The sequence below is a fragment of the Pseudomonas pseudonitroreducens genome (assembly GCF_021603645.1).
GTDB classification, from domain to species: Bacteria; Pseudomonadota; Gammaproteobacteria; order Pseudomonadales; family Pseudomonadaceae; genus Pseudomonas; species Pseudomonas pseudonitroreducens.
On sequence record NZ_BQHJ01000013.1, the window covers coordinates 109,612 to 166,052 of the forward strand.

General features: G+C 65.7%; 49 protein-coding genes and 3 tRNA genes (1 of these 52 running past the window's edge). 26 read left to right on the forward strand and 26 right to left on the reverse strand.

The features are described 5' to 3' along the window. The first annotated feature begins 96 nt into the window (after positions 1-96). A complete protein-coding gene (gene pap, locus L6D89_RS27095; RefSeq protein WP_236201714.1) occupies positions 97-1,602 on the forward strand; it encodes a polyphosphate:AMP phosphotransferase in 1,506 nt (501 codons plus the stop codon). 512 nt (positions 1,603-2,114) lie between these two features. Here the strand turns inward: pap and lapD are convergent. Both lapD and lapG read right to left on the reverse strand, forming a co-directional pair. Continuing rightward, positions 2,115-4,070, reverse strand: coding sequence for a cyclic di-GMP receptor LapD (gene lapD / locus L6D89_RS27100; protein WP_236201715.1), 1,956 nt, complete (start codon positions 4,068-4,070; stop codon positions 2,115-2,117). Between the two features lie 12 nt (positions 4,071-4,082). Beyond that, positions 4,083-4,784 (reverse strand): cysteine protease LapG, encoded by a 702-nt coding sequence (lapG, locus tag L6D89_RS27105; protein WP_236171489.1) that lies wholly within the window; start codon positions 4,782-4,784, stop codon positions 4,083-4,085. Between the two features lie 208 nt (positions 4,785-4,992). On the opposite strand from lapG, the gene L6D89_RS27110 reads away from it, so the two are divergent. From L6D89_RS27110 to L6D89_RS27125, 4 genes are read left to right on the forward strand one after another with little or no spacing between them, the layout of a single operon-like run. Then, positions 4,993-6,138 (forward strand): efflux RND transporter periplasmic adaptor subunit, encoded by a 1,146-nt coding sequence (locus L6D89_RS27110; RefSeq protein ID WP_236201716.1) that lies wholly within the window; start codon positions 4,993-4,995, stop codon positions 6,136-6,138. Further along, on the forward strand, positions 6,135-9,245 hold the full coding sequence (locus tag L6D89_RS27115) for a multidrug efflux RND transporter permease subunit (RefSeq protein WP_236201717.1): 3,111 nt from the start codon (positions 6,135-6,137) through the stop codon (positions 9,243-9,245). Before L6D89_RS27110 ends, L6D89_RS27115 begins: the two co-directional genes overlap by 4 nt. Positions 9,246-9,291: 46 nt before the next feature. Next, positions 9,292-9,984, forward strand: coding sequence for a heavy metal response regulator transcription factor (locus L6D89_RS27120; protein ID WP_236201718.1), 693 nt, complete (start codon positions 9,292-9,294; stop codon positions 9,982-9,984). A gap of 5 nt (positions 9,985-9,989) precedes the next feature. Continuing rightward, entirely contained in the window at positions 9,990-11,417 is a 1,428-nt protein-coding gene (locus L6D89_RS27125; protein ID WP_373874993.1) for a heavy metal sensor histidine kinase, read from the forward strand. Here L6D89_RS27125 and L6D89_RS27130 read toward each other — a convergent pair. Both L6D89_RS27130 and L6D89_RS27135 read right to left on the reverse strand, forming a co-directional pair. Then, the gene (locus L6D89_RS27130) at positions 11,409-11,807 is read right to left on the reverse strand and encodes a YbaN family protein (RefSeq protein WP_236201720.1); all 399 of its coding nucleotides are present in this window, start codon (positions 11,805-11,807) and stop codon (positions 11,409-11,411) included. The two genes, L6D89_RS27125 and L6D89_RS27130, sit on opposite strands and share 9 nt — an antisense overlap. A gap of 51 nt (positions 11,808-11,858) precedes the next feature. Beyond that, positions 11,859-12,446, reverse strand: a complete 588-nt coding sequence (locus L6D89_RS27135) for a UPF0149 family protein (protein WP_045212487.1) — start codon at positions 12,444-12,446, stop codon at positions 11,859-11,861. A gap of 209 nt (positions 12,447-12,655) precedes the next feature. Here L6D89_RS27135 and recQ point away from each other — a divergent pair, with 209 nt between their 5' ends. From recQ to L6D89_RS27165, 6 genes are all read left to right on the forward strand, one after another. Continuing rightward, positions 12,656-14,800: a DNA helicase RecQ gene (gene recQ, locus L6D89_RS27140; RefSeq protein WP_236201721.1), complete on the forward strand. Its 2,145-nt coding sequence runs from the start codon at positions 12,656-12,658 to the stop codon at positions 14,798-14,800. Between the two features lie 103 nt (positions 14,801-14,903). Next, positions 14,904-15,176, forward strand: a complete 273-nt coding sequence (locus L6D89_RS27145; protein WP_236171483.1) for a hypothetical protein — start codon at positions 14,904-14,906, stop codon at positions 15,174-15,176. Positions 15,177-15,243: 67 nt separating this feature from the next. After that, the gene (locus L6D89_RS27150) at positions 15,244-16,440 is read left to right on the forward strand and encodes a GGDEF domain-containing protein (protein WP_236171482.1); all 1,197 of its coding nucleotides are present in this window, start codon (positions 15,244-15,246) and stop codon (positions 16,438-16,440) included. A gap of 97 nt (positions 16,441-16,537) precedes the next feature. Then, positions 16,538-17,554, forward strand: a complete 1,017-nt coding sequence (locus L6D89_RS27155) for a DUF2804 domain-containing protein (RefSeq protein WP_236201722.1) — start codon at positions 16,538-16,540, stop codon at positions 17,552-17,554. Positions 17,555-17,661: 107 nt separating this feature from the next. Continuing rightward, complete coding sequence (slyA, locus tag L6D89_RS27160; protein WP_236171480.1) at positions 17,662-18,096, forward strand: transcriptional regulator SlyA; 435 nt, start codon at positions 17,662-17,664, stop codon at positions 18,094-18,096. A 295-nt stretch (positions 18,097-18,391) separates the two neighbouring features. Then, positions 18,392-20,665, forward strand: coding sequence for a FimV/HubP family polar landmark protein (locus L6D89_RS27165; RefSeq protein ID WP_236201723.1), 2,274 nt, complete (start codon positions 18,392-18,394; stop codon positions 20,663-20,665). Between the two features lie 205 nt (positions 20,666-20,870). Here the strand turns inward: L6D89_RS27165 and L6D89_RS27170 are convergent, their stop codons facing one another. Continuing rightward, positions 20,871-23,075, reverse strand: a complete 2,205-nt coding sequence (locus L6D89_RS27170) for a patatin-like phospholipase family protein (RefSeq protein ID WP_236201724.1) — start codon at positions 23,073-23,075, stop codon at positions 20,871-20,873. A 70-nt stretch (positions 23,076-23,145) separates the two neighbouring features. Between L6D89_RS27170 and L6D89_RS27175 the strand changes: the two genes are divergently transcribed. The 3 genes from L6D89_RS27175 to L6D89_RS27185 all read left to right on the forward strand — a co-directional run bounded on the left by L6D89_RS27175 (position 23,146) and on the right by L6D89_RS27185 (position 25,168). Next, a complete protein-coding gene (locus L6D89_RS27175; protein WP_236201725.1) occupies positions 23,146-23,430 on the forward strand; it encodes an Rdx family protein in 285 nt (94 codons plus the stop codon). A gap of 123 nt (positions 23,431-23,553) precedes the next feature. After that, the gene (gene rfaD / locus L6D89_RS27180; RefSeq protein ID WP_236171476.1) at positions 23,554-24,546 is read left to right on the forward strand and encodes an ADP-glyceromanno-heptose 6-epimerase; all 993 of its coding nucleotides are present in this window, start codon (positions 23,554-23,556) and stop codon (positions 24,544-24,546) included. 121 nt (positions 24,547-24,667) lie between these two features. After that, positions 24,668-25,168: a hypothetical protein gene (locus L6D89_RS27185; protein WP_236201726.1), complete on the forward strand. Its 501-nt coding sequence runs from the start codon at positions 24,668-24,670 to the stop codon at positions 25,166-25,168. Positions 25,169-25,402: 234 nt separating this feature from the next. Here the strand turns inward: L6D89_RS27185 and L6D89_RS27190 are convergent, their stop codons facing one another. From L6D89_RS27190 to L6D89_RS27200, 3 genes are all read right to left on the reverse strand, one after another. Next, positions 25,403-26,269, reverse strand: a complete 867-nt coding sequence (locus tag L6D89_RS27190) for a DMT family transporter (RefSeq protein ID WP_236201727.1) — start codon at positions 26,267-26,269, stop codon at positions 25,403-25,405. Between the two features lie 87 nt (positions 26,270-26,356). Further along, a complete protein-coding gene (locus tag L6D89_RS27195; protein WP_236171474.1) occupies positions 26,357-26,698 on the reverse strand; it encodes a tRNA-binding protein in 342 nt (113 codons plus the stop codon). A gap of 73 nt (positions 26,699-26,771) precedes the next feature. Next, entirely contained in the window at positions 26,772-27,536 is a 765-nt protein-coding gene (locus tag L6D89_RS27200) for an AraC family transcriptional regulator (RefSeq protein WP_236201728.1), read from the reverse strand. Positions 27,537-27,674: 138 nt separating this feature from the next. Here L6D89_RS27200 and L6D89_RS27205 point away from each other — a divergent pair, with 138 nt between their 5' ends. Together L6D89_RS27205 and L6D89_RS27210 are read left to right on the forward strand one after the other, a co-directional pair. Further along, positions 27,675-28,484 (forward strand): UDP-2,3-diacylglucosamine diphosphatase, encoded by an 810-nt coding sequence (locus L6D89_RS27205; protein ID WP_236171472.1) that lies wholly within the window; start codon positions 27,675-27,677, stop codon positions 28,482-28,484. Further along, entirely contained in the window at positions 28,481-29,512 is a 1,032-nt protein-coding gene (locus tag L6D89_RS27210) for a glycosyltransferase family 4 protein (RefSeq protein ID WP_236201729.1), read from the forward strand. The genes L6D89_RS27205 and L6D89_RS27210 overlap by 4 nt, the downstream gene beginning before the upstream one ends. On the opposite strand, the gene L6D89_RS27215 is transcribed toward L6D89_RS27210, so the two are convergent. Beyond that, entirely contained in the window at positions 29,513-29,761 is a 249-nt protein-coding gene (locus L6D89_RS27215) for a hypothetical protein (protein ID WP_236171470.1), read from the reverse strand. Positions 29,762-29,975: 214 nt separating this feature from the next. Here L6D89_RS27215 and L6D89_RS27220 point away from each other — a divergent pair, with 214 nt between their 5' ends. After that, positions 29,976-31,109 carry a GNAT family N-acetyltransferase gene (locus L6D89_RS27220; RefSeq protein WP_236201730.1) on the forward strand — a complete coding sequence of 378 codons (1,134 nt, stop codon included), beginning with the start codon at positions 29,976-29,978 and terminating at the stop codon, positions 31,107-31,109. A 232-nt stretch (positions 31,110-31,341) separates the two neighbouring features. Here L6D89_RS27220 and L6D89_RS27225 read toward each other — a convergent pair whose 3' ends face one another. The 6 genes from L6D89_RS27225 to L6D89_RS27250 all read right to left on the reverse strand — a co-directional run bounded on the left by L6D89_RS27225 (position 31,342) and on the right by L6D89_RS27250 (position 36,580). Beyond that, positions 31,342-31,905 (reverse strand): cytochrome b, encoded by a 564-nt coding sequence (locus L6D89_RS27225; protein ID WP_236201731.1) that lies wholly within the window; start codon positions 31,903-31,905, stop codon positions 31,342-31,344. Between the two features lie 141 nt (positions 31,906-32,046). Further along, complete coding sequence (locus L6D89_RS27230; protein WP_236171467.1) at positions 32,047-33,321, reverse strand: virulence factor family protein; 1,275 nt, start codon at positions 33,319-33,321, stop codon at positions 32,047-32,049. 1 nt (position 33,322) lies between these two features. Next, positions 33,323-35,956 (reverse strand): bifunctional lysylphosphatidylglycerol flippase/synthetase MprF, encoded by a 2,634-nt coding sequence (gene mprF, locus L6D89_RS27235; protein ID WP_236201732.1) that lies wholly within the window; start codon positions 35,954-35,956, stop codon positions 33,323-33,325. A gap of 162 nt (positions 35,957-36,118) precedes the next feature. Beyond that, positions 36,119-36,195: transfer RNA gene (locus L6D89_RS27240), tRNA-Met, on the reverse strand. Positions 36,196-36,310: 115 nt separating this feature from the next. Then, a tRNA-Met gene (locus L6D89_RS27245) sits at positions 36,311-36,387 on the reverse strand. Positions 36,388-36,503: 116 nt separating this feature from the next. Next, positions 36,504-36,580 (reverse strand) — tRNA-Met (locus L6D89_RS27250). 217 nt (positions 36,581-36,797) lie between these two features. Between L6D89_RS27250 and dinB the strand changes: the two genes are divergently transcribed. Further along, positions 36,798-37,856, forward strand: coding sequence for a DNA polymerase IV (gene dinB / locus L6D89_RS27255; RefSeq protein WP_275094686.1), 1,059 nt, complete (start codon positions 36,798-36,800; stop codon positions 37,854-37,856). Positions 37,857-37,873: 17 nt separating this feature from the next. On the opposite strand, the gene L6D89_RS27260 is transcribed toward dinB, so the two are convergent. The 4 genes from L6D89_RS27260 to L6D89_RS27275 all read right to left on the reverse strand — a co-directional run bounded on the left by L6D89_RS27260 (position 37,874) and on the right by L6D89_RS27275 (position 42,549). After that, positions 37,874-38,272, reverse strand: a complete 399-nt coding sequence (locus L6D89_RS27260) for an META domain-containing protein (RefSeq protein ID WP_236201733.1) — start codon at positions 38,270-38,272, stop codon at positions 37,874-37,876. After that, positions 38,269-38,709: a hypothetical protein gene (locus L6D89_RS27265; protein WP_236201734.1), complete on the reverse strand. Its 441-nt coding sequence runs from the start codon at positions 38,707-38,709 to the stop codon at positions 38,269-38,271. Before L6D89_RS27265 ends, L6D89_RS27260 begins: the two co-directional genes overlap by 4 nt. 62 nt (positions 38,710-38,771) lie before the next feature. Beyond that, entirely contained in the window at positions 38,772-39,761 is a 990-nt protein-coding gene (locus tag L6D89_RS27270) for a 2-hydroxyacid dehydrogenase (protein WP_236201735.1), read from the reverse strand. Positions 39,762-39,777: 16 nt separating this feature from the next. Then, positions 39,778-42,549 carry a response regulator gene (locus tag L6D89_RS27275; protein WP_236201736.1) on the reverse strand — a complete coding sequence of 924 codons (2,772 nt, stop codon included), beginning with the start codon at positions 42,547-42,549 and terminating at the stop codon, positions 39,778-39,780. Positions 42,550-42,676: 127 nt separating this feature from the next. Between L6D89_RS27275 and L6D89_RS27280 the strand changes: the two genes are divergently transcribed. The 6 genes from L6D89_RS27280 to mazG all read left to right on the forward strand — a co-directional run bounded on the left by L6D89_RS27280 (position 42,677) and on the right by mazG (position 50,294). Then, on the forward strand, positions 42,677-43,387 hold the full coding sequence (locus L6D89_RS27280; protein ID WP_236201737.1) for a response regulator transcription factor: 711 nt from the start codon (positions 42,677-42,679) through the stop codon (positions 43,385-43,387). Positions 43,388-43,389: 2 nt separating this feature from the next. Continuing rightward, positions 43,390-44,736, forward strand: coding sequence for a HAMP domain-containing sensor histidine kinase (locus L6D89_RS27285; protein WP_236201738.1), 1,347 nt, complete (start codon positions 43,390-43,392; stop codon positions 44,734-44,736). Positions 44,737-44,850: 114 nt separating this feature from the next. Next, complete coding sequence (gene cysM, locus L6D89_RS27290) at positions 44,851-45,750, forward strand: cysteine synthase CysM (protein WP_236171459.1); 900 nt, start codon at positions 44,851-44,853, stop codon at positions 45,748-45,750. Next, a complete protein-coding gene (rlmD, locus tag L6D89_RS27295; RefSeq protein ID WP_236201739.1) occupies positions 45,750-47,120 on the forward strand; it encodes a 23S rRNA (uracil(1939)-C(5))-methyltransferase RlmD in 1,371 nt (456 codons plus the stop codon). The genes cysM and rlmD overlap by 1 nt, the downstream gene beginning before the upstream one ends. A gap of 89 nt (positions 47,121-47,209) precedes the next feature. Further along, the gene (gene relA, locus L6D89_RS27300) at positions 47,210-49,468 is read left to right on the forward strand and encodes a GTP diphosphokinase (RefSeq protein WP_236171457.1); all 2,259 of its coding nucleotides are present in this window, start codon (positions 47,210-47,212) and stop codon (positions 49,466-49,468) included. After that, entirely contained in the window at positions 49,461-50,294 is an 834-nt protein-coding gene (gene mazG / locus L6D89_RS27305; protein ID WP_236201740.1) for a nucleoside triphosphate pyrophosphohydrolase, read from the forward strand. The genes relA and mazG overlap by 8 nt, the downstream gene beginning before the upstream one ends. 186 nt (positions 50,295-50,480) lie before the next feature. Here the strand turns inward: mazG and L6D89_RS27310 are convergent, their stop codons facing one another. After that, positions 50,481-51,413, reverse strand: a complete 933-nt coding sequence (locus tag L6D89_RS27310) for an aspartyl/asparaginyl beta-hydroxylase domain-containing protein (RefSeq protein ID WP_236171455.1) — start codon at positions 51,411-51,413, stop codon at positions 50,481-50,483. Positions 51,414-51,574: 161 nt separating this feature from the next. On the opposite strand from L6D89_RS27310, the gene L6D89_RS27315 reads away from it, so the two are divergent. Continuing rightward, positions 51,575-52,114, forward strand: coding sequence for a DUF2058 domain-containing protein (locus L6D89_RS27315; RefSeq protein WP_236201741.1), 540 nt, complete (start codon positions 51,575-51,577; stop codon positions 52,112-52,114). 15 nt (positions 52,115-52,129) lie between these two features. Here the strand turns inward: L6D89_RS27315 and L6D89_RS27320 are convergent, their stop codons facing one another. Next, entirely contained in the window at positions 52,130-52,411 is a 282-nt protein-coding gene (locus tag L6D89_RS27320) for a Rho-binding antiterminator (protein ID WP_236171454.1), read from the reverse strand. Positions 52,412-52,420: 9 nt separating this feature from the next. After that, positions 52,421-52,645, reverse strand: a complete 225-nt coding sequence (locus L6D89_RS27325) for a thioredoxin domain-containing protein (RefSeq protein WP_081520298.1) — start codon at positions 52,643-52,645, stop codon at positions 52,421-52,423. Positions 52,646-52,759: 114 nt separating this feature from the next. Here L6D89_RS27325 and L6D89_RS27330 point away from each other — a divergent pair, with 114 nt between their 5' ends. After that, positions 52,760-53,329 (forward strand): MarR family winged helix-turn-helix transcriptional regulator, encoded by a 570-nt coding sequence (locus L6D89_RS27330; RefSeq protein WP_236201742.1) that lies wholly within the window; start codon positions 52,760-52,762, stop codon positions 53,327-53,329. 161 nt (positions 53,330-53,490) lie between these two features. Here L6D89_RS27330 and L6D89_RS27335 read toward each other — a convergent pair whose 3' ends face one another. The 4 genes from L6D89_RS27335 to L6D89_RS27350 form a co-directional block, all read right to left on the reverse strand. Beyond that, complete coding sequence (locus L6D89_RS27335) at positions 53,491-54,768, reverse strand: outer membrane protein transport protein (RefSeq protein ID WP_236171451.1); 1,278 nt, start codon at positions 54,766-54,768, stop codon at positions 53,491-53,493. 185 nt (positions 54,769-54,953) lie between these two features. Then, positions 54,954-55,433, reverse strand: coding sequence for a hypothetical protein (locus L6D89_RS27340; RefSeq protein ID WP_236171450.1), 480 nt, complete (start codon positions 55,431-55,433; stop codon positions 54,954-54,956). A 182-nt stretch (positions 55,434-55,615) separates the two neighbouring features. Beyond that, positions 55,616-56,269: a tetratricopeptide repeat protein gene (locus L6D89_RS27345; protein ID WP_236171449.1), complete on the reverse strand. Its 654-nt coding sequence runs from the start codon at positions 56,267-56,269 to the stop codon at positions 55,616-55,618. Between the two features lie 115 nt (positions 56,270-56,384). Then, positions 56,385-56,441 carry the final stretch of a sulfurtransferase gene (locus L6D89_RS27350; RefSeq protein WP_236171448.1) on the reverse strand. It continues 798 nt past the right edge of the window, so the window shows 57 of its 855 coding nt (coding positions 799-855); the start codon falls outside the window, past its right edge — the gene reads right to left on this strand; the stop codon is at positions 56,385-56,387.

The window sequence follows — 56,441 nt, forward strand, 5'->3', positions numbered from 1 at the left end:
GCAGTGAAACGAAGGCCGCAGTTTAGCCGATCCGTACCGAGGACAGGCTGCGTCACTTCCGCTACCTTTTATGCACTTCGGAACAAGGAGAGCTGCATGTTCGAATCCGCCGAGATTGGCCATTCCATCGACAAGGAAACCTACGAGAAGGAAGTCGCGGTGCTGCGCGAAGCACTGCTCGAGGCACAGTACGAGCTCAAGCAGCAGGCACGCTTCCCGGTGATCATCCTGATCAACGGCATCGAGGGCGCCGGCAAGGGCGAGACGGTGAAGTTGCTCAACGAGTGGATGGACCCGCGCCTGATCCGCGTGGAAAGTTTCCTCCTGCCCAGCGACGAGGAGCTCTCGCGGCCGCCGCAGTGGCGCTTCTGGCGTCGCCTGCCGCCCAAGGGTCGGACCGGCATCTTCTTCGGCAACTGGTACAGCCAGATGCTGTATGCGCGCGTCACCGGCGAGATCAAGGACAGCCAGCTCGATGGCCTGATCAACGACGCCGAGCGCTTCGAACGGATGTACTCCGATGAAGGCGCGCTGATCTTCAAGTTCTGGTTCCACCTCTCCAAGAAGCAGCTCAAGGAGCGCCTCAAGGCACTGGAGAACGACCCCACCCGCAGCTGGCAACTGAGCGAGATCGACTGGAAGCAGAGCGAGGTCTACGACAAGTTCGTGCGCTACGGCGAGCGTGTGCTGCGCCGCACCAGCCGCGACTATGCCCCCTGGTACGTGGTGGAGGGCGCCGATGAGCGTTACCGCAGCCTGACGGTTGGCCGCACCATTCTCGAAAGCCTGCAGGCCGCGCTCAAGCGCAAGGACCGCCCGACCCCGCAACCGCATGCCGCCCCGCTGGTTTCCAGCCTGGACAACAAGGGGCTGCTGGATGCGCTGGACCTGAGCCTGAAGCTGGACAAGGACCAGTACAAGGAACAGCTGGCCAAGGAGCAGGCACGCCTGGCGACACTGATGCGCGACAAGCGCTTCCGCAGCCACTCGCTGATCGCCGTGTTCGAAGGCAACGACGCCGCCGGCAAGGGCGGTGCCATTCGCCGCGTGACCGATGCACTGGACCCGCGCCAGTACCGCATCGTGCCGATCGCCGCGCCCACCGAGGAAGAGCGCGCGCAGCCCTACCTGTGGCGTTTCTGGCGGCACATTCCGGGGCGCCGGCAGTTCACCATCTTCGACCGCTCCTGGTACGGCCGTGTGCTGGTGGAGCGGGTCGAGGGCTTCGCCAGCGACGCCGATTGGCTGCGCGCCTATGCAGAAATCAATGATTTCGAGGAGCAGTTGGCGAACTACGGCATCGTGCTGGTGAAGTTCTGGCTGTCCATCGACCAGGAGACCCAGCTGGAGCGCTTCAAGGAGCGTGAGTCGATTCCGTTCAAGCGCTTCAAGATCACCGAGGAAGACTGGCGCAACCGTGACAAGTGGGACCAGTACGTGGATGCGGTGGGGGATATGGTCGACCGCACCAGCACCGAGATCGCGCCGTGGACGCTGATCGAGGCCAACGACAAGCGTTATGCGCGGGTGAAGGTGCTCAAGACCATCAATGATGCGCTGGAGGCGGCTTACGGAAGCGCGAAGAAGGGCAAGAAGGACTGACGCTTCTGGCTTTTCGTAGGAGCGAGCTTGCTCGCGAACCGGGCCAATGCTGGTGCCCTCATGTACAAACGGACCTTGTCCGCGATGTTCTTGCTTGTGGTTGGGAATCCCTGCGCCGCTTCGGTGTGCGCGCGGACTTCTTGTTTCGCCCCCTCGGGCGAGTCCCTTTTGTCAAACGCCACAAAAGGAACCAACAAGTCTTGCCCCGGACATCCGGTTTTTCGCTTGGGGCGAAAAATACCCTCGCTGAAGCGAAGTTTCAGGGGCACGCGTTGACGGGCCATCCCTGGCCCGACAACGCTCTCGCGACATCCATGTCGCTCAACCCCTGAAACTCCGCTTCAACGAGGCCTCCTGAACGGGGCGGTTCGGAGTGCCCGTATGTTTTTCTGGAGATCTTTAAGAGCCGGAGCCGGAGCCGGAGCCGGATCGAGGGATTGAGGGCTTTCGTAGGAGCGAGCTTGCTCGCGAACTGACTCCGCAGGGGGCTCTGTTCGCGAGCAAGCTCGCTCCTACAAGGTGTTTTTCTGCGACGGCTTCGGCGCGCCAATCAGCCGCCCCATTGCCCCGGCAATCCCCATCTCCCGCAGCACCTGCAACTCGCCCTCGGTCTCGACCATCTCGGCGATCAGCGGCAGGTCGATGCTGTTCGACGCGCGGTACATGGCCTCGATGAACAGGCGCTTGTCGTTGTCCTGGTCGATGGCGCGGATGTAGCTGCCGTCGATCTTCAGGTAGGCAAGACCGAGGCGGGTCAGGTTGCCGATCAGGCTGAAGCGCCCGCCGAAGTGCTGCAGGCCGAGCTTGGCGCCGACCTCCTGGACCGACTGGGCGAGTTTTTCCAGCTCGGCCGGTGGCGGCAGGTAGCGTTCGTCCACTTCCAGCGTCATCAGCTGCGCTTCCTGCGGGTGGGCACGCAGGATTTCGAAGAGCTGGCGCAGGGGCTCGGCGCTGCGCACGGTTTCCGCCGAGAGCGACAGGGCCAGTGGCGCCGGTTGCTGGGCGAGGTGGGCAAGGGCGTGTTCGAGCATGGCCAGGTCGAAGCGTGCGGACCAGCCGAAACGCTCGATCCAGGGCAGGAACTGCCCGGCGGCCACGGCCTCGCCCTTGGGATCGAGCAGCCGCGCGAGCACCTTCTGGTGCAGCAGCTCGCCATTCTCGACGCAGGCGCGCACGGGCTGGAACCACAGCTGCAGCTTGCCCTTCTGCAGGGCGTCGTCGAGCCAGTCGCGCCAGGCGCGGGAGTCCTGTGCGGGCTGGCTGCCGGAGCTGTCCAGGCGTTGCCAGGTGCGGTCCGGGGTGGCCTGGGCCTGGGCCAGCGCCTGGTCGGCGCGCGACAGCACGCCGGCGGCGGGTTCGCCCGGGCGGAAGGCCGCCAGGCCCAGGTGCGCCACCGGCTTACAGTCGCTGGCGCCGGTGCCGCGGAGGTTTTCCAGGGCGGCGCTGAGTTCGTCCGCCAGGTGCTCGGCACTGGCGCTGTCGACGCCGGGGGCGAGCAGGGTGAACTCGCCACCGCGGCTGCGCGCGGCCAGCCAGTCCGGGGTGCCGTGCTGCTCGCGTTCGCGCTCCAGCAGTTCGGCCACGTCGCGAATCAGCGCGTCGGTGCGCTGGCCGCCCAGGCGCTGGTTGAGCCCGGCCAGATCATTCAGGCGCAGTAGCAGCAGGTAGCCGGCGGCGTTCTGTTCGCTGGGCGAGAGTTGCGCGTCCAGCCGCGCGTCGAACAGGCGGCGGTTGGCCAGGCCGGAAAGGCTGTCCTGGTAGGCCTCCTCGCGCAGTTTCTCGCTGCGCGTGGCTTCCTCGGCGAACAGCGCCTTGAGCTTGTCGACCATCTGGTTCATCGCCTGTACCACGCGCCGCAGCTCCGGGGTGCGCGGTTCCTTGGGCAGGGTGAGGAATTCGCGGCGGGTGATGGCGTGGGCCTGTTGCACCATCTGGTCCAGCGGTTTGAGTTGGGTGCGCAGCAGCCAGCCGCCGAGGATGGCGCTGACCAGCCCGCAGGCCAGCAGCCAGGCGAGGCTGCCCAGCGCGCCGTCCCACAGCTTGGCCAGGGCGAACTGCGGGTGACTGACGACCTCGACCCGTGCGGCCTGTTCCCAGCCGCGCATGATCAGCGCGTCGCCGCCCTGGGCCTTGAGGTTGACCAGCTTGGCGAACCAGGCCGGCACCTGCTGGTTCTGCGTGTCGCTGTCGCGCTCGACGATGACCTTGCCCTCGGGAATGCTCACCACGCGAATCGTTGCGAAGTAGCCGGAGTCGAAGATCGAGCTGACCATCAGCTCGATCATCGCCGGGTCGTCCACGTGCGGTGTCAGCGACAGGCCCAGCGCGGTGGCGGCGTCCTGGGCGTGCGAGCGCAACTGGCCGATCAACTGCTCGCGGGAGCTTTCCAGGCTGGCGGCGAAGCTGCCGGCGAAGGCCACCACGAGGAACAGGCAGATCGCCAGGAACAGTTGCTTGAGCAATGACATGCCGGGGTTCTCCTATCGCGTCTCGTCGAGGTCCAGGCCCTCGGCGCGCATCTTGGTCAACAGGTCCTGCCAGCGCGACAGCTTCTTGCTGTCGCCGGTGCGCTTGCCGCCGCCGGGGCCGGGCAGCCACAGCCCCTCGGCGTTGAAGGCGTAGACGGGCAGGAGGTCCTTGCGCTGGGAGGCGGGCTTGATCTGCGGGATCAGGTTGTCCAGCACCAGCGGTTCGGCGGTGGGGGAGGCGTAGTAGGTGAGCACCATGTGCGCCTGGTTCTGTTGCAGCGCCTTGACGTAGGTGATGCGCAGCTTGTCGCTGGCGACGCCGAGGCGGCGCAGGGTGACGAACTTGGCGATGGAGTAGTCCTCGCAGTCGCCGGCGCCCTTGTAGAGGGCTTCCACCGGCGTCGCCCAGTAGTCCTCCTGGTGCCATACGGTGCGGTCGTCGGTGAACACCAGCGCGCCATTGAAGAAGGCGTTGACGGCCTTGAGCTTGGCCATCTCGTCGAGATTCTCGCTGTCGTCGATCAGCCGGCCCCAGGACTCGATGCGGGTCTTGCCGGCGCCAAGGTCGCTGTAGCGCTGCTCGGCATTCTTCAGGATGGTGTCGAAGTTCCAGGCGGCGCCGGCAGTCAGCGTGAGAAGCGCGAGCAGCAGTGCGCCGGCCCGCAGACGCAGCGGGCTGGCGAACAGCCAGAGGGCTCCTCGGGGTGGCTGCATCGCCAGCGCTCCATGTGGGATGTGTGGAGTCTAGGCGGTCCCGGAAAACTTGCGCTGGCGCATCGCCATGGAGCGCAAAGCCGCGCCGTACGGGCGCTGCCGGCGAAACTGACAGGATTGTCATTTAAGGGTCAGCGTCCGGTCCCGGGCGTTGGCTTATAACCTCAGGATGCGGCCGCCATGGCCGAACCAGACGCAGGAGAGCGGCATGCAGGGGCAACGGCGGGTTTGGCTGGCGGCGGGATTGCTGGGGGTGGTGGCACTGGGCGCCGGGTTGTGGAGCCTCGCTGCACGGCAGGCTGCCCCCCAGGCGGCGGCCCAGCCAGCCGGTGTGCCGGTGACCCTGGCGCGCGTTGCCCGCGAGGACCTGACTCAGAATCTCGATGGCGTCGGCACCGTGACCTCGCTCGCCAGTGTGCTGGTCCGTCCGCAAGTGGAGGGCCAGCTCACCGCATTGCTGGTGGAGGAGGGCCAGATGGTCAAGCAGGGCGAGCTGCTGGCGACCATCGACGATCGCGCAATCAAGGCTGCGCTGGAGCAGGCCGAAGCGACCAAGCAGAGCAACCAGGCGCAACTGCGCATCGTCGAGCAGGACCTGGCGCGCTACCAGACGCTGATCCAGCGCGGTTCGATCTCCCGGCAGACCGTGGAGCAGAGTGAGGCAGAGGCCGCCCGCCTGCGCGCCACCCTGCGTGGCAATGACGCCACCATCGACGCCGAGCGCGTGCGCTTGTCCTACACCCGTATCACCTCGCCGGTTGCCGGCCGTGTCGGCATCCGCAATGTCGACGTCGGCAACCTGCTGCGCACCAATGACAGTAATGGCCTGTTCACTGTCACGCAGATGTCGCCGATCTCGGTGGTCTTCGCCCTGCCGCAGGAAAACCTGCCGCAGTTGCAGCCGCTGTTGAGCGGCGACTCCCCGGTAGTGGCGCGCAGCCGCGATGGCGGCCAGTTGCTCGGCGAGGGCCACCTGCGCAGCATCGATAACCAGGTAGCTGCCAGCACCGGCACCATCCGCGTCCGTGCAGTCTTCGACAACAAGGACGGCCAGCTCTGGCCGGGCCAGTTCGTTGCCATCGACCTGCAGTCCGGTGTGCTGCGCAACGGCCTGGTACTGGACAGTCGTGCCGTGCGCCGTGGCCTGGACGGTGCCTTCGTGTTCCGCATCGAGGATGGCAAGGCGCAGAAGGTGCCGGTGCGCATCGTCCAGGAAGTGGATGGCCGCACGCTGGTCGAAGGCCTGGCGGCAGACGATGAAGTGGTGCTCGATGGCCACTCGCGGCTGACCCCCGGCGCCCGCGTGGAGGTGCAGGGCGATGTGCAAGCCCTGGCCCGCCGGAGCGAGCCGTGATGGTGCGCGCCGGCATGTCCGGCTGGTGCGTGCGCCATCCCATCGCCACCTGCCTGCTGACCATTGCCTCGTTGCTGCTCGGCCTGCTGGCGTTCTTCCGCCTGGGCGTCGCGCCGTTGCCGCAGGTGGATTTCCCCACCATCCAGGTGCAGGCGCTGTTGCCCGGCGGCAGCCCGGAGACCATGGCGTCGTCGGTGGCCACGCCGCTGGAAGTGCAGTTCAGCGCCATCCCCGGTATCACCCAGATGCTTTCCACCAGCGCGCTGGGTTCCACCACCCTGACCCTGCAGTTCGACCTGGACAAGAACATCGACGTCGCCGCCCAGGAGGTCACCGCCGCGATCAACGCCGCCGCTGGTCGCCTGCCGGCGGACATGCCGAACCTGCCGACCTGGCGCAAGATCAACCCGGCGGACAGTCCGATCATGATCGTGCGGGTGAATTCCGAGCTGATGCCGCTGATCGAGCTGAGCGACCTGGCCGAAGTGCTGCTGTCGCGCCAGTTGAGCCAGATCGCCGGAGTGGGGCAGATCTTCGTGGTCGGCCAGCAGCGCCCGGCGATCCGTATCCAGGCACAGCCGGAGAAGCTTGCCGCGTACCGCCTGACCCTGGCCGACCTGCGCCAGTCGCTGCAATCGGCGAGCATCAACCTGGCCAAGGGCGCGCTGTTCGGCGACGGTCGCGTGTCCACCCTGGCGGCCAACGACCAGTTGTTCAGCCCCGCGGAATACGGTGACCTGGTTGTCGCCTACCGTGCCGGAGCGCCGGTGTTCCTGCGCGACCTGGCGAAGGTGGTGAAGGCGCCGGAAGACGACTATGTGCAGGCCTGGCCGGACGGCAGGCCGGGCGTTGCGCTGGTGATCCTGCGCCAGCCCGGCGCGAACATCGTCGAGACCTCCGATGCCATCCAGGCCGAGTTGCCACGCCTGCGCGAGATGCTGCCGGCAGGCGTCGAGGTCGAGGTGCTCAACGACCGCACCCGCACCATCCGTGCCTCGCTGCACGAAGTCGAGCTGACCCTGCTGCTGACCATGGGCCTGGTGGTGCTTGTGATGGGGCTGTTCCTGCGCCAGCTCTCGGCAACCCTGATCGTTGCCACGGTGCTCGCGGTATCGCTCAGCGCCAGCTTTGCGGCGATGTACCTGCTGGGCTTCACGCTGAACAACCTGACGCTGGTGGCGCTGATCATCGCGGTGGGCTTCATCGTCGATGATGCCATCGTCGTGGTGGAAAACATCCACCGCCACCTGGAGCAGGGCAAGGACCGGGTCGAGGCGGCGCTGGCCGGCGCCTCGGAGATCAGCTTCACGGTGGTCTCGATCAGCTTCTCGCTGATCGCTGCGTTCATTCCCCTGCTGTTCATGGGCGGCATCGTCGGCCGGCTGTTCCGTGAGTTCGCCGTCAGCGTCACGGCGGCCATCCTGATCTCGGTGCTGGCCTCGCTGACCGTGGCGCCGATGCTCGCCTCGCGCTTCATGGGCAAGCCCCATGCTCATAAAGAAGGGCATGGACATGATGACGGCGGTATCGCCGGCTGGCTGCTGGCGCGCTACGCGAAGGGACTGGACTGGTCGCTGCATCACCAGCGCACCGTGCTCGCCGGCTTCGTGGTCTGCGTGGCCATCGCGGTGGCCGGCTATGTGGGCATTCCCAAGGGCTTTTTCCCCTCCCAGGACACCGCCTTCGTCTTCGGCACCACCCAGGCTGCCGAGGACATCTCCTATGCCGACATGGCCGAGAAGCACAAGCAACTGGCGGATATCGTCGCCGCCGACCCGGCGGTGCAGAGCTACAACCACGCCATCGGCATCACCGGCGGTAGCCAGAGCCTGTCCAACGGGCGCTTCTGGATCGTGCTCAAGGACCGCGGCGACCGCGACGTGTCGGTGGACGAGTTCATCGACCGTATCCGCCCCAAGCTGGCCAAGGTGCCGGGCATCGTTCTCTACCTGCGCTCGGCCCAGGACATCAACCTCGCCACCGGGCCGGTGCGTACCCAGTACCAGTACGCCCTGCGCAGCAATGACAGCGCCGCGCTGGCGTTGTGGGCGGACCGCCTGACCCAGCGGCTGAAGGCGGAAGGCGGCCTGCAGGACGTGTCCAACGACCTGCAGATGGGCGCCAGCGTCACCTCGTTGCAGATCGACCGGGTGGCGGCGGCGCGCTTCGGGCTGTCTGCCGAGGACATCAGCCAGACGCTCTATGACGCCTTCGGCCAGCGCCAGGTGGGTGAGTTCCAGACCGAGGTCAACCAGTACAAGGTCATCCTCGAACTGGATTCCCGGCAGCGCGGACGCGCCGACAGCCTGGCGTGGTTCCACCTGCGCTCGCCGCTGACCGGCGAGATGGTCCCGCTGGCGGCGGTGGCGCGGATTGCGCCGGACACGTCCGGGCCGCTGCAGATCAACCACAACGGCATGTTCCCGGCGGTGACGCTGTCCTTCAACCTGTCGCCGGGCGTGGCCCTGGGCGATGCGGTGGGGCTGGTGCAGCGCGCGCAGCAGGAGATCGGCATGCCGTCAAGCATCAGCGGCGAATTCCAGGGCGCGGCGGCAGCCTTCCAGAGTTCGCTGGCCAGCCAGCCGCTGCTGATCCTCGCGGCGCTGTTCGCGGTCTACGTGATCCTCGGTGTGCTCTACGAGAGCTTCGTGCACCCGCTGACGATTCTTTCCACCTTGCCTTCGGCGGGCATCGGCGCGGTATTCCTGCTCTGGGGCTGGGGCCTGGAGTTCTCGGTGATGGCGCTGATCGGCCTGGTGCTGCTGATCGGCATCGTCAAGAAGAACGGCATCCTGATGGTCGACTTCGCCCTGGCCGCGCAACGCCAGCGCGGGCTGTCGCCTTACGATGCGATCCGCGAGGCGTGCCTGGCGCGCTTCCGGCCGATCATGATGACCACGCTGGCCGCGCTGCTTGGCGCCATTCCGCTGATGATCGGCTTCGGTACCGGCTCGGAACTGCGCCAGCCGCTGGGCGTGGCGGTGGTGGGCGGGCTGATCTTCAGCCAGGCGCTGACCCTGTTCAGTACGCCGGTGGTGTACCTGGCGCTGGACCGGGTCTTCCACCGCCCGCAGCCTGCGCCGGTGATTGCCGGAGGTGCGGCATGAAGCGCGGCTGGGTAGCATGGCTGGACGCTGCGAACGGAGGGCAGGCATGCGCGTACTGATTGTCGAAGACGAGAGCAAGACCGCCGATTACCTGCAGCGCGGCCTGAGCGAGCAGGGCTTCACCGTGGACGTCGCGGCCAACGGTATCGACGGTCGGCACCTGGCGCTCAATGGCGAATACGACGTCATCGTGCTCGATGTGATGCTTCCCGGTATCGACGGCTACGGCGTGCTGCGTGCACTGCGCGAGCAGCGGCAGACGCCGGTGATCATGCTCACCGCCCGCGAGCGCGTGGAGGACCGCGTGCGCGGCCTGCGCGAGGGCGCTGACGACTACCTGATCAAACCGTTCTCCTTCCTCGAACTGGTGGCACGCCTGCAAGCGCTGACCCGCCGTGGCGCGCACCTGGAAAGTGCCACGCAGATGCGCATCGCCGATCTGGCCATCGACCTGGTCAGCCGCCGCGTGCAGCGCGGCGGCACGCGCCTGGAGCTGACCGCCAAGGAGTATTCGCTGCTCTGCGTGCTGGCCCAGCGCAGTGGCGAAATCCTTTCCAAGACCGCTATTGCCGAGCTGGTCTGGGACATCAATTTCGACACCGATACCAATGTCGTCGAGGTCGCCATCAAGCGCCTGCGCGCCAAGCTCGACGGGCCGTTCGACACCAAGCTGCTGCACACCATCCGTGGCATGGGCTACGTGCTGGAAAGCCGCGCCGCCCAGGAGCGTGAAGTGTGAAGGGGCTGTCGCTGTCGACGCGCCTGGCCGGCATGTTCGCCGTTGCCGCGCTGGGCATCTTCCTGCTCATCGGCTCGGCGCTCTACTGCGTACTGGACGGGCAGATCGAGCGCCTGCAACGCTCGGAGCTGGACACCCGCTTCAACATGGTCGCGCGCATGCTCGACAAGCCCGACCTCGCCGAGCGCTGGCCGCACATGCAGCTCAAGCTCAATACCCTGAGCCAGGAGTACCAGCTGATCCGCTTCTGGATCGACAGCGACGACTCGCGTTTCCGCTACGGCCAACCCAACGATGCGGTGCGACGGATGCTCGGCAGCGGTAACGGCTATGCCGAGCTGGAGCTGCCCGAACACGACTCGCCACTCAGCGCCCGCGTCGGCGTGCTGCCGGCCAGCGGCTCGCGGCCGGCGCTGGTGCTGCTGGCGGCGATCGACAGCGTGGCGTTCCAGCACGCCCGCCACGCCATCCTGACTACCCTGTTCGTGCTGTCGGCGCTGGGTATCGCGCTGGCGACGTTGTGTGGGCACTGGATCGCCAGGGTCGGCTTGCGGCCGGTGCACGAGCTCTCCGCCGAGGCGCGGCAGATCAGCCCAAGGCAGTTGTCCCAGCGACTGCGCCTGGAAGGCTTGCCGGCCGAGCTGTCGGCGCTGGCCGGCGCCTTCAACGAAGCACTGGACCGGCTGGAACAGGCTTATCTGCGCCTGGAGTCGTTCAACGCCGACGTCGCCCACGAGCTGCGCACACCGCTGGCCAATCTGATCGGCCAGAGCCAGGTGGCGCTGTCCCGCGAGCGCAGCGCGCAGGATTACGAGGAAGTCCTGCAATCCAACCTGGAAGAGCTGGAGCGCCTGCGCGCCATCGTCAACGACATGCTGTTCCTCGCCCGTGTCGATCAGGGCGGTCTGGCGGCCGAGCGTGTGGAAACGTCACTGGCGGCCGAAGTGGCGACGACTCTGGACTTCCTCGAAGTGATTTTCGACGAGCAGGACGTACAGGTGAACCTGCGCGGCGATGCGCGCGCCTGCGTCGAGCGCGCACTGTTCCAGCGCGCGGTGACCAACCTGCTGTACAACGCCGCCCAGCACACTGCGCCGGGCGGGCGCATCGAGGTACGCCTGAGCGGCGAGCGTGGCGCCGCGCTGGTGGAAGTCAGCAATCCCGGCGAACCGATTACCGCCGAGCAACGCGCACGGCTGTTCGAGCGCTTCTATCGCGCCGACATGGCCCGCGCCAACAGCCAGAGCAACCATGGGCTGGGGCTGTCCATCGTCAAGGCGGTGGCGAGCATGCACGGCGGCTCGGTGTTCGTGCGCAGCGAGGGCGGGGTGAATACCTTCGGCTTTACCGTGGATGCGGTAGGGCCGGTGCTGGCAGCGCCAGAGCTGGAAGAGGGCGGTCGGGTGCCGCAGCTGACGCCGCGATCAGTCTAGGCGGCGAGTCTTGGTACGGATCAGATAGATCGTCACCAGCGTCGCACTGGTCAGCATGAACGCCCAGGCCCAGGGCCGCTGCACGATGAATCCTGAAATCAGGATGCTGCACCACATCAGGCCGATGGCGTAGACCTTGCCCTTGAGCGGAATGCCTTCGCCGTCGAGGTAGTCGCGGATCCACGGGCCGAGTTTCGGGTGGCTCACCAGCCAGTCATAGAAGCGCTGCGAGCTGCGCATGAAGCAGGCGGCGGCAAGCAGCAGGAAGGGCGTGGTGGGCAGCACAGGGAGGAATATGCCGATCACGCCCAGCGCGACGCTGAGCCAGCCGACACCGAGCAGGCAGTAGCGAACCCAGGCGTGGCGGCTCTGGCGGATTTCTCGTGGCATCGACGTACGCGAAGCGAATCCGGAGCCGCGTTGCGCGGCTCCGGCAGTGGATCAGTGGGTGCGCGGCTTGAGCAGGGCCGGTTTCTCTTCCGGGGCCTGGCACAGCAGGAACAGGTTGGTCAGCAGTTCGGGAATCTGCGCGACCATGTCGTCCACCAGCCCGCGGTCGCTGGCGATCTCGTCGAACTCGGGCTGTTCGTCGAACAGGCCGGAACCAACCATGATCGGCAGCAGCAACTCGCTGACTTCTTCCTCGGCCTGCTCGAACCAGATGGCCTCGCGCAGGAATACCCCTTCCATGAAGCCGATGCACCAGCCGCGGATGTCGGAGTCGTCCGGCTCGTCGCCCAGGTAGGGTTCGCAGGGCAGCTCCAGCTCTTCGTCACCGGCCATCTGGCGGATGATGTGCGCCTTGAGCTGGACCAGGGTCGATTCGATCTCGCTGCGCTCTTCCTCGCTGCGGTAGTGCGGCGGCTCGGCGAACAGGGCGTCGATCCACTCGCGCTCCGGCACTTCCTCCGGGCAGATCGCCAGGGCGGTCAGGTAGCCGTGTGCCGCCACGTAGTCCAAGGCTTCCTCGTGCAGGTCATCGGCATCGAGAAAGGCTTGCAGGCGGGACAATTGGTCGGCGAAGGACATCGGGTACTACCTCGGAGGTGATCGGTCCCGAATTGTAGTCTTTCCGCCGCCCCGCGGCAAAAGCCAAATGCCCGTGCAGCCCGCGCCGACGCGGGGCTCCGACACATGGCTCGGACGCATGTGACGGATTTTTCCGCAGTTTCCCGGACAAGGTGCCGGTCGCGGGCGGATCGCTTGCGTATAATGCGCCGCTTCATTCGGAGTCCCCCATGCTCGATCAGGCCCTGCGCATCCTCAAAGACGTTTTCGGTTACGACGCCTTCCGCGGCAATCAGGCGCGGATCATCGAGCGCGTGGCCAGCGGCGGCGATGCCCTGGTGCTGATGCCCACCGGTGGCGGCAAGTCGCTGTGCTTCCAGGTCCCGGCGTTGCTGCGCGACGGCCTGACGGTAGTGGTTTCGCCGCTGATCGCGCTGATGGAGGACCAGGTCGCCACCCTCGACGAGCTGGGCGTGCCGGTGGCGGCGCTGAACTCCTCGCTGAGCCCCGAGGCCCAGCGCGAAATCGCCGATCGCCTGCAGCGTGGCGAGATCAAGCTGCTCTACCTGGCCCCGGAACGCCTGGTGCAGCCGCGCATGCTGGCCTTCCTGCAACGCCTGCAGATCGGCCTGTTCGCCATCGACGAAGCGCACTGCGTGTCGCAATGGGGGCATGACTTCCGCCCCGAATACCTGCAGCTGGGCCAGCTCGCCGAGCTGTTCCCGCACGTGCCGCGAGTCGCCCTGACCGCCACGGCGGACATGCGTACCCGCGAGGAGATGATCCAGCGCCTGCACCTGCAGGACGCCGAGCAGTTCCTCTCCAGCTTCGACCGGCCGAACATCTTCTATCGCATCGTGCCCAAGGAGCAGCCGCGCAAGCAGTTGCTGGGCTTCCTGGCCGAGCGCCGGGGCGATGCCGGCATCGTCTACTGCATGTCGCGCAAGAAGGTCGAGGAAGTCGCCGAGTTCCTCTCCGCCCAGGGTTTCCCGGCGCTGCCGTATCACGCGGGCCTGTCCAACGACCTGCGCGCCTATCACCAGAAGCGCTTCCTCAATGAGGAGGGGCTGATCATGGTCGCCACCATCGCCTTCGGCATGGGCATCGACAAGCCCAACGTGCGCTTCGTCGCCCACCTGGACCTGCCCAAGAGCCTGGAGGCGTACTACCAGGAAACCGGCCGCGCCGGCCGCGACGGCCTGCCCGCCGACGCCTGGATGGCCTACGGCCTGCAGGATGTTCTGCTGCTGCGGCAGATGATGCAGAACTCCGAGGGCGATGAGCGTCACAAGCGTGTCGAGCGCCACAAGCTCGAAGCCATGCTGGCACTGTGCGAGGAAACCCGCTGCCGTCGCCAGGCGCTGCTGGCCTACTTCGACGAGGTGATGCCCAACCCTTGCGGCCATTGCGACATCTGCGTCGACGGCGTGGAAACCTGGGACGCTACCGAGCCGGCGCGCCAGGCGCTGTCGGCCATCTACCGCAGCGGCCAGCGCTATGGCGTCGGCCACCTGGTGGACGTGCTGCTGGGCAAGGACACCGAAAAGGTGCGCAGCGTCGGCCACCAGCACCTGGCGGTGTTCGGTATCGGCAAGTCCCGTGGCGAGGACGAGTGGCGTACGCTGTTCCGCCAACTGGTCGCCCGCGGCTTCGCCGACGTGGACGTCGATGGCTTCAACGGCCTGCGCCTGACCGAGGCGTGCCGGCCTTTGCTGCGCGGCGAAGAGACGCTGGCCCTGCGCCGCGATCCGAAGCCGCAGCGCAACAAGTCTTCTTCCTCCGGCGGGGCCAGTTCGGCCAGCCAGCTGGTGCGCCAGGAAGAGCGCGAGATGTGGGAAGCCCTGCGCACCCTGCGGCGCAAGCTGGCGCAGGAGCACTCGGTGCCGCCCTACGTCATCTTCCCCGATGCGACCCTGCTGGAAATGCTCCGTAGCCAGCCACGTTCGTTGTCCGAAATGGCCCAGGTCAGCGGCGTCGGCGCGCGCAAGCTGGAGCGCTACGGCCAGGCGTTCCTCGATGTGCTCACCGAATCCGCGGCGGCGCCTGCCACCCCGGCACCGGTGGCCGACCTCAGCCACGAACTGGTCACCCTGGCCCGCGCCGGCATGACCCCGGCACAGATCGCCCGCCAGCTCGATTGCAGCGAGAAGAACGTCTACAGCCTGCTGGCCGAGGCCATTGGCAAGCAGCAGCTGGGCCTGGAACAGGCGCTGGACCTGCCCGAGGAACTGCTCGGTGAAATCCAGGATGCCTTCCTCGACGAAGATGGTGAGCTGCCACCGGTGACAGCGATCGCCGAGCTGTTCGAAGGCCGCGTGCCGCTGGGCGTGCTGCACTGCGTGCGCGCCGCCCTGCAGGCCGAGCTGGAAGTCTGATCGCGCCGAAATAAGGCGTTACAGATGAAATATCAATGTGCCAGCAACGGCGCCTTTTCCCACCAGTCATAGCTGTCAGTACGGATCACTTTCGGAGTGACAGATGGCGAGTTGGGTGCGGGTAGTGGCGGGGCTGCTGGTCGTCGGGCAACTCAGCGGATGTGCCAGTGGTGGCGGGCTGACCGAAGGTGGCAAGAACGCCTTGATCGGCGTTGCCGCAGTGGCGCTGGTGGCGGGCTTGGTGATCATGTCCAAGGACGACGATGACGACGACCGGGATTGCCGCCAGCACCACGGCCGCTCCGATCGCCGTTACTGCAACGACTCGCACTACAGCCACGATCGCTACCGCAATTCCCGTGATGATCGCTGGTGATCGCCTGGCTCCGTCAGTTTCGTGACGGAGCAAAACGACAAACTTGTGACGCACGTCCCGAACAGCTATGGTGGCACTTAGACCTCCACGAGAAGAGGTGAGCGTGCCACAACAACAAAGCTGGCTGGACGACGTCCGTTCCAATGCCTATGCCGAACAGCTCTCCCGGGGCTTTCGCCGCCTGCGTTTCGAACCCGACCTCGAAACCCAGTACCGCCATTACCTGCTCGAAGACAGCTTCGATCTCAAGCGCACCGCGCTGACCATCGGCGTGCTGATCTGGCTGGCGCTGGCGGCCATCGACTTCCTCCTCATCCGTGGTCCGGAACACTGGCAGATGCTGGCGGTGCGCATCGGCGTACTGGTCCTGCTGGGTGTCTGTGGCGGGCTGATCCTGCAGCGTCGGCATATCCACCTGCTGGTGCCGCTGAGCCTGGCCTGCATCCTCAGCGTCGGCATCGGTGCGGCGGCGGTGGCGGGCATCGCCCACACAGTGGACCAGAGCTATCCCTACGAAGGGCTGTTGCTGGTCAGCATGGCTGCGTACTTTCTGATCGGCCTGCGCTTCGCCGAGGCGGTGGGCTGCGCTTCGGTGATCCTGCTGGCCTACGTGGGCTTCGAGCTGTACGCCGGGCTGCCGCTGCCCAAGCTGATCAGCAACGTGGTGTTCCTGCTGTTCGGCAACCTGGTCGGTGCGGTGGGTTGCTACCTGCTGGACTACAAGTCCCGCCAGCATTTCCTGATCAGCCGCCTACTCAAGGTGATGGCCGAGCATGACGCGCTGACCGGCCTGCACAATCGCCGCAGCTTCAACCGCCAGCTGGAGCGCCTGTGGCGCCAGGCGCAGCGTGAGAGCGTGGGGCTGGCACTGCTGCTCTGCGATGTCGACCACTTCAAGGCCTACAACGACCGCTACGGCCACCAGGCCGGCGATGGTGTGTTGCAGCGTATCGGCGAGGTGCTGATGGCCAGTGCCCGGCGCCCGCTGGATATGGCTGTGCGCCTGGGCGGCGAGGAGTTCGCCGTGCTGCTCTATGGCGCCAGTGAGCGCGAGGCCAGGGAACGCGCCGAGGTAGTGCGCGAGTCGGTGCAGGCCCTGGGTATCGCCCACGAGGGCTCGCTGACGGCCGACGAGGTGACGCTGTCCATCGGTGTTTCCTGCCTGTGGCCGGAGACCGGCCACCCGCTGCGCAGCATCTATGAGCACGCCGACCGTGCGCTCTATGAAGCCAAGGCGTTCGGACGCAACCAGGTCGTCGCCTGATGGCCCATTCCGTCCCCCGAGCTGGCGCCGTGCGTGACTGCGGCGTGCGCAGGCCCGGTGCTAGCATGCGCCGGACCTTGCCAACGAGCCCGCGCCCATGCAGCAGCTGATCCAGCCCAACGGCCAACCGCACTACGGCATCTTTCCCGGCACACCGACGACCATCAACCACCGCGACTTCGATTTCCGCTCACCGATGGGGCGCCGCCTCGGCGCGCTGAGCAAGTGGCGCAGCTTCCACCAGTTCCAGTACTTCGGCCTGATCAGCCCGACGCTGATCGGCGGTTGCGCGCTGGCTGACCTCAGCCTGCTGTCCATCGGTTTCGTCTACCTCTACCACCCTGAAAGCGGGCGGATGATCGAGCGCCAGTTCAAATGCCCGCTGGGCATGGGCTCGAACTTCTCGCAGACGCCCAATGATGGAGTCTGCGAGCTGCGCCAGGGGCGTAACCTGCTGCGTCTTGAGAATGGCTCCTCGCCGCTGGAGAAGCGCCTGCTGGTCGAGCTGGATGACGGCACCCGCATCGACGCGCGCTTCAGTGAGGAACAGCCCGCGTTCGAGCCCATGAGCCTGTGCACCCCGACGGCGGTGAACGGTTGGGTCTACGCACGCAAGGTGGCCGGCGTGCATTGCCACGGCGAGGTGCGCAGCGCGCTGGGCGACTACGACCTGCGTGAACTGGATGCCTATGCGCACCACGACTGGTCCGCCGGCTACATGCGCCGCGAGACCTTCTGGAACTGGGCGTGTCTGTCCGGCGAGGCGCAGGGCCAACGCGTCGGGTTGAACCTCTCGTGCGGGGTCAACGAAACCAGCTTCACCGAGAATTGCTACTGGCTCGAAGGACAGTTGCTGAAGGTCGACAGCGTGCGCTTCGAGTTCGACCGCGATCACCCGCTGCAACCCTGGACCATCCGCTCCTACGACGGCCAGGTCGAACTGCGTTTCGAAGCCCACGGCCTGCACCAGGAGCGCCTCAACCTCGGGGTGCTGGCGAGCAACTTCAAGCAGATCTTCGGACGCTTCAGCGGCGTACTCAAACCACCGGGGCGGGCGGAGGTGCGCATCGACAATCTGTGGGGCTTCGTCGAAGACCAATATGCGAAATGGTGAGGCTTCAGGTCACACCCTGCGACAATCTGTCATTGTACGGGCTTGATTAGCTGGCTAATAATTAGTCAAATCAACTTAGCCGATTCACTCCCGAAATTTGCGGAACAATGTCAGATAACGATAAGCACTACTTCGGTACCCAACTGGCCCAGGCTTCGCGTGCATGGCGGGCTGAACTCGACCGCCGTCTCAGCCACCTCGGCCTGTCCCAGGCGCGCTGGCTGGTGCTGCTGCACCTGGCGCGTCATTCCGCCGCGCCGACCCAGCGCGAGCTGGCCCAGTCGGTCGGTGTCGAGGGTCCGACCCTGGCCCGACTGCTCGACGGTCTCGAGGCCCAGGGCTTGGTCCGCCGCCAGGCCGTGGCCGAGGACCGCCGCGCCAAACGCATCGCCCTCACTCCCAAGGCAGACGTCCTGATCGCCGATATCGAGAACATTGCCGCCGCCGTTCGCAACGAAGTGCTGGCGGGGATTACCGAGGAAGAAATCGCGCTGTGTCAGAAAACGCTCAGTCGAATTCTCGGCAACCTCGAGCGAAACTGAGCAATTCATCACGTTATTCGGGTAAAGTAGCCATTTTTCTGGCGGTCCTTGACGAGGCCGCTGGCCATTCGCTATCCATCTCTTAACCATTCGCCGGTTTTTCGACGATTTATCTTGACCAATTCTCGTGCAACACCTAATCCGTGATATCAGACGGCCTGTACCCTGCAAGGTACAGAGGGGTGGTGCGTGACGGTCTGCAGTCCGGCATGGCTTCAAGTATGTGGACAGGCTCAGCCTGCTGCTTTCGAGTAGTCAGGGAATGGCGTGCAGACCCGGACAATGGGATGGGGTTATGGCTCGAATAAATAGAATTCCGCTGACGCTTGCCGCACTTTCGGTTTTTGTCTCCGCTCACGCGAATGCCCTCGGGCTTGGCGACATCACGCTGCATTCCGGGCTGAATCAGCCGCTGGATGCAGAGATCGCGCTGCTCGAAACCGGCGACATGACGTCCGACGAACTGATAGCGAAGCTCGCCAGTCCCGCCGACTACGAGAACGCTGGCGTCGACCGCTTCGTGTTCCTGCAGAGCCTGCGCTTCACCCCGGTGATCCGCAACGGTCGTGGCTACATCAAGGTGGTGTCCACGCAGCCGGTGCATGAGCCGTACCTGAACTTCCTGATTGCGGTGGAGCGTCCCAACGGGCGCATGCTGCGCGAGTACACCCTGCTGATCGACCCGCCGGAGTACAACAGCGCCAATCGCAGCATGGCTGCCAATGTGGCGCGCAGCGATGCGGCTCCTTCGCAGTCTTCCAGTTATCGCCCGGACAGCTACCGTTCCGAACCCGTGCGTCGTGCGCCGGCGCAACCGCCGCTGCCCGCGGGTGATGGCCGCTATACCACGGTGCGCAATGACACCCTGTGGAAGATTTCGTCGCACCTGAGTGGTTCCGCTGCCTCGCGTACACAGTTGATGGACAGCATCGTCGCACTGAACCCGCAGGCCTTCGTCAATGGCGACCCGCATCGGTTGAAGGTTGGTCAGACGCTGATCCTACCGCAGGGCCAGCAATATGGCGGTGGCGCAACCGTTGCCGCAGCAGCGCAGCCGTCTGCCGTGTCCCCCGCAGCAACTGCCGCACAGACCTCCGGTGGCGCGCCGGCGCCTGCAGCCGCTGTGGCTCAGGCGCAAGGCAATGCCGTCGTTCCGGCGGCGCCGGCTGCTGACGCCAACCTCGCCAAGGTCGAAGCCGACCTGGTCCTGGCCAACGCCCAGCGCGACCAGATGAACCAGCGCATGGACGACCTGCAGAAGCAACTGGAGTCCCTCCAGCAGGCGTTGCAGAGTCGCGATCAGCAGGTGCAGTCGCTCCAGGCCGAACTCGACCGGCGCCAGGGGGCGGTCGCCTCCGGCAATGCGCCGGCAGTCATTACGTCGGCGGTTGATGCTCCGACCAGTAATGCACCAACCACCAATGCACCGACCAATGCCGTGCCTGCTGCCCCTGACGCCGTGGCGCCAGCGCAACAGGCTGCTCCTGCGGCAAGTGCCGCTCAGCCGGCAACCCCGGCGCAGGATGCGCAGGGCACCGCTTTCAACTACTGGCCGTGGCTGGGCGCAGGAGCGCTCGGCGCGCTGCTGGTCGGCCTGCTGTTCGCACGTCGCAAGCGCGAGGAAAAGCCGGTCGAGATGCCGCCCCTGCGAGCCGCCGCGCCTGCGCCGGTCCAGCCGCTGCCGCCGGCCAAGCCGTTGGCTGCGGCGGTGCTGGCTCCGGTACCGGTGCCACATCCGGTCGTGGTGGCCACACCGGAGCCGGGCGTCGCCCGCCTGCCGGCTGCCAGCGCGGACAGCCTGGAAGGTGCAGATATCTACATCGCCTACGGCCGCTTCACCCAGGCCCGCGATATGCTGCGCAAGGCGGTCAACGCCGAGCCGGGCCGTCGCGAGCTGCGCATGAAGTTGCTGCTGGTTCTGGCCGAGCTGGGTGATGTGAGCGGTTTCCAGGAGGAAGAACATGCCCTGGTGGCCGCCGGCGGTGATCAGAAGCAGATCGACCAGCTCAAGTCGCGCTACCCGGCGATGCTGATTCGCCCCGAAGACACCCTGCAGCCGCCCACGGGCGAAACGCTCACCGACTGGGACGACCTGGAACTGGGCGAACCCGTTAGCACTCCGGTGGAGCAACCCAGGGCCACGCAGGAACAGCCAGACTTCGCCATGAACCTCAGCGAGCTGTCGCTGGACCTGGACTGGGACAAACTCGACAACCCCTTCGAGTCGCCAAAGCAAGGCAAGGCAGCACCCAGCGCCGCCCAGGAAGTGCCGTCGGACTTCCGCAGCAACTTGCACGAGCTGCCGGAAATCACCGAGCTGGACCTGGGCGAGCATGGCGAGATGTTCGGCCATGGCAGCAAGGCCCAGGTAGAAGACGACCTGACCTTCGACCTGCCGGACGATATCGGCCACGAGCATGACGAGTTGCTGGCCAGCCTCGATCGCGCCCGCCAGTGCATCGATCAGGGCAACCTGGAAGAGGCCTACGCTATTCTCAAGCAGGTGATCGCCAGTGGCGATTCCAAGGCCAAGGCCGAGGCGCGCGAACTGCTGGCGCTGATTGCCTGACCCGCTGTCTGAATGAAAAAGCCCGGCACCTGCCGGGCTTTTTCATTTGCGAGAGGTAGATATTGCTCTCCTCCCGAGAGTGGGGCCGCGATGGCTGTTGCAGGAGCGAGCTTGCTCGTGAACGGTGTTTTCCGGCGGGTTTGCCGCTGGGCAGTTCGCGAGCAAGCTCGCTCCTACAGGTTTCCTGCACCTTCTGCGTGAGGCCTTAGAAATTGCGGCCCAGGTTGATGTAAACCGCGTGCTCGCTGGCGTCGTTCAGGCCATAGCTGAACGACAGCGGTCCCAGTGGCGTCTCGAAGCCCATGAGAATACTGCCGGCGTTGACGTAGCCGGTGTCGTAGCTGTTGTCGTTGTTCCATACCCGCCCGCGTTCCAGGCTGCCGCCCAGGTAGAAGGGGAAGTCCAGTGGCAGGAAGGAGCGCTCGGTCATGCGCCGGTAGTAGATGACCCGCCCGAGGCTGTAGTTCTGCCCTGCCAGTGCGTCCTGGCGGTAGCCGGAAATCTGCCGCGCGCCGCCCAGCAGGAAGCTCGACACCACCACGTCGGCATCATCGAGCGTGCGTCCGTAGCCACCGCCCAGCACCCAGGTGTTCGGGCCGCTGCTCAGCGCCTTGTCCAGCCGGAAGTCCCATTGCCGGTAGCGGTCGTCGTCGCCCAGGGACGGCGTGTGCTCGCGGAAGGAGGTCTGGATGTTCTCGCCTTCGCGGGGGAAATCCACGTTGTCCATGGTGTCGAAGGAATACTGCAGCTGGGCGTAGCCTTCGTTGAAGTGATAGTCGGGCAGGCTCTGCTCGCCGACCCGCACGTCGGCCTTGCCGAAGGCCTGGGCCACGCCGAGGCGGAACTCGCCGTTATTGGCGATCTGCCGGCCAAGGTTGATGCCATAGCCATAGCGCTCCAGGCGGTACTCGGCAATCGGGTCGTCGTTGTCGGTGGCCTCGACGTTCTGTGCTTCGTTGAACAGATAGGGCGCGACGAAGTAGCGCGAGCCCACGTCCAGCGGCTGGTAGAACTCGCTGTAGACTTCCTGCTGGTCGCCGATCTGCAGGCGCGTCAGCCATTCCGCGCCGAGTCGGTTGATGCCGTTCATGCGGTAGCTGCCGCCGACGTTGAAGGTGCTGTCGCCGCGCAGGTCATCGGAGAGGTTCAGGCCCAGGCGCAGATAGTCGGTACCGCCGCGCTTGCCGTAGGCGTGGATGACCAGCACGTTGTCGGACTTGCCATCCGCGCTCTTCTTGTTGTGCACCACGCGGTACTGCACCTGGTCGAAGTAATCCAGGCCGTAGAGGGTGCTCATGTCGCGCTGCAGGCGTTCCAGGTCCAGGTGCTCACCCAGCGGTTGGCGGATGTAGTGAAGGATGACGTCATCGCTGACCTTGGAGTTGTTCTCCACCTCGATGCGATCGATCACCGGCTGGCGCTCGCCCGGGGTGCGCGCTTCGCTCAGCGCCACGGCTTCGGCGTCGGCAGGCTTGCGCAAGGTTGCCAGGCGCGGGGCGAGGATGCTGGTGGCGCGGTAGCCGGCATCGATCAGTTGCGGCACGCGGCCGAAGTCGGTGGAGCTGTAGCCGCTGAGCGGCGGTTGCACGAGGATGTCGCTGGATTTCAGGGTGGCCAGTTGCGCCTCGGAGTTCTTGCGGGTCATCAGGGTCACCGACTGGTTGAGCATGTCGACCACCGTGGTCAACTGCTTGCGGTCCAGCAGCGGGTTGCCGATATCGACCACGATGACCACGTCGACGCCCATCTGCCGTGCCACGTCCACCGGGATGTTGTCGACCATGCCGCCATCCACCAGCAGCTTGCCGTTGACCTCCACTGGCGCGAACACGGCGGGGATCGACATGCTGGCGCGGATTGCCTGGGGCAGGTGGCCCTTGGAGAACACCACTTTCTCGCCGGTGGAAATGTCGGTGGCCACCGCACGGAAGGGAATCGCCAACTGGTCGAAGTTGCGGGTATCGCTGGTGTGCACCAGCAGGCTTTCCAGCAGCATCGACAGGTTCTGCCCCTGGATCGCGCCCAGCGGCAGGCCCAGGGTGCCGTCGTCGCGGAAGCTGAGCTTCTGCTTCACCAGGAAATCGCGGTCGTCCTGCTTGCGGCGGAAGGGCACGTCGACCCGTGGCGGCGAATCGGACAGCGCCTGCTTCCAGTCCAGTTCCAGCGCCAGTTGTTCCAGCTCCCTGGGCGTATAGCCCGCCGCATACAGGCCACCGATCACCGCGCCCATGCTGGTGCCGGCGATGGCATCGACGTGGATGCCCTGTTCGTCCAGCGCCTTGAGCACGCCGATATGCGCCAGGCCACGCGCCGCGCCGCCGGAGAGGACCAGGCCGATCTTCGGCGGAGTGTTGGCCGCCAGGGTGCCGAGGGGAAGGAGCAGAAGGAGAGCGAACAGCAGTCGGCGCATGAAGAGAAGAGTCCGGTAGGGCGTTTCAGACCGGTATTATAGGTTCGCGTCCTACTGCAGAGTCTGATTCATGTCCGAAGCCAAAGCCGAAATCGTCATCACCTATTGCACCCAGTGCCAGTGGCTGCTGCGCGCCGCCTGGCTGGCCCAGGAGCTGTTGAGCACCTTCGGCGACGACCTGGGCAAAGTCAGCCTGGTGCCGGGGACGGGTGGGGTTTTCCACATCAGCTGCGATGGCGAGCAGATCTGGGAGCGCAAGGCCGACGGCGGTTTCCCCGAGGCCAAGGTGGTCAAGCAGCGCGTGCGCGACCGCATCGATCCGCAGCGCGACCTGGGCCATAACGATCGTTCCTGACGAGTTGCGCTACCGGTCGGCGGAACCATTCGATAGCTGGCTAACTTCCTTGCTTCATATCAACGGGGTACAGCGGTACCACTTTTAGTCTGAGGGCACCCATTCTCCACAGGAGGTGCCTTCATGAGCATCATTGTCACTGGCGCCGCCGGCTTCATCGGCAGCAACCTCGTCAAGGCGCTGAACCAGCGCGGCGAGACCGACATCATCGCGGTCGACGACCTGACCGAGGGCGACAAATTCGCCAACCTCGCCGACTGCGACATCAGCGATTACCTCGACAAGCGCGACTTCATCGAGCGCTATGCCCGTGGTGATTTTGGCGTGGTCCGTGCGCTGCTGCACCAGGGCGCCTGCTCCAGCACCATGGAGCGCGACGGGCGCTACATGATGGACAACAATTACCGCTACAGCTGCGAGTTGCTCGACGCCAGCCTGTCGCTGGGCGTGCCGTTCCTCTATGCCTCGTCGGCAGCGGTGTACGGCGGTGGCCAGGAGTTTCGCGAGATGCGCTCCTGCGAGCGGCCGCTGAACGTCTACGGCTATTCGAAGTTCCTCTTCGACCAGCGCGTGCGCAAGGTGCTGCCCACGGCGCGCACCCAGGTGGCCGGGTTCCGCTATTTCAACGTCTATGGGCCGCGCGAGCAGCACAAGGGGCGCATGGCGTCGGTGGCCTTCCACTGCTTCAACCAGTTCCGCGAGACGGGCAAGGTGAAACTGTTCGGCGAGTACGGCGACTACCCGGCCGGGGGACATCTGCGCGACTTCGTTTCAGTGGAGGACGTGGCGAAGGTCAACCTGCACTTCCTCGACAACCCCGAGCGCAGCGGCATCTTCAACCTGGGCAGCGGCCGCGCCCAGCCCTTCAACGATGTGGCCCTGGCGGTCATCAATACCCTGCGCGAACAGCAGGACCAGCAACCGCTGACCCTGGACGCCGCGATCCGCGCCGGGGTACTGGAGTACATCGAGTTTCCGGATGAGCTGCGCGGCAAATACCAGTGCTACACCTGCGCCGATATCGCCTTCCTCCGCGAAGCGGGCTACCGCGCGCCGATGATGGGCGTGGAGGAGGGCGTCGAGCGTTACTGCCGCTGGTTGCTGCAACAGGACTGATACCGCGTGTATCGGGCTTTTTACCCAGTCTTTACCCAGAGCTGACACTGCGCACGGGGCCGGCGCGAGACAATTCTCACCACGAAAGGCGGGCGGTGGATCGCCCGTGACCGGAGGTGAAATGAAGCTGTCCTCGCGCATTGCGCTGAAATCCGTCGCCACGCTGCTGGCCCTGAGCCTGTCCGCCGCCGCGGTGGCCGGCCCTCATGGCCCGGGCGGCCCCGGTGGTCCGGGGCCTGGTCCGTACCATGGCTGGGGGCCGGGGCATGGCTATGGCCTGCCGGATTACGCGCGGGAAGTGTGGATCGGCAGCATGCTCTACTTCGTCGCCGCCGGAACCTACTACCTGTGGAATGCCGATCGCCGCCAGTATGTGGCGGTGGAAACGCCGCCGGCCGTGCAGGTTGCGCCGACCACCAGCTATGAGGTGATCGCCTATCCCGCCAGCGGCCAGTCGCCGGAGCAGCAGAGCCGCGATCGCTACGAATGCCACAGCTGGGCCGTCGGCCAGAGCGGCTTCGACCCGGCCGCCGCCACCCAGGCGCCACCGGCGGGCATGTCCGATACCTACCGCCGCGCATTGGGCGCTTGCCTGAGCGGGCGCGGCTACAGCATCAACTGATTTCCCGGCGCCTTATCCACAGGCGCCATACCGAACAGGCCGCCTCGCAGGCTGTCGTGCGATGACTCCTTGGCATTCCCTCCCCGGGGCAAGGTTCGAGATACGCACGCTGCGGGGCGGCCTTCTTTTTTGCGCAGCCACTACCCGGCAACTGACTGTAGGAGCGAGCTTGCTCGCGAACAGACCTTGCTCCGCTGCCAAGCGCTTCGCGAGCAAGCTCGCTCCTACAGGTCGTCAATGCGAGCCGCGTGCGCTGAGGAAGGTCGCGAAGATGATCAGCGCGCCGCCCGCCAGCATCCGCAGACTCGGCTCTTCGCCGAATAGCACGGCGGCGAAGGCGATGCCGTAGACCGGCTCCAGGGCGAAGATCACCGCCGCGGTGCGTGCCTTGATCAGCCGCAGGCTGGCGACGAACAGGCTGTGCGCGACACCGGTGCAGAGCACGCCCAGCGCCACCAGCCACAACCAGTCCATGCCGCGAATCGCGGGCAACTCGAAGAGCACCAGGGGCAGCAGGCAGGCGATGATCGTCAGGTTCTGGCACAGCGCCGCCTGGATCGGATCGATGCCGCGCACACTCACCCGGTTGGCCAGTGACAGCAGGGCGAACAGCAGGCCGGAGAGGGTGCCCCAGAGCAGGCCGGCGGTGGCGCCGTCGCGCAGGTCCAGGGTTGGCGTGACCATCACCAGGCCGATGCATACCAGCGCCACCACCAGGTATTCGCCCTGGCGGATGCGCTCGCGGAACAGCAGGCCCTCCAGCAGTACGGTGAAGGCCGGGAAGCTGGCGAAACCCAGGGTCGCGACGGCGACGTTACCGACCTTCACGGCGAGGAAGAACGTCAGCCAGTGGGTGCACAACAGCACGCCGCCACCCAGCAGCATGGCGGCTTGCCTGAGTGTGGGGCGCTTCTGTTGCCGTAGATGCCCGGCGAAAACCGCCGCCAGCGACAGTGAGCCGAACAGCGCGCGGCCAAAGACGATGACCAGAGGGCCGGCGAGGATGAGCTTGCCGAAGATGCCGGACAGCCCGAACATCAGGGCGCCGATGTGCAGGCCGATCAGGGCGCCGCGGGGAGTGAGTTGGGTTATGCGATTCATGCCTGAGCTCCCGCCGATTGCTGTGGCGGGGCCTTGTCGGGAAAGAGGCACGCGCGCCGGGCCAGCCGCCGCGCGGTAAAACAAAAGTCAGGCCAGTCGTGCGCCATTGGGCAGCGGCTTGTCGAAGCCGGCCAGCACCACTTTCTCGTCGCTGTCGTAGGCACCGGTGACCAGCACTTCCGAGCGCACGCCGGCGATGGACTTAGGCTCGAAGTTGCACACGCAGAGCACCTGGCGGCCGATCAGTTCGTCGGCTTCATAGTGCGCGGTGATCTGCGCACTGGAGGTCTTGAGCCCCAGTGGGCCGAGGTCGACCTGGAGGATGTAGGCGGGTTTGCGCGCCTTCACGTTGGGTTCCGCCTGGACGATGGTGCCCACGCGCAGTTCGACGCGCTCGAAATCCTGCCACTCGATGGTGTCTGCCGACATCGCTGCTCTCTTCTGTTAACCAGTTCGATGGCCGGCAGTCTAGGCCCTGGGCGCGTGGCTGTCTGTCGCGCGGCTAGCGGGAATTGTCGCGCGCCTGCTGGCGCAGTTGGCGCGGGGTGGTACCGAACTGACGCACCAGCGCGGCGGTGAACGCGCTCTGCGAGGCGTAGCCAACTCGTGCGGCGATTTCGCCGACCGACTGGTGCGAGCCGCGCAGCAGGTCGCAGCCCAGTTGCAGGCGACGTTGGCGCACGTAATCCATGGGCGTCTGACCGGTTTCGGCGAGGAAGCGGGCATGGAAGCGCGCGGCGGACAGCCCGGCGAGCCGTGCCAGGTCGGCCACTTGCAGCGGGTGCGCAGCATGGCGGTCGATGTAGCTGTCGAGGCTGGCCAGCGGCAGTTGCGCCGGCTCCTCGATGCGCTGCTGGCCGGCGGCGAGGCTGGCCAGCAACAGGATTGCGCCCTGGCGCGCCAGCACCGGGTCATGCAGCGAGCTGCCAGCGAGCCAGTGCACCAACTGCGCCTGGTCGTTGCTGAGCAGGCGCTGGCCGGGGGTTTCCAGCAGGCGTCGGCCGGCGTCGCTGTGCAGGCCCAGGCTGCCGAGCAGGTCTTCTTCGTCTTCCAGGTCCACCACCAGGCAGCGGCTGCCGTCAGGGCTGGCGCAGGCGTGGTGCTCGTCACGCGGCACCACGGCGAAGGTCTGCCGGGTCACCAGGCTGCCGCGCCCGCCCACTTCGAAATCCAGGCTGCCGGACAGCCCCAGCACCAGCTGCGCATGGCTGTGGCTATGGGCGAGGTGGTCGTGGCTGTAGTTGCGCAGGGAGAGGATCTGGCTCATGCAGGGCTGCTTTCTGTGCTGGCTGGCAGGCTGACAGTCTAGCGCGCCGTGGGCTGTAACGGGACTGTCGCCAGTCGGTCATGTGGACTTCACCGCCCGCGTCGACACTCGGAGAAACCCCACTGGAGGTCGCCGACGATGAGCAGCGCGCAACGCATGACGCCGACGAAGAAACAACGGGTACGGACCTTGTGGATATCCGATGTCCACCTCGGTACCCGCGACTGCCAGGCCGAACACCTGGCCGGCTTCCTCAAGCGCTACCACGCCGACCGCATCTACCTGGTGGGCGACATCATCGACGGCTGGAAGCTGCGCGGCGGCATCTATTGGCCGCAGGCGCACACCAACGTGATCCGCCGGCTGCTGACCATGAGCAAGCGCGGCACCGAGGTGATCTACGTCACCGGCAACCACGACGAGTTCCTGCGCCGCTATTCCTCGCTGCTGCTGGGCAACATCCGCCTGGTCGACGAGATCGTCCACACCACCGCCGACGGCCGCCAGTTGCTGGTGATCCATGGCGACCAGTTCGACGTCATCACGCGCTATCACAAGTGGCTGGCCTTCCTCGGCGACTCCGCCTACGAGTTCACCCTGACCCTCAACCGCTGGCTGAATCACTGGCGCAGCCGTTACGGCTATGGCTACTGGTCGCTGTCGGCGTACCTCAAGCACAAGGTGAAGACGGCGGTGAACTTCATCAGCGACTTCGAGGAAGCCATCGCCCACGAGGTACACAAGCGCGGCCTCAACGGTGTGGTCTGCGGGCACATCCACCACGCGGAAATTCGCCAGATCGGCGAGGTGGAGTACCTCAATTGCGGCGACTGGGTGGAATCCTGCTCGGCGCTGATCGAGCACTGGGATGGCAGCATCCAGCTCTATCGGCTGGCCGAGGAGCAGGCTCGTGTCGAGGAGCCCGCAGTGGTCGAGTCGGCAGCATGAGGCTGCTGATCGTCACCGATGCCTGGCTGCCGCAGGTCAACGGCGTGGTCACCAGCCTCAGGGCGCTGGTGGCAGAGTTGGAGGAAATGGGCCATGTGGTCGGCCTGATCACCCCACAGGACTTCCGCCACCGCCCGTGCCCGAGCTACCCGGAGATTCCGCTGGCGTGGGACCTGTGGAAGGTCGGCGAGAAGATCAGCCGCTTCGCTCCGGACTGCGTCCATCTCGCCACCGAAGGCCCGCTGGGTTGGGCCGCTCGGCGTTGGCTGGTGCGCCGGGGCCTGAAGTTCAGCAGCGCCATCCATACGCGCTTTCCCGAGTACGTGAACAACCGCTGGCCCTGGCTGCCGCTGGATTGGGGCTATGCCTTCCTGCGCCGTTTCCATGCACCGAGCCAGGCCGTGCTGGTGAGCAGCGAGCGCATGTGCGGGGTATTTGCCGATCACGCCTTCGGCAACCTGGCGCTGTGGCGCAAGGGTGTGGATATCCGGCGCTTCCAGCCGGGCACAGGCGCGCCGCGGGAGGCGCCGGTATTTCTCTATGTCGGCCGGCTGGCGCGGGAAAAGAATCTTGTAGCCTTCCTCGCTCTCGACCTGCCGGGGTGCAAGCGCGTGGTGGGCGATGGCCCGCAGCGCGCCGAACTGGAGGCGGCTTATCCACAGGTGGAGTTTCTCGGCTATCGGCACGCCGACGAACTGGCCGAGGCCTATCGCAGCGCGAGCGTGCTGGTCTTCCCGTCGCTCACCGACACCCTCGGCCTGGTGATGATCGAGGCGCTGGCCTGCGGAACACCGGTAGCTGCATTCCCGGTGGCGGGGCCGCTGGATGTGCTGCAGCAGGGCGTCACCGGAGTGATGGACACCGACTTGCGCAGCGCCTGCCTGCGGGCGCTGGAACTGGATCGCCTGGCCTGCGTGCAATGGGCGCGCGGGCAGACCTGGCGGGCGTCGGCGCAGGAATTCCTGGCACTTCAGGTGCGCCTGGCGGAGCTGCCGGTCAGCGAGAGGCCGGACTACGTGAACGGTTGATCAGAACAGCCGGCGATCATGGTCCAGGCTCTGGTCCACCAGCCATTTACCGTGAGCGATGGAGGCGTGCTGTGCCTTCTGCAGATCCGACATGAAGGCGAACTCCACCGGCAGCGTCTTGCGCCTGGTGGTCTGCCCGTCCGGAGCCGTGATGTGGCAGCCGGCAGCCCAGGGCGTGGGGATACCGGGGTGTTCGACGACATCGGCGGTGATGGTGTACTGGCGGTACTCGCATTGCATCAGGCTCATGGGACGTCCTCCTGGCGGTTCGCCAGCGGCCCGAAACGGGCGGGTGGCGGGCGGAACGGTGCCGACGCCGCGCGCCGGCAAGCCTTGATAACCCCCAACATAGACCACCTGACAGACCTTTCCGTCGGATACCGACGAACGTGAATGTCACCTTGGCCGGAGATTTCCCGGCCGAATCTTCCCAATGCTGGCGCGCCGCGCCAGACTGTCAGCCATGCCTATCCAGACCCTTTCCCGCCTTGCCGAAATCGACGCCCGCCAGTGGGACGCCCTGCTGCCGGACGACCAGCCGTTCCTGCGCCACGCCTTTCTCTGCGCCCTGGAGGAAAGCTGTAGCGTCGGTGGCCGCACCGGCTGGAAGCCAGCCCATCGCGTGCTGCTGGACGACGACGGTCGCCTGCTGGCTGCCGCGCCGGCCTATCTGAAAAGTCATTCCTACGGCGAGTACGTGTTCGACTGGAGCTGGGCAGATGCCTGCCTGCGCGCCGGAATCCCGTACTACCCCAAGCTGCTGGTCGGCGTTCCCTTCACGCCGGTGGGGGGCGCGCGCCTGTTGGGGGCCCCGGAGGCAGCCCTGAGCCTGGTCGGTGCGCTGGCGGGGGAGGTGGACGAGGGGCATTGTTCCGGCGTGCATGTGAACTTTACCGATGCCCGCGCCGATGCCTTGTTCGGCGGCGCGGATGGCTGGCTGGAGCGTCTGGGCTGTCAGTACCACTGGCGCAACCGCGGCTACCGCGATTTCCAGGACTTCCTCGATGCGCTGAGTTCGCGCAAGCGCAAGCAGATCCGCAAGGAGCGCGAGCAGGTCGCCGGGCTGGGGCTGGACTTCGTCTGGATGGAGGGCCGTGAGCTCTCCGAGGCGCACTGGGACTTCGTCTACGCCTGCTACAGCAGCACTTATGAGGTGCGTGGGCAGGCGCCTTACCTGAGCCGCGAGTTCTTTAGTCTGTTGGGGGCGCGGATGCCCGAGGCGATCCGCGTGGTCTTCGCCCATCAGCATGGGCGACCCGTGGCGATGGCCTTCAGCCTGCTGGGCGGTGACACGCTGTACGGTCGGTACTGGGGTTGCCTGGCGGAGTTCGACCGCCTGCATTTCGAAACCTGTTTCTACCAGGGCCTGGACTTCGCCATTGGTCATGGGCTCCAGCGCTTCGACGCCGGAGCGCAGGGCGAGCACAAGCTGATCCGTGGCTTCGAGCCGGTGATCACACGATCCTGGCACCGCCTGGGGCATCCGGGCCTGCGGGATGCGGTAGAGGAGTTCCTGGCAGGGGAGAGGGCGGGCATCCTGGCCTACGCCGAAGAGGCCCGCACGGCGCTGCCCTATCGCCAGGACTGCTCTTCGTAGGAGCAACGGTCTTTTTCGGGAGGCCCGTACCGATGCTTTCCCCTTTGGCTACGGTCCCCTCTCCCCGCGGGGGAAAGGGTGAAGGCCGACCCGTGCGCAGAAGTATCTCGTAGGAGCGGACTTTGTCCGCGATCGTTTACCGCCGCTCAGGCCAACCCGGGAGCGCGGCCAGCCGATCGCGGACGGAGTCCGCTCCTACGGGGAGGTGGCAGCGTGTGCCGTGCGCGAGAAATTACTCCGGTTTAGCCTCCCCCTTGCCCGGCAGCATGCGTACCAGGGTGTTGTCGCGGCTGATGTAGTGGTGGAACAGTGCGGCCAGCGCGTGGAGGCCGATCAGCCAGTAGCCGAGCACGGCGATGGTCTCGTGCCAGTACTTCACCTGCTTGGCCAGGTCCGGGTTCTTGTCCACCAGGTGCGGCAGCTCCATCCCCCAGAACGGTACCGGCTTGTCGGCAGCGCTGAGGATGATCCAGCCGGCCAGCGGCAGGCCGATCATCAGGCCGTAGAGCGCCAGGTGCGCGAGCTTGGCCAGGGCCATCTGCCAGACCGGCGGTGCCGGGACGATCGGCGGAGTCGGGTAGATGAAGCGACCGATGATGCGCAGCCAGACCAGGACGAAGACACTCAGGCCGAGCATGAAGTGCCACTGGGAGAACAGCGCGCGGGTGTCGCTGCCTTTGGGGAAGTTGGTGCGGTATTCCATGCAGAAGTACGTGGCGGCGATCAGCACTAGCATGATCCAGTGCATGGCTATGGACAGGCTGCCATAGCGGGACGGGGTCTTGGACAGGCTCATGACGGTTCCTTGTTTGGCTCGATTATCTTGACGCCCCGTTCTGGCGACGGGTTGTCAGTATCAGCATAGAGCCTTAACCCTGCCTGAAACACCGTGAAGGCAAAGTGAAAGGGCCGCGATGTGCGGCCCTTTTGATGTCGGTCAGCCTTCGTCGTCGGCTGACTGGCGGGAGCGGATGGCGTTCACCAGCCGCTTGGCCAGGGCCGGATAGTCTTCGTCGAAGTGATGGCCACCGGGCAGTTGCAGGTTCTCACCCACGGCCTGGGGCTGGGTACAGCCACTTTCGTCCTTCTCTTCGATGCCATACACGCAGAGCACTTTCGGCCCCGGCAGGCGCGCCATTTCCGGGCCGGTGGAGGCTTCCTGGCCGGCTTTGCCGAGCCAGCCCTGCACCTCGATCTCGAAGCTGCCGCTGCGAGCGAAGGCCAGCAGGATCACCGAGCTGACGTCCTTCTTGGCGTCCGCCGGCAGGCGGTTGTAGATCGCCGGCAGCACGTCGGCGCCGAAGGAGTAGCCGGCCAGCACGAAGTGCTTGGCGCCCCACTTCTCGCGATAGTGCTGCATCAGCAGCGCGAGGTCGGCGGCGCTCTGTTCCGGAGTCTTGTGCTCCCAGAAGTAGCGCAGGGCGTCGACGCCCACCACCGGGTAGCCCAGTTCGGCCATCTGCGCGGCAACGTCGCGGTCCAGATCGCGCCAGCCACCGTCGCCCGAGTAGAACAGGGTGACGGTTTCCGAAGGCTTGGCTGCCGGGACTTCCACCACCGGCACGTTGTCGCCGCCGCCCTGCAACTGCTGGCGCAGTTGATCGGCGAGAACCTTGGGCAGCGGTGTGTCGTAGTCGGTGATTACCGTTTCGGCGTTCTGCAGGCCACGGGCGAAGCGCGCGCTGGCATCGTCCGGGTTGTCGTTCCAGGCGGCCAGCCAGTGGCCGTGGGCAGCGCTGGTCGGCAGCGGGGTAGCGGCGCAATCCGGTTTCTCCAGGGAGAAACCGACCGACAGGGCCTTGGCCTTGTCGTCGTTCTGCCCGGCCAGCCAGCGGAAGGCCCAGGCGCTACCCGGACCGATGCCGGCGACCAGAGTGGGCTGGCCGTCGAGCAGTTCGCCGGCGGCCTTGATGCGTGCCTGCTGGGCCTTGCAATCGTTCTCCGGGAAGACGAACTGCACCACGCGGGCACCGCTGTCGTGGGCCAGCGCCAGCAACTGGGCGTCGTCGAGCTTCTGGTCGGCCTGCACAGCCAATAGCACGCGTGCGTTGGGCTGCTTGCCGGGGTTGGCCAGGCTGGCGGCGCTGCCATCGGGCAACTGGCGGTGGTCCAGGGAGGCCTGCGGAGCCGGGCGGCTCCAGAGCAGCAGACCGACAGCGATGATGACCAGCAGGAGTAGGGCGAGCAGGTGTCGCCAGCGTCGTTTCAACATATCAGCGTTTTACCAATCCACTCAGGCCGCCTGCAATGAGGGCAGCCGTATCGGCCAGGGCCACCAGCGGATCCAGTCCGGCAGGCACGGCCAGGTAACGGGGTTCCCAGTCGGGCTGGAACTTGTCCTTGAAGCGTCGCAGCCCCTGGAAATTGTAGAACTGCTCACCCCGGCGAAAAACCAGCGCGCCGAGACGTTGGGTCAGCGGGGCGCCGCGGCGTGGCTGCAAGCCGGCCAGGGGCACCATGCCGAGGCTGAAGCGGGTGTGCCCGCTCTCCTTGTAATGCAGGATCAGGCCGAGCATGAGGAACTCCATGGTCAGCTTGGGCGCGTCAGGGACCACGCGCATCAGGTCGATGCTTGCCAGTTCCTTGCCGGTGGTTTCCAGCAGGTTGGCGAAGGCTACGGCGCGGCCCTGGAAGCGGACCACGACGACGCGGAAGTAACGCAGGTATTCGGGGGTGAAGCGGCCGAGGGAGAAGCCCTTCTCGCGGACGTTCTTGCCGCCCAGCCAGGCATCGGAAATAGCCCGCAGCTCATCCATCGGCGCCTGGCCGGCATCATGGAACTCAAGGCTCAGGCCGTCGCGCTGGCCACGGTTCCAGGTGTAGCGCAGGTCCTTCATCTCCTTGCCCTTGCTCTCCAGGTCGAAGCGGCGCAGGTCGACCCGCGCCTCCTCGCCGAGCTTGAGCGCGGTCAGGCCGATGTCCATGTACAGCGGCAGGTTCTCCGCGCGCACTTGGTAGAACACCGGGCGCGCGTGGTGCAGATCGCAGAGGTCGCGGAACTGCCAGATCAGTTCGGCGCGGGCCTGGGCCGGGCCGACCGGATCGAACAGGGCGACCAGGCTGCGGCCGCGGCGGGCATACATCAGGAAGGCATCGTTGCCCTCGTGGAACAGCAGTGCCTTGTCGCCGGAGAGGGCCAGGCCGCCATCGGGCTGGGCGGAGTTGGCCAGGATGGCGGCGGCGCTATCCAGTTCCTCGCGGGTTGGCGCGTGGATCGCCGGCGGCGCGGTACGCAGCAACCAGTACAGCGCCAGGGCGGCGAGCAACAGGCAGCTGCCCAGGGCGGCGCGCAGGCCACGCGGGGCGTCGGCATCCAGGGCGAACTGCCACCAGAGTTCATGGCTGTAGGGCACGTCCTGGTAGGCGAACAGCAGCAGCCAGATCGATGCGGCGATGACGCAGGCGGCGGCGCCCAGGTACAGCGGCGAGAAGGGCAGGTCCATCAGGCGGCTGCGGCGGTAGAAGGCGCTGCGGAAGATCACCAGCAGGGCGGCGGTGAAGCTGAGGATCAGCGCTTCTTCCCAGTCGAAGCCCTTGAGCAGTGACAGCGCGGCGCCGGCGATCAGCAGGCCGAGGGTCAGCGCCCAGGCCGCGGAGAGGCGGCGGCGCAGGCCGTAGGCGAGCAGCAGGCAGAGTACGCCGATCAGGCTGGCGGCCAGGTGCGATGCATCGATCAGGCGATGCGGCACGAGGAAGCCGACTTCGTCCAGGCGTGTGTCGATGGACGGCGTGGCGCCGGAGAACAGCAGCACGATGCCGGAGATGAACACCAGCAACGAAAGGATCTGCGCGGCGAAGCCGGAGGTGATGCGCACGGCCTGCTTGGCGACCAGGACGCGGCGGGCCTCAAGGAACAGCAGCAACAGACAGGCGACGATCAGCGGCAGGACCACGTAGATCAGGCGGTACAGCAGCAGCGCGGCAGCCAGTGGTGCGGCGCCCAACTGGCCGGCGAAGGCCGCCAGCAGCACCGCTTCGAATACCCCGACGCCGCCCGGCACGTGGCTGAGCACGCCAGCGGCCAGGGCGATCAGGTAGACCAGCAGGAAAGCGCCGAAGGGTGGGGCTTCCGGCAGCAACAGATAGAGCACGGTGGCGGCTGCCGCCACATCCAGCGCGGTGATCAGCAGTTGCAGCAGCGACAGGCGCAGGCCCGGCAGGCGCAGGGTGCGGCGGCCGACGCGAACCAGGTGGCTGTCTGGCGAGGGTTGTTCGGGCAGGCGCCGGCGCTCGATGCCAACCACCAGCAGCAGGCACAGGGCGATGATCGCCAGGGCCAGCACGGCCACCAGCCATTGCGGCAGGTGCAGGGCCAGCGAGGCGTCGGAGAGATCACTCAGCGCCGCGAGCGCCGCCAGCACCGGCAATGCGCAGCCCAGCGACAGGCTGGCGAACAGGGTCATCAGCGCGACATCACCGGCACCGAGCCCCTGGCGGGCATACAGGCGATAGCGTACGGAGCCGCCGGAGAGCATCGACAGACCGACGGCATTGCCAATGGCGAACGCGGAGAAGCCGCCGGTCAGCAGCGCCGGGGTGGGTAGCTTCACGCCGGCGAAGCGGCTGGCCGACCATTCATAGCCGAGCAGGAAGATGAAGCCGATCACGGTCGCAGCGAAGGCGCCGAGCAGCGAGGCGGTGGGCACGTCGAGCAATGCGTCGTGCAGGGAATAGGCGTCGATGTCGCGCAGCAGGTGATAGCAGGCGATCAATGCGAGGCTGAACAGCACCAGCGTCACGCCCAGGCCGAGTGCCTGGCGGTTGGCGCTGACCCAGTTGAGCCAGGTCGCTCGGCTGGGAGCGTCTTCGGCGGCAGGGGTATCAGGTGTGGCGGGGTTGGCGCTCATCGGGCACCTCAATCGATTTAGCGCGACAGAGTAGGGGCACTGACGCGAATTCCCAAGTCCCCGGAAGAGTATTTTCCTGATCCGTGAGACGCCACCCGTGGGCGATCTTTTTTGGGCACAACGAAAAAAGCCACTCCTAAGAGTGGCTTTCTTCTTGATGTCTGGTTGCGGGAGCAGGATTTGAACCTACGACCTTCGGGTTATGAGCCCGACGAGCTACCAGACTGCTCCATCCCGCGGCGGCCATTCTACGGATATGAAGCCTTGTGTCAAACGATATTTCGTTTTCGATCAATAATTTAAATCGCGCGCAAACGAAAAAGGCCACTCCGAAGAGTGGCCTTTCCCAGTGTCTGGTTGCGGGAGCAGGATTTGAACCTACGACCTTCGGGTTATGAGCCCGACGAGCTACCAGACTGCTCCATCCCGCGCCGGCCATTCTACGGAAATGAAAGCCTCTGTCAATCGATATTTGCGCTTCGATCAATAATTTAAATGACGCACAAACGAAAAAGGCCACTCCGAAGAGTGGCCTTTTCACGGTGTCTGGTTGCGGGAGCAGGATTTGAACCTACGACCTTCGGGTTATGAGCCCGACGAGCTACCAGACTGCTCCATCCCGCGCCGGCCATTCTACGCAGATGGGCTCGTGTGTCAATGAAAATTGGGGAAAAGTGATTTTCTATCAGATATTTAGCTGTGCTGGTCGGCGGCGGGGCGTTGTTCGACGATGGGCATTTCCTGGCTGTGGATAACCGGGGCCGCGGCTTTTTGCATTAATATGGACCGCTGTTCAGTCGCCATTACGGGCGGCTTTCGTTGGTGAGCAGGCGCCTTCTTCGTGACTCGGCAGAGAAAGATCATCCACATCGATTGCGACTGCTTCTATGCCGCCATCGAGATGCGCGACGACCCCAGCCTCGCGGGCAAGCCGCTGGCCGTGGGCGGCTCGCCGGACAAGCGTGGCGTGGTCGCGACCTGCAATTACGAGGCGCGCGCCTACGGCCTGCATTCGGCCATGGCCATGCGCACGGCGGTGAAGCTGTGCCCGGACCTGACCATCGTGCGCCCGCGCATGGACGTCTATCGCGAGACGTCGCGGGATATCCACGCGATCTTCCGTGACTACACCGAGCAGATCGAGCCGCTGTCCCTGGATGAGGCCTACCTCGACGTCAGTGACAGCGAGCGCTGCGGCGGAAGTGCCACGCGCATTGCCCAGGAGATTCGTCAGCGCGTCTGGGAAACCCTGCACATTACGGTGTCCGCCGGGGTGGCGCCGAACAAGTTCATCGCCAAGATCGCCAGCGACTGGCGCAAACCCAACGGCCTCTTCGTGGTCACGCCCGACGAGGTGGATGGCTTCGTCGCCGAACTGCCGGTAAAGAAGCTGCATGGTGTGGGCAAGGTCACCGCGGAGAAGCTGGCGCGCCTGGGCATTCGCACCTGTGCGGACCTGCGCGACTGGTCGCGCATCCAGCTGGCCAAGGAGTTCGGCAGTTTCGGCGAGCGGCTCTGGGGGCTGTCGCGGGGCATCGACGAGCGCCCGGTGCAGGTGGACAGCCGGCGCCAGTCGATCAGCGTGGAGAACACCTTCGACCAGGACCTGCCGGACCTGGCGGCCTGCCAGGAGGAGCTGCCATCGCTGCTGGGCGAACTGGAGCGGCGCATGACGCGCCTGGACACCAGCTACCGGCCGGGCAAGCCGTTCATCAAGCTGAAGTTCCACGACTTCACCCAGACCACCATGGAGCAAGCGGGCGCCGCACGGGATCTGGAGAGCTATCGGCTATTGCTGGGACAGGCCTTCCAGCGTGGCAACAAGGCGGTGCGGCTGATCGGTGTGGGCGTGCGCCTGGTCGATCTGCGCGGCTCCCACGAGCAGCTCACGCTTTTCTAGTACCGACGGAGAGCGCCTCAGCCTTCCGGCCACAGGCGCATGGCGCGGCCCGAGACCGGCCACAGGCGCAGTTCGCCTTCGTCGGTGATATCCCAGCGCTGGACTTCGCCGAGCATCTTGAGGAACTGCTGTTCCTGCTCCATCACCAGGTCCGCGCACAGCTTGCGGGTGGCGCCGGGCTGGCCGAAGGTCAACTGCTCGCCTTCAAGCTTGTAGCTGGCGAACCAGTGGTTGCAGCCTGCGCTGCCATAGGCGCGGCCACTGCCGTCCAGGGTCAGGCTGATGTGCGTGTAATCAATCAGCGGACGTTCGCCGATCCATTCGACGCGGTAGGTCTGTTCGGCTTCCGGAACCGGCTTGCTCGCGCAGCCGGCCAGGGCCAGCACGGTAAAGGCGCCGGCGATCAGGGCTTTCATGCAGTCTCCTTGCTCTGACATTCCGGGCAGAGATGGCGGTTGCCAGCCTTTGCCCATCCGAGTTCGGCGATGCGCTGCTCGGCGGCGGGCTGCTGGGCAGCCTTGCCGAGGGTGGCATCGACGGCGAATTCGAAGTCCAGTGTAGCCCCACAGCCGTCGCAGTTGACCTTCCACTCGTGGATACCCAGTTCACGAAACACCGGGCCTTTGGCCACGGCCATCCACTGCCCCGGCGGGTTGATCAGGTGGCGGACCTTTTCCACAGCCAGGATCATGCTCAGGCTTTTGCTGCCCTTGAGGCTGACCAGCAGGGTGTCACCGGCCTTGATCGAGCCACCGATGCCGGTGACCTGGTAGCGGCCCGGAGTCAGGGCGCGGCACTCGTTGAGGGTGAATTGCGGGTTGAGCAGGGTGTAGCGGAAATCGTGCTGGGCCATGGGTCCTCCGGGAAAGCGCGGCATTCTAGGTGGCATGGCGCGCGGATGCGAGTGCCATCCGATCAGCCCTCGACCAGATTGACCGGGGTGCAGGCCCGCCAGGCGGCAATGTTGGAAAGCGTGGTCTGGGCGATCCCCACCAGCGCTTCGCGAGTGAGGAAAGCCTGGTGCGCGGTGATGATCACATTGGGGAAGGTCAGCAGGCGCGCCAGCACATCGTCCTGCAGTGGCTGGTCGGAACGGTCGGCGAAGAAGATGTCGGCTTCTTCTTCATAGACGTCCAGGCCCAGGTAGCCGAGCTGGCCGCTCTTCAGCGCCTCGATCAGCGCCGGGGTATCCACCAGGGCGCCGCGGCCGGTATTGATCAGCATGGCGCCGCGTTTCATGCGCGCCAGGCTGCGAGCATTGATCAGGTGTTGGGTGGCCTCGTTGAGCGGGCAGTGCAGGCTGATGATGTCGGACTGCGCGAGCAGCTCGTCGAGTTCGACAAAGCGCCCACCCAGGGCCTCGATGGCGCGGTTGGGATACGGATCGTAGGCCAGGATGTGGCAGCCGAAGCCGCTCATGATGCGGGCGAAGACCTCGCCGATCTGCCCGCTGCCGATCACGCCCACGGTGCGCCCGTGCAGGTCGAAGCCGGTCAGGCCATGCAGGGAGAAGTCACCTTCGCGGGTACGGTTGTAGGCGCGGTGCAGGTGCCGACATAGCGCCAGGACCAATCCCACGCCATGTTCAGCCACCGCGTGGGGTGAATAAGCCGGTACGCGCACCACGGCCAACCCCAGCGCGTGGGCGGCAGCCAGGTCGACATGGTTGTAGCCGGCCGAGCGCAGGGCAATCAATTTAGTGCCGCCGGCGGCCAGGTGCTCGAGCACCGGGCGCGACAGGTCGTCGTTGACGAAAGGGCAGACCACCTCGAAGCCCATGGCCAGGGCAACAGTGTCCTCGCGCAACTGCGCCTGCTGGAAATGCAGTTCGAAGCCGTGAACGTGGTTGGCGGCAAGGAAGCTGTCGCGGTCGTAGGTCTGGTTGCTGAACAGGATGATGCGCATCGCTTGGATTCCGTCCTCAGTGCGGCTGGCCGGCCTCTGCTTCCAGGTGGCCTTCGGTCGCTTGTGCCAGTTCGGCCATGGCCTTGTCGAGTTCGTCCAGCGCGGCAGGGGCGTCCGGTTCGTTCTGCTTGAGCAGGGTTTCGGCGCGCTGGCAGGCGGCGCGCAGCATCGGTACGCCGCAGTAACGGGTGGCGCCGTGCAGGCGGTGGATGCGCTCGAGCAGGGTGTTGCGGTCGTTGCGCTCGCGGGCCTGGCGAATTACCTGGCGGTCGGCGGACAGTGAGGCGAGCAGCATGCCGAGCATGTCGGCGGCCAGTTCCGGCTTGCCGGCGGCCAGGCGCAGGCCCTCCTCCGGATCGAGGACGCTGAGCCCGTCGAGCTTGGATTCGGCGTGGCGCGGGCGTTCGTCACGCGGCTCGCCCAGCGCCAGCCCGGTCCATTTGAGGATCACCTGGACCAGTTGGCGCTCGTCGATCGGCTTGGTCAGGTAGTCGTCCATGCCGCCTTGCAGCAGGGCGCGCTTCTCGTTGGCCAGCGCGTGGGCGGTGAGAGCGATGATCGGCACCGGGCTGACCTCGCGGTCGCCTTCCCATTGTCGGATCGCCTCGGTGGCCTGGCGACCGTCCATGACCGGCATCTGCACGTCCATGAAGACCAGGTCGAAGCGCTCGCGCTGCACCGCCTCGACGGCGGCGAGGCCGCTGTCCACGGCAGTCACTTGTGCGCCCATGTCGGTCAGCAGGGTCTTCACCAGCAACAGGTTGGCCGGGTTGTCATCGACGCAGAGCAGGTGCGGCGTGCGCTCGAGCCGGCCGTTGGCGGATTTGTCCTTGCGCAACGGGCGCAGGTGCAGCAATTCGTTCATCGCCTGTTGCAGCTTGCGCGTGCAGGCGGGTTTGCTCTGCACCTGGGCATCGGGCAGCACGTCGTTGTAGTGCGCCTGCTCGATGGTCGGGCACAGCACCAGGCTCTTGCAGCCATGCTGTTCCAACTCGCGGATGGATTGGCGCAGCGCCTCGGGCGGGTGTTCGGCGGCGGTCACTCCGAGCAGCGCCAGGGTGATCGGGGCCTTGTCCGACGGCCCGGCCAGCAGCGCCTTTTCCAGCGTGGCGAGGTCGGGAAACTCGGTGACTTCCAGGCCGCAGTCTTCCAACTGGTGGTGCAGCGCGGTGCGGGTCAGTTCATGGGGCTCGTACAGTGCCACGCGCAGGCCGCCGGCCATGGCGGGCGGCAGGTCGTCGCCGTCGTCGCGGGCCTTGGGCAGGTTGAGGCTGATCCAGAATTCCGAGCCATCGCCGGCGCTGCTTTCCACGCCGATTTCACCGCCCATCTGCTCGATCAGGCGCTTGGAAATCACCAGCCCAAGACCGGTGCCGCCGGCCTGGCGCGACAATGAGTTGTCGGCCTGGCTGAAGGCCTGGAACAGCGCGCGCAGGTCGGCGTCGGTCAGGCCCACACCGGTGTCCTGTACGCTGATGCGCAGTTGCGCGCGGTCGTCGCTCTCGTCTTCGAGCATGGCGCGCACGGCGATACTGCCGTCATGGGTGAACTTGATGGCGTTGCTCACCAGGTTGGTCAGCACCTGCTTCAGGCGCTGCGGGTCGCCCACCAGTTGCAGCGGGGTGTCGCGGTAGATCAGGCTGACCAGCTCCAGGTGCTTCTCGTGGGCGGCGGGGGCGAGGATGGTCAGGGTGTCCTGGATCAGCTCGCGCAGGTTGAACGGGATGTTCTCCAGTACCAGCTTGCCGGCCTCGATCTTCGAGAAGTCGAGAATCTCGTTGATGATCCCCAGCAGGCTCTCGGCGGACTTGTGGATGGTGCCCAGGTAGTCCTGCTGGCGGCTGGTCATCTCGCTCTTCTGCAGCAGGTTGGTGAAGCCGAGGATGCCGTTGAGCGGGGTGCGGATCTCGTGGCTCATGTTGGCGAGGAACTCGGACTTGATCCGGCTCGCCTCCAGGGCTTCCTTGCGCGCCAGGTCCAGTTCGATGTTCTGGATCTCGATGGTCTCCAGGTTCTGCCGCACGTCCTCGGTAGCCTGGTCGATGTTGTGCTGCATCTCTTCCTGGGCGCTCTGCAGCGCCTCGGCCATGCGGTTGATGCCGCCGGCCAGTTCGTCCAGTTCATGGCTGCCGAGTGCCGGCAGGCGAGTCTCCAGGCGGCCTTCCTTGAGCTGGGCGACGCCCTGGGCGATCTGCCCCAGGGGCGCGTTGATCGCGCGGCTCATGCGCAGGGCGAGGAGGGCGGTGACGGCGAGGCCGGCGCCGATCAGCAGCAGGCTGGTGAACAGGCTGCGGTAGCCGCGCAGCAGGGTGCCATGGTGCGACAGTTCCAGTTCGACCCAGCCAAGCAGTTTCTCGGCGTCGGCATCCGGGTCGCCGGACAGGCTGCGATGCTTGCCCAGTACAGGCAGGAGGAAATGCGTGGTGTCGAGGTTGCTCGCCATGCTCATGTGCGAGCCGTCGCCACTGGGCATCGGCGTCAATATGCTGGGGCCGGCGTGGACCAGCTTCTCGCGGTCCGGTCCGAGGAAGGTCACGGCGCGCACGTCGGGCTGGTCGAGCGCTTCGTTGGCGATGCGCTCGAGCAGCTCGTTGTTGTGGTTGGCCATGGCCGGCGCCGACAGCGGCGCCAGTTGTTCGGCGATCAGTTGCCCGCGCTCGATCAACTGGGCATGCATGTCCGACAGCTGCACCCAGGTGAAATAGCCGCCGAGCACCAGCGCCAGCAGGCTGGTGGGCAGCAGGGTGAGCAGCAGTACCCGTCCCTTGATGCCGAGATCCTTGAACACGCGTTTCCTCCGATGCGTTTATCCCCGGCAGTGTAGCGGTTCGGACCTGCGCCGGAAGCCCTTTGCCTTGCCGAGGATGCGTGGAATCGTGAATACTTCACGCAATTGCTAATCACTCTTATTTGATATGAACGCCATAGCTTCGTCCGGCCTGCGCTTGCTGACCATCGAGGACGACCCGACCCTGGGCGCCCACCTGTCTTCCCACCTGAGCGAACGTGGCTTCGAGGTCACCTGGTGCCAGGATGGCGACGAAGGTCTGGCCCAGGCGCGCGGCGGCGACTATGACCTGGTGCTGATGGACATCATGCTGCCGGGCACCGGCGGCCTGGATATCCTCCGCACCTTGCGCCGCGAGCGCGCAGTGCCGGTGATCCTGATGTCCGCCCTGGGGGCCGAACAGGACCGCATCGCCGGATTCTCCCAGGGTGCCGACGACTATCTGCCCAAGCCTTTCAGCCTTGCCGAGCTGAGCGTGCGGGTGGACGCGGTGCTGCGCCGTGTGGCCCTGGAACGCGGCAGCCAGTCGCTGAATGCGGCCCCGACCGGTCTGCAACTGGACCCGCAGAAGGACGACGTCGGCCTCGATGGTCAGTGGGCCGGGCTGACCGGCACCGAGTACCGCCTGCTGGAAACCTTCCTCGGCAGCCAGGGCGAGACGCTGAGCAAGCCCTTCCTTTATCAGCACGTGCTGCACCGTGCCTTCACTGCCCACGACCGCAGCCTCGACATGCACGTCAGCCACCTGCGCCGCAAGCTCCAGGCCATCGGCTATGTACGCCACCAACTGCACACGGTGTGGGGCAAGGGGTATGTGTTCGCCGAGGCCGAGGACTGAGCATGCCCGGCCGCCACTCGCTGTTCTGGAAGCTCGCTGTTGCCCTGGTGGTGCTCTGCCTGTCGGTGATCTGGCTGTCCTGGAACTGGGGCAAGCAGATGGAGCGCGACAGCTACAACCTCTCCGAGGCGGCGCGGCAGGTGCTTGCGGGCTATGCCGACGAGGCGCAGCAGGCCTGGCGTGCCGGCGGCCCGGCGGGCGTCGATGCCTGGCTGGCGCAGATGAAACTGCGCGAGCCAGTGTGGATGGTCGTGGTCGATGCCCGCCTGCAGTCGCTGGGCACGCAGCCACTGCCGATGGCGGACGTGGCGCACCTGACCTTCCAGCGCGGGCTGGACTGGCCGGTAAGCTCGCGTTCGGTGACGCTGCCGTACATCGGCATCCCCTTTCCGGACGAGCCGGCTGCCGGCCGGCTGGTGGTGCAACTGCCGCAGCGTTTCCTGCCTGGTGGCTTGACCTTCCTGCGTCAGTCAATCAGCCATGCGCTGGTGCCGACGATCCTCGCGCTGCTGCTCTGCGGGTTGATCTACCGGCGCCTGGTGCGTCCGTTGAAACGCCTGCGCGAACACGCCAATGCCCTGCAGGCGGATAATCTTGGCTCGGTCGCCGGCCCGGAACTGGTCGCTCGCCGCGACGAGCTCGGCGAGCTGGGCCGCGCGCTGGACCACATGGCCGAGCGCCTGCGCGGGCATGTCGGCCTGCAACGCCAGCTGCTGCGCGACCTGTCCCACGAGCTGCGCACGCCGCTCAGCCGCCTGCGGGTGGCTGGGGACAGCCCGATCAGCGAAGCCGCGCTGCGCCAGCGCGTGGAGCGCGAGGTCGACGTGATGCAGCGCCTGGTCGCCGATACCCTGGAGCTGGCCTGGCTGGATACCGAGCGCCCGCGCCTGGAACTGGAAGAGATCGACCTGCGCTCGCTGTGGGAGCTGCTGGTGGACGATGCGCGCTTCGAGGCGGGCTGGAGTGCCGAGCGCTTCCTTTATCAGGTGCCGGCGGACTGTCGCGTGCGCGGCCACCTCAACGGTCTGGCCCAGGCGCTGGAAAACCTGCTGCGCAACGCTATCCGCCATTCGCCGGAAAACGGCCGCATCCGCCTGGGCGGCCGGCGCGAGTCCGGCGGCTGGCACCTGTGGCTGGAGGACGATGGCCCGGGTGTGGCGCAAAGTGACCTGGAACGCATCTTCCTGCCGTTCACCCGGCTCTCCGATGCGCGCACCGGCGAAGGCTTCGGCCTGGGCCTGAGCATCGCCCGCAGTTCGCTGCGCATGCAGGGTGGCGAGCTCTGGGCGGACTGCGCCGATGCGGGCCTGCGTGTACACCTGCGCCTGCCGGACGCGACGGCGGCCTGACAGCGTCCAGGCGGCGGCCTGTCCTGCGGAAACATGGCTTGTTAGGAAGTTTCGTATGGCGGGGCCGCTTTTGCCGGTATCATAGGGCGCCCTGTTCCAGATCCGAGTGCTTCCATGACCGTGCAGTACCCGACTATCGCCGATTGCGTCGGCCATACCCCGCTGGTGCGCCTGCAGCGCCTGGCCGGGGAAACTTCCAACACCCTGCTGGTGAAGCTCGAGGGCAACAACCCCGCGGGTTCGGTGAAGGATCGCCCGGCGCTGTCGATGATCGCCCGCGCTGAACTGCGCGGCGACATCAAGCCCGGCGACACGCTGATCGAGGCCACCTCCGGCAACACCGGCATCGCCCTGGCGATGGCGGCGGCGATCAAGGGCTACCGCATGATCCTGATCATGCCCGACAACTCCACCGCCGAGCGCAAGGCCGCCATGACCGCCTACGGCGCCGAGCTGATCCTGGTGACCAAGGAACAGGGCATGGAAGGCGCCCGCGACCTCGCCGACCAGATGGCGCGCGAAGGCCAGGGCAAGGTGCTCGACCAGTTCGCCAACGGCGACAACCCGATTGCCCACTACCACTCCACCGGCCCGGAAATCTGGCAGCAGACCGGCGGTGAGATCACCCATTTCGTCAGCTCCATGGGCACCACCGGCACCATCATGGGCGTGTCGCGCTACCTCAAGGAGCAGAACCCCAACGTGCAGATCGTCGGCCTGCAGCCGATGGAAGGCTCGGCCATCCCCGGCATCCGCCGCTGGCCGCAGGAATACCTGCCGAAAATCTTCGACGCGACCCGCGTCGACCGCGTTGTCGACATGCAGCAGAGCGAAGCCGAGGACGTGATGCGTCGCCTGGCCCGTGAAGAGGGCATCTTCTGCGGCGTGTCGTCCGGTGGTGCGGTGGCCGCCATGCTGCGTCTGTCCCGCGAGCTGGAGAACGCGACCCTGGTGGCGATCATCTGCGACCGTGGCGACCGTTACCTGTCCTCGGGCGTGTTCGACTCCAACTGATGGCCAAGCAGAGATCCGGCCTGCGCTTCCAGCCCAGCGGTGGAGCGCGCAGCCCTGCGGTACCGGTGGGCAAGAAGCAGCGCCTGAACATCGAGCGCCTGGCCCACGACGGCCGCGGCATCGCCCATATCGACGGGCGCACCTGGTTCGTCGACAACGCTCTGCCGGGCGAGGTGGTGGAGGCCCGCGTGCTGTCCGCTCGCGCGCAGATCGTCGACGCCCGTAGCGAGCGCATCCTCACCGCCGCCGCCAATCGCCGCGCCGAGCCTTGCCCGGTCGCCGGCACCTGCGGCGGCTGCAGCCTGCAGCACCTGTCCCACGCCGATCAGTTGGCGCTCAAGCAGCGTACCCTGGCCGAGCAACTGGAGCGCTTCTCCAGCCTGGTCCCGCAAGAATGGGCTGCGCCGCTGGTCGGGCCGGAATTCGGCTACCGTCGCCGCGCCCGTCTCGCCGTGCGCTGGGACGTGAAGGCCAAGCGCCTGGACGTCGGTTTCCGCGCCGCTGCCAGCCAGGCCATTGTCGCCTTCGACGACTGCCTGGTGCTGGTGCCCGAACTGCAGGTTCTCGCCCGCGAGTTGCCCGAGCTGCTTCGTGGTTTCGCCAAGCCGCAGAGCCTCGGCCATGTCGAGCTATTCCACGGCACTTCCAGCGCGCTGCTGCTGCGGCATATCGAACCTTTGTCCGATAGCGATCGCGCGCGACTGCTGGAATTCTGTTCGGCACGGGATGTGCAGCTGTGGTTGCAGGGTGACGGCGAACCGACGCTCTGCTCCGACGGTGCAGAAAACAGTGGGAACCGCGAGCTCGGCTTCCGGCTCGAAGCCTGGAATCTGACCCTGGCCTATCGCCCCGGCGACTTCGTCCAGGTGAACGAGCCGGTGAACGAGGCGATGGTCGCCCAGGCGCTGGACTGGCTGAAGCCTGGCAGCGATGAGCGCGTACTGGACCTGTTCTGTGGCCTGGGTAACTTCGCCCTGCCGCTGGCGCGCCAGGTGCGCGAGGTGGTGGGCGTGGAAGGTGTGCAGACCATGGTCGCGCGCGCCGCCGCCAATGCCGCTGCCAACGGGCTGGGAAATACTCGGTTCCACCAGGCGGACCTGACGAAACCGCTTGCCGACGCCTCCTGGGCGGCGGAGGATTTCACCGCCGTACTGCTCGACCCTCCGCGTGACGGAGCCTTCGAGCCGGCACGGCAGATGCATTCACTGGGCGCGGAGCGGGTACTCTATGTGTCCTGCAATCCGGCGACCCTGGCGCGCGACGCGGGTGAACTGGCCCGACAGGGCTATCGCCTGAAACGCGCCGGCATCCTCGACATGTTCCCGCAGACGGCCCATGTCGAGGCCATGGCTTTGTTCGAGGCAGGCTAGGAAGGCCTGCGCAATCCGACCGGCTCAAGCAAGAAAGGCCGGCGCAGTGAGCGGTGTGTTGTGGCGCACCGTGGGGAAGGGTAGACACGATGGTACAGGTGAGAGCGCACCAGCCGGTCAACACCGACGGCAGCATCAATCTCGAGGCCTGGCTGGACCATGTCCAGACCCTGGTCCCGGGCCTGGATCGCCAGGTCCTGCTGGAAGCCTGCGAGTTCGCTCGCGAGGTGGAAGACAGGGCTGTCAGCACGGCTGACAATACCTGGGCAGACGGCACCTCCAGCTTCCAGACGGGCCTGGAGATCGCCGAGATCCTGGCGGACCTCAAGCTCGACCAGGAATCCCTGGTCGCCGCGGTGATCTACCGTGGCGTGCGTGAGGGCAAGGTCAAGCTGGAAGACGTGGCGCAGCGCTTCGGCCCTGTCGTCGCCAAGCTGATCGAAGGCGTGCTGCGCATGGCCGCGATCAGTACCAGCCTCAGCCCCCGGCAGTCCCTGGTGCTCGGCACCCAGGCGCAGATCGAGAACCTGCGCAAGATGCTGGTGGCCATGGTCGACGACGTGCGCGTCGCGCTGATCAAGCTGGCCGAGCGCACCTGCGCGATCCGCGCGGTGAAGAACGGCGACGAAGAAAAGCGCATGCGTGTCGCCCGCGAGGTGTTCGACATCTACGCTCCGCTGGCCCATCGCCTGGGTATCGGCCACATCAAGTGGGAGCTGGAGGACCTGTCCTTCCGCTACCTGGAACCCGACCAGTACAAGCAGATCGCCAAGCTGCTGCACGAGCGCCGGCTGGACCGCGAGCAGTACATCGCCACCGTGATGCAGCAGCTCAAGGACGCCCTGGCCGCCACCGGCATCAAGGCGGACCTGTCCGGCCGCGCCAAGCATATCTATTCCATCTGGCGGAAGATGCAGCGCAAGGGCCTGGATTTCAGCCAGATCTACGACGTGCGCGCGGTGCGCGTGCTGGTGCCGGAAATGCGCGACTGCTACACCGCGCTGGGCATCGTGCACACCCTGTGGCGGCACATCCCCAAGGAATTCGACGACTACATCGCCAACCCCAAGGAAAACGGCTATCGCTCGCTGCACACCGCGGTGATCGGCCCCGAGGGCAAGGTGCTGGAAGTGCAGATCCGTACCCACGCCATGCACGAAGAGGCCGAACTGGGCGTCTGTGCGCACTGGCGCTACAAGGGCACGGACGTCAAGGCCAGCTCCAACCACTACGAAGAGAAGATTTCCTGGCTGCGCCAGGTGCTCGAGTGGCACGAGGAACTGGGCGATATCGGCGGTCTGGCCGAACAGCTGCGGGTGGATATCGAGCCCGACCGGGTCTACGTCTTCACCCCCGACGGCCACGCCATCGACCTGCCCAAGGGCTCCACGCCGCTGGACTTCGCCTACCGCGTGCATACCGAGGTCGGGCACAACTGCCGCGGCGCCAAGATCAACGGCCGCATCGTGCCACTCAACTACAGCCTGCAGACCGGCGAGCAGGTGGAAATCATCACCGGCAAGCAGAGCGGGCCGAGCCGTGACTGGCTGAACCAGAACCTGGGCTACGTCACCACCTCGCGGGCGCGGGCGAAGATCGTCCACTGGTTCAAGTTGCAGGCGCGCGACCAGAACGTCGCCGCCGGCAAGGCCATGCTCGAGCGCGAACTGGGCCGCCTGGCGTTGCCACCGGTGGACTTCGAGAAGCTCGCCGAAAAGGCCAACTACAAGACTGGCGAAGACCTGTTCGCCGCGCTGGGCGCCGGCGACCTGCGCCTGGCCCACGTGGTCAACTACGCGCAGCAACTGGTGGAGCCGGAGCGCGGCACCGAGCAGCTCGAACTCATCCCGCGCAAACCGAGCAAGATCGGCCACGGCAAGCGCGGCGACATTCAGATCCAGGGTGTCGGCAACCTGCTCACGCAGATGGCCGGCTGCTGCCAGCCGCTGCCGGGCGACCCGATCGTCGGCTACATCACCCTCGGCCGCGGCGTGACCATCCACCGTCAGGACTGCGCCACCGCGCTGCAACTGGCGGGGCGCGAGCCGGAACGGATCATCCAGGTCAGCTGGGGGCCGGTGCCGGTCAGCACCTACCCGGTGGATATCGTCATTCGCGCCTACGATCGCTCCGGCCTGTTGCGCGACGTCTCGCAGATGCTGCTCAACGAACGCATCAACGTGCTGGCGGTGAACACCCGTTCGGACAAGGAAGACAACACCGCGATCATGCGCCTGACCATCGAGATTCCTGGTCTGGATTCCCTGGGGCGCCTGCTGGCGCGCATCTCCCAGTTGCCCAACATCATTGAGGCGCGCCGCGACCGCGCAGGTGCCAAGGATGCATAAGCTCGAAGACCTGCTGTACCTGATGGCCCGCCTGCGCGACCCGCAGCACGGCTGCCCCTGGGACCTCAAGCAGAGTTACGCGAGCATCGTCCCGTACACCCTCGAGGAGGCCTACGAAGTCGCCGACGCCATCGAGCGTGGCGATTTCGACCACCTGCGCGAGGAACTCGGCGACCTGCTGTTCCAGGTCGTCTACTACGCACAGCTGGCGCGGGAAGAGGGCCGCTTCGAGTTCGACGCGGTGGTCGATGGCATCACCAGCAAGCTGATTCGCCGCCACCCCCATGTGTTCCCCGATGGCGACCTGTACGGCGAACCGGACCCGGCGAAGCTGGAGGAAGCGGCGGTCAAGCAGCGCTGGGAAGAACTCAAGGCCGAGGAGCGGGCTGCCAAGGCCGCCGAACCGGTGCAGTTGTCGCTGCTGGACGACGTGCCCAGCGCGCTACCGGCGCTGAGCCGCGCGGCCAAGTTGCAGAAGCGCGCCTCCCAGGTCGGCTTCGACTGGGCCGATGCGCTGCCGGTGGTAGACAAGGTTCGCGAGGAGCTGGACGAGGTACTCGAAGCCATGGCCGGTGGCGACACCGAGGCCCAGGCGGAAGAGGTGGGCGACCTGCTGTTCGTGGTGGTCAACCTGGCGCGCAAGCTCAAGGTCGACCCGGAAACCGCACTGCGCGCCGCCAATGCCAAGTTCGAACGGCGCTTCCGCTACATCGAGACGGCCCTGCGCGACCAGGGGCGTACGCTGGAAGACAGCAACCTGGAAGAGATGGATGAACTGTGGGGCGCCGCCAAGCGCGACGAGAAGAATCCGCTCAGTTGTGGATAAGTATTGCCACCGTTGAATTGGTGCCCATGAAAAAGCCCCGCAATCGCGGGGCTTTTGCTATTGGTAGGAGCGAGGGGGACGCCCAGTTCTTGCTCGCGAACCGCTTGACGGCCCGACGCCGCCGGAAAATCTGTTCGCGAGTAAGCTCGCTCCTACAGGATGCCGTCGGCGCGTCGTGCCTGCTCGTCAGCCGAACAGCCAGCGCAGAATCAGCACCAGCAGCACCACCGCCAACACTGGCCGGCCGATGCGGTAGGCCTTGGGATAGGCGCGCTTGAACACCTTCACCTTGCTACCCACGGCGTTGCCGAAGCGGATCAGCACCGAATAGGCCTGGTTGATCCCGCCGACGCGCTCGCCCTCGACATTCTGCGGCGCCGTGGCGCGGCCGAGGAAGGCACTGACGCGACGGTTGATGCGGGTCAGCAGCGGCGACTTGAGTGGGCGCTCGATATCGCAGAAGAGGATCAGCCGCGACTCGTCGGTTTCGTTCTTCACCCAGTGGACGAAGGTCTCGTCGAACATTACGTCCTGGCCGTCGCGCCAGGCGTAGGGCTGGCCGTCGACGAAAATGCGGCAGTCATCGGAGTTCGGCGTCGCCAGCCCCAGGTGGTAGCGCAGCGAGCCGCCGTAGGGGTCGCGGTGCTTGTTCAGGTGGCTGCGCGGCGGCAGGCGGGTGAACATCGCACCCTTGACGTTGGGAATGCTGCTCACCAGCTCCACGGTCTTCGGGCACAGCTGTTGCGCCGAGGGCAGGGGGCCGTCGTACCAGGTCAGGTAGAAGCGCGTCCAGCCCTTCTTGAAGAAGGAGCCGAAGCCGGCCTCGTTGTTGTTCAGGGCGTCGCGGATATAGCCCTCGTCGAACAGCTTTTCGGCTTCCTCGCGGATCATCTGCCAGTTGTCGCGCAGCTTGTCGAGTTCGGGGAAGCGCTCGCGGTCCAGGTACGGCTTGGACGGCACGCTGGAGTTCAGGTACATCAATGAGTTGTACGGGGCGAACCAGGCCGAGTGGTTCACCACCTGGCGGAGGAAGGGTAGACGCACCTTGCCGCGCAGGTGCACGTAGAGGATGGCGATGAGGAAAATGGCCAGTATCGCGAGAACGATGAGCTTCAGCATGGAGGTAACGAGTCCGCTCCAGTTGAGTGAATTCGAGCCAGGCACTTGCGCTGCGCCGGCACAGGCCCGAGGATTATACCCCCTGAGGACAGTCCCGCAGCACCTATGCGTTGGTCTGGGATTTGTCCGGCATCGATTGGGCTGTTGGAGAGCCTTGATTCATGAGCATGTCATTGCGTGATCAGTTGCTGAAAGCCGGGCTGGTCAACGAGAAGCAGGCCAAGCAGGCCGGCAAGCAGAAACAGAAGCAGCAGCGCCTGGAGCACAAGAACCAGGTAGCCAAGGACGACAGCCAGCGCCAGGCAGCCTTGCAGGCCCAGGCCGAGAAGCAGGCCCGTGACGCCGAGCTGAATCGCCAGCAGCAGGAAAAATCCGAAAAGAAGGCCAAGGCCGCACAGATCAAGCAATTGATCGAGGGCACGCGCCTGCCGAAGCTGGAGTCGGACGACTACTACAACTTCGTCGACAACAAGAAGGTCAAGCGTATTGCGGTCAACGATCTGATCCGCGACAAGCTCAGCCATGGCAGCCTGGCAATCGTCAGCTATGACGGGCGCTACGAGATCGTGCCGCGCGATGCCGCGCTGCGCATCCAGGAGCGCGACGAGCGCCGCATCATCGTCCTCAGCGAGCCCAGTGGCGAGCCGGACGAGAACGATCCGTACAAGGATTACGTGGTGCCCGACGACCTCATGTGGTGACGTCGTTGCGCTCGCTCAGCCGGGCGCATCCAGCTCCACCCTTGCAAACCGCGCCTGCGCCGACAACGGCGTAATGGCGCGCAGACGGTCCAGCCGGAGCTCCCGGCTGGCACCGTCCACCCGCACCTCCAGAAACTCCTCCAGAACTCCGCACGCGTTTCTTCGCGTTTGCGTGGTGAAGGCCTGGGCATCGAACACCAGGCCATCACGCAACTCGATACGCAGCCAGTAGCGGTAAAGGCAGGCGATCTCCAGATAGTCATGGAGATCGCAGTGCAATGGCTGGTAGTCGCTCATGCCCCGGCCTTACTTGAGGTCGGCCAGGGAGGCGCCGAAGTTCAGGTGCAGCACCTGCCCATCGACCACCAGCGCAGGCACTGATTTCACCCCGGCTGCCTCGGCCTCGGCCACGCGCGGCGACTGCTCGCCCAGGTGCACGACTTCGACTTCGCGGTTCAGCAATGGCAACAGTGCTCGTTCGGCTTCGACACAGACAGGGCAACCAGCATGGTAGTAAACGGCTTTGCTCATGATCCTTCTCCTGATCAATTAAGTATCGATTCGATACCATTACAGTCTGCGGTGTAAAAGAATCTTCTGTCAAACTGGTTTTTGATCGATACTATCTATCGAGAGGATTAGCCCATGCCCGATACGACCCTTTACGACTACCTGGAACGCATCGCCAGCCTGATGCGCGCCTGGGCGCGCGAGCAGCCGCTGATGGCCGATCTGCAGCCGATCCAGCTGAGCGCGCTGAACTACCTGGCGCGCTGCAACCGCTATTCGAATACGCCGCTGGGGGTGACGGACTTTCTTGGGCTGACCAAGGGCACGGTCTCGCAGTCGCTCAAGGCGCTGGAAGCCAAGGGGCTGATCGCGAAACGCCCGGATGCGCAGGATCGCCGCAGCGTGCACCTGGAGCTGACTCGGGAGGGCAGGGGACTGCTCGATGCACTGGTGCCGCCGGCGTTCCTGCGCCGCGCCGAAGAGTCGCTGGGAGAGCGTGGCGAGTTGCTGGTCGAACTGCTGCGGGAGCTCCTGGCAACCGTGCAGCGTCAGGAGAACGTGCCGGGCTTCGGCCTGTGCCGCACCTGTCGTTTCCACCAGAAGCTGGATGACGGCGCGCTTTGCGGGCTGACGGGAGAACGGCTGGAAGCGCGCGAAGGCGAGCTGATCTGCCGCGAGCACACCGCACCTGAGGAAGCGGCCTGAGCCGAAACGTCCGTCTTTGTAGGAGCGAGCTTGCTCGCGAACCGATTGACGCCGAAGTCGTGCGGGAAACCTGTTTGCGAGCAAGCTCGCTCCTACAGGGGGCGCGTCGGAAATGAAAAAGCCGGGCATCAGCCCGGCTTTTCCGTTACGCAGTGGCGCTATCAGAAGCGATAGGTCATCTGCGCGGTCAGGCCGTGGGCGCTGTTGTCGTACTTGGCGCTGTAGGCCGGCTGCAGTTGCAGGCCTGCCAGTTCCTGACCATCGGGCTGGTTCACGCCGGCAGTGGATTCCCACAGGTAGGCGTAGGCGACGTCGAAGGTCATGTCGGCGTTGGGCGAGTAGCCGGCACCCAGGGTGAAGATCTTGCGATCGCCCACCGGGATACGCACGGTACGGTGCTCGTTGGTGGTCGGCGACGGATCGTAGGCGAAGCCGGTACGCAGGACCCACTGGTCGTTGACCTGGTAGGAGGTACCGATCGCGGCGGACCAGGTGTCGTGCCAGCTCAGGTCCTCACCGATGGTGTCGAAGGCGGCCAGCGGGGCGCCGGTGTTCTGCACTTCGATGGACTTCAGACGGCTCCAGCGCGTCCAGGTGGTGCCACCGTAGACGGTCCAGCGGTCATCCAGTTTCTGGGTGACGGACAGGTCGAGGGACTCGGGCAGGGTGATGTCCAGGCTGGCATCCATGCGCGAGTCGAACAGACCCATCGGGGAGTTGGAAACGGTGGTGTGGCCCTTGAGCTCGTACTTGACCTTGGAGTGGTAGGTCGCGCCGAGGGAGGTGCTTTCGGTCGGGGTCACCAGGATGCCGACGTTGAAGCCAGCAGCGGTGTCGTCACCCTTGATGCTGATTTCGGTGTCGTTCGGCGCGCCGAACAGGCCCTTGGTGGCCAGGTCGTTCTCCAGCTTGCCGTCGATGCGGTTGATGGTCGGGCCGAAGCCGACGGCAACCACGTCGTTGAACTTGTAGCTGATGGTCGGCTGGACGGTGATCACCTGGACCTTGCTGTAGGAACCGTGGGAACGGCCCTGGAAGCTGCCTTCGTAGTCGTTGATGATGCCGTAGGGCACGTAGATGCCCAGGCCGACGCTGACCTTGTCATCCAGCGGAGTGGCGATGTAGCCGAACGGTACGGCAGCCAGCGGTACGGAGTCGCCCTTGTTGGAGCCGGTGGCCGAGCTGTGCGCGCTGCTGATGTCGTCCTTGGCCGAGACCACGGCCAGGCCGCCGCTGATCTCGGTGCGCTTGAGCTTGGACATGCCGGCAGGGTTGCCGTAGATGGTGCTGGCGTCCAGTGCGGAGGAGGCTCGGCCCGCGTAGGCGGTGCCGGCGCCACTGGCGCTTTGTTCGTTGATCGCGATGCCGTTGGCGAGGACTTGGGCAGAGGCGGCGCTAATGGTCAGGGCTAGTGTGGTCTTGAGCCATGTTGTTTTCATTGTAAGAGCAACTCCTGTGTTTATCGGCGCGCAAGCTACCAAGATTCCCGGGTCTTGGGTAGTGGTCGGCAGGCGCTCTACCTTGGGCTTCGGGGCTCAAACGAGCGTTCCAACTGATTGATGTCCGTTCGTCGCTGTATGTAAATATTTTCTGACCGATTGGTCACTATCGATACGAGGAATTTTCAGGCGACCCGGCTGAAATTGCCGACGTAGCTGTGCCAGGCGTCGACAAAGTCGTGGAGGCGCCCGTGAGGATGGAAAACCCGGCGCCAGACACGGGCCAGTTCCATGGGGTCGTCGGTCAGCGGCACTGGTAGATGCTCAGCCTCCACCAGCATCCAGGCGATGGCCGTGCTGTAGCGCAGGTTGACCGTCAGTTCCAAGTGCGGTGCATCGAGGAAGGCATGCTGGCTGGCCAGCCCTCGCACGCGGCTGGCCAGCTCCGGGTCCAGCGCCAGGAATCCGTCCCAGAGCGTCTGGTGCCGCTGTTCACCAATGCGATACAGCCCGTGGCCATGGCTGTCATCGAGGGCGCTCCCCAGCGCCGACTGACAGGCTGCTGCCCCCAGCAGCAGCGATTCGGCCGCGACACTGTGACGCCCCAGATACTGCAGGGTGGGGCGGATCACGTACTGGCAAAGATCGTTCGCGGCGATTCCCATGACATCCTCGTCATTAATGACCGGCGGGGCTGGGCGTCTTGGCAGCTTCTGATGATTATCCTCGGCCCCGCCGGAAGCGGACTTAGCCGCTCGAGTTGAAGTGTAGTGCGATGAAGATGATGTAAAGGACTGTTTTTAAATCGTTTCGTCGGCGCGGCTTTCCTTCATATTCCTCCTGGCGATTAGATGCTCGGTGGTAACTCCGGCATCGCAGAGAGCTTTTCCTCCGCCTCTTCATGGCCCTGGTCCGCCGCCTTCTGGTACCAGGCACGGGCCTGTGCCGGGTTTTTCGCCACGCCGCGGCCCTTGGCATAGCTCTCCGCGACCTGGAACTCGGCATCCACGTCGCCCTGCTTGGCCGACAGCAGATAAAGGGCGAAGGCCTTCTTGTAGCTGCGGGTCACGCCGGTGCCGTTCTCGTACATGATCGCGAGGTTGAACTGGGCATCCTTGTCGCCCTGGTCGACGGCCTTCTGGTACCAGTACACCGCCTTGGCCGAGTCCTGCTCCACGCCGTCACCGTTGTCGTAGGCGTTGCCGAGGTTGTACTGCGCGCAGGCATGCCCTTGTTTGGCAGCTTTCTCGTACCAGTAGGCGGCTTTCTCGTAGTCCTGGTCGTACTCGTCGCTGCCGGAGTCATACTCCAGGCCGAGTGTGTACTGGGCGCTGGCGTGGCCGGCCTTGGCGGCTTTCACCAGGTCCTCGCCATAGAGGTCGGACCATTGGTCCTGGATTTCGCAGGGCGTCGCTTCCAGCGAGGCGGCGTAGGCCGGGGCGGCGCTGCACAGGCCGAGCAGCAGGCTGGCGAGCAGGGTTTGGCGGATGCACGACGGCATGGGATCACTCCTTTGAAGACTGGGCACGAGTCTGACCGATGCCCTGACACCTATCCATAGGAACGGAAGGCGCTGGTGTGAAGCGCCTTCCGTTTTTTCCGCCAGAGCGGGGAGATCAGTCGCCCTTGGCCACCGGGCGGCGGGTATCGGTGATCCATTCGCTCCAGGACCC

Bases quoted from the DNA above. Each gene is read 5' to 3' on its own strand.
- mprF (WP_236201732.1), bottom strand. From the start codon at position 35,956: ATGAGCGCCAACCCCGCCACACCTGATACCCCTGCCGCCGAAGACGCT.
- L6D89_RS27345 (WP_236171449.1), bottom strand. From the start codon at position 56,269: ATGCCGTCGTGCATCCGCCAAACCCTGCTCGCCAGCCTGCTGCTCGGC.
- L6D89_RS27335 (WP_236171451.1), bottom strand. From the start codon at position 54,768: ATGAAAACAACATGGCTCAAGACCACACTAGCCCTGACCATTAGCGCC.
- mazG (WP_236201740.1), top strand. From the start codon at position 49,461: ATGCATAAGCTCGAAGACCTGCTGTACCTGATGGCCCGCCTGCGCGAC.
- L6D89_RS27145 (WP_236171483.1), top strand. From the start codon at position 14,904: ATGGCGAGTTGGGTGCGGGTAGTGGCGGGGCTGCTGGTCGTCGGGCAA.
- L6D89_RS27120 (WP_236201718.1), top strand. From the start codon at position 9,292: ATGCGCGTACTGATTGTCGAAGACGAGAGCAAGACCGCCGATTACCTG.
- slyA (WP_236171480.1), top strand. From the start codon at position 17,662: ATGTCAGATAACGATAAGCACTACTTCGGTACCCAACTGGCCCAGGCT.
- L6D89_RS27135 (WP_045212487.1), bottom strand. From the start codon at position 12,446: ATGTCCTTCGCCGACCAATTGTCCCGCCTGCAAGCCTTTCTCGATGCC.
- L6D89_RS27230 (WP_236171467.1), bottom strand. From the start codon at position 33,321: ATGTTGAAACGACGCTGGCGACACCTGCTCGCCCTACTCCTGCTGGTC.
- L6D89_RS27310 (WP_236171455.1), bottom strand. From the start codon at position 51,413: ATGCTGAAGCTCATCGTTCTCGCGATACTGGCCATTTTCCTCATCGCC.
- L6D89_RS27260 (WP_236201733.1), bottom strand. From the start codon at position 38,272: ATGAAAGCCCTGATCGCCGGCGCCTTTACCGTGCTGGCCCTGGCCGGC.
- L6D89_RS27315 (WP_236201741.1), top strand. From the start codon at position 51,575: ATGAGCATGTCATTGCGTGATCAGTTGCTGAAAGCCGGGCTGGTCAAC.
- L6D89_RS27210 (WP_236201729.1), top strand. From the start codon at position 28,481: ATGAGGCTGCTGATCGTCACCGATGCCTGGCTGCCGCAGGTCAACGGC.
- L6D89_RS27195 (WP_236171474.1), bottom strand. From the start codon at position 26,698: ATGTCGGCAGACACCATCGAGTGGCAGGATTTCGAGCGCGTCGAACTG.
- rlmD (WP_236201739.1), top strand. From the start codon at position 45,750: ATGGCCAAGCAGAGATCCGGCCTGCGCTTCCAGCCCAGCGGTGGAGCG.
- L6D89_RS27170 (WP_236201724.1), bottom strand. From the start codon at position 23,075: ATGCGCCGACTGCTGTTCGCTCTCCTTCTGCTCCTTCCCCTCGGCACC.
- L6D89_RS27340 (WP_236171450.1), bottom strand. From the start codon at position 55,433: ATGGGAATCGCCGCGAACGATCTTTGCCAGTACGTGATCCGCCCCACC.
- L6D89_RS27150 (WP_236171482.1), top strand. From the start codon at position 15,244: ATGGTGGCACTTAGACCTCCACGAGAAGAGGTGAGCGTGCCACAACAA.
- L6D89_RS27320 (WP_236171454.1), bottom strand. From the start codon at position 52,411: ATGAGCGACTACCAGCCATTGCACTGCGATCTCCATGACTATCTGGAG.
- cysM (WP_236171459.1), top strand. From the start codon at position 44,851: ATGACCGTGCAGTACCCGACTATCGCCGATTGCGTCGGCCATACCCCG.
- relA (WP_236171457.1), top strand. From the start codon at position 47,210: ATGGTACAGGTGAGAGCGCACCAGCCGGTCAACACCGACGGCAGCATC.
- L6D89_RS27215 (WP_236171470.1), bottom strand. From the start codon at position 29,761: ATGAGCCTGATGCAATGCGAGTACCGCCAGTACACCATCACCGCCGAT.
- L6D89_RS27130 (WP_236201720.1), bottom strand. From the start codon at position 11,807: ATGCCACGAGAAATCCGCCAGAGCCGCCACGCCTGGGTTCGCTACTGC.
- pap (WP_236201714.1), top strand. From the start codon at position 97: ATGTTCGAATCCGCCGAGATTGGCCATTCCATCGACAAGGAAACCTAC.
- lapG (WP_236171489.1), bottom strand. From the start codon at position 4,784: ATGCAGCCACCCCGAGGAGCCCTCTGGCTGTTCGCCAGCCCGCTGCGT.
- L6D89_RS27280 (WP_236201737.1), top strand. From the start codon at position 42,677: ATGAACGCCATAGCTTCGTCCGGCCTGCGCTTGCTGACCATCGAGGAC.
- L6D89_RS27110 (WP_236201716.1), top strand. From the start codon at position 4,993: ATGCAGGGGCAACGGCGGGTTTGGCTGGCGGCGGGATTGCTGGGGGTG.
- L6D89_RS27220 (WP_236201730.1), top strand. From the start codon at position 29,976: ATGCCTATCCAGACCCTTTCCCGCCTTGCCGAAATCGACGCCCGCCAG.
- rfaD (WP_236171476.1), top strand. From the start codon at position 23,554: ATGAGCATCATTGTCACTGGCGCCGCCGGCTTCATCGGCAGCAACCTC.
- L6D89_RS27285 (WP_236201738.1), top strand. From the start codon at position 43,390: ATGCCCGGCCGCCACTCGCTGTTCTGGAAGCTCGCTGTTGCCCTGGTG.
- L6D89_RS27270 (WP_236201735.1), bottom strand. From the start codon at position 39,761: ATGCGCATCATCCTGTTCAGCAACCAGACCTACGACCGCGACAGCTTC.
- L6D89_RS27330 (WP_236201742.1), top strand. From the start codon at position 52,760: ATGCCCGATACGACCCTTTACGACTACCTGGAACGCATCGCCAGCCTG.
- L6D89_RS27225 (WP_236201731.1), bottom strand. From the start codon at position 31,905: ATGAGCCTGTCCAAGACCCCGTCCCGCTATGGCAGCCTGTCCATAGCC.
- L6D89_RS27265 (WP_236201734.1), bottom strand. From the start codon at position 38,709: ATGGCCCAGCACGATTTCCGCTACACCCTGCTCAACCCGCAATTCACC.
- L6D89_RS27155 (WP_236201722.1), top strand. From the start codon at position 16,538: ATGCAGCAGCTGATCCAGCCCAACGGCCAACCGCACTACGGCATCTTT.
- L6D89_RS27185 (WP_236201726.1), top strand. From the start codon at position 24,668: ATGAAGCTGTCCTCGCGCATTGCGCTGAAATCCGTCGCCACGCTGCTG.
- L6D89_RS27175 (WP_236201725.1), top strand. From the start codon at position 23,146: ATGTCCGAAGCCAAAGCCGAAATCGTCATCACCTATTGCACCCAGTGC.
- lapD (WP_236201715.1), bottom strand. From the start codon at position 4,070: ATGTCATTGCTCAAGCAACTGTTCCTGGCGATCTGCCTGTTCCTCGTG.
- L6D89_RS27200 (WP_236201728.1), bottom strand. From the start codon at position 27,536: ATGAGCCAGATCCTCTCCCTGCGCAACTACAGCCACGACCACCTCGCC.
- L6D89_RS27325 (WP_081520298.1), bottom strand. From the start codon at position 52,645: ATGAGCAAAGCCGTTTACTACCATGCTGGTTGCCCTGTCTGTGTCGAA.
- L6D89_RS27190 (WP_236201727.1), bottom strand. From the start codon at position 26,269: ATGAATCGCATAACCCAACTCACTCCCCGCGGCGCCCTGATCGGCCTG.
- recQ (WP_236201721.1), top strand. From the start codon at position 12,656: ATGCTCGATCAGGCCCTGCGCATCCTCAAAGACGTTTTCGGTTACGAC.
- L6D89_RS27205 (WP_236171472.1), top strand. From the start codon at position 27,675: ATGAGCAGCGCGCAACGCATGACGCCGACGAAGAAACAACGGGTACGG.
- L6D89_RS27165 (WP_236201723.1), top strand. From the start codon at position 18,392: ATGGCTCGAATAAATAGAATTCCGCTGACGCTTGCCGCACTTTCGGTT.